This is a genomic window from Geodermatophilus obscurus, from assembly GCF_900115395.1.
GTDB lineage: Bacteria > Actinomycetota > Actinomycetes > Mycobacteriales > Geodermatophilaceae > Geodermatophilus > Geodermatophilus obscurus_B.
Map to the genome: position 1 here is coordinate 170606 of NZ_FOWE01000001.1, position 56192 is coordinate 226797.

Below are 56192 nucleotides of genomic sequence, written 5' to 3' on the forward strand. Positions count from 1 at the left end.
TCGGCGATCGCCGGCAGGGCGCGGATGGAGGCGGGGGTGCCGTCGAGGTTGTTGCCGCCGTGGTTGGACACCGAGATGGCGGTGACCCCCGCGTCGACGGCGCGCCTGGCGTCGTCGACGCGCATGACGCCCTTGAGCATGAACGGCCGGCCGGCGCCCCACAGCTCGCGCAGCCAGGCGACGTCCTCCCAGGTCGGCATGGGCGACTGCATCCACTCGCCGTAGGCGCCGAAGAAGGTCGGCGGGGTCTGCGCCGGGTCGCCGACCATGTTGGGGACGGTGAGGTCGGGCAGCTTCCCCGTGCGGGCGAACTGCAGCAGCCACCGGGGCCTGAGCGCGACCTGCGGGGCGTAGCGGCGGACCGCCTCCAGGTCGATCTTCTGCGGGATGAACGGGCTGCCCCAGTCGCGGCCGTAGGCGAACGACCAGTCCAGCGTGGCGATGAGCCCGGCGGCGCCGGCCCGGCGGGCGCGTTCGACCTTGGCCGCCATCACGTCGCGGTCGCCGACCCAGTAGAGCTGGAAGAAGGTCTTCGGGTTGGCCGCGATGACCTCCTCCATCGGCTTGCTGGCCATCGACGACAGGCCCATCGCCACGCCGCGGGCGGCGGCGGCCCGGGCGACGGCGACCTCGCCGTCGGGGTGCACGGCCTGCACGCCGGTGGGGCTGATCAGCACCGGCATGGACACGTCCTGGCCCATGACGGTGGTGGCCATCTCGCGCCGGTTCGACAGCCCCGCGGTGTGCGGCGCGAGACCCAACTCGTCGAAGGCCCGGATGTTGTCGTCGACGGTCAGGCCCTTCTCCGACCCGGCCACCAGCGCGCCGTAGACGCCCTTGGGCAGGCGCCGCTTCGCGCGCCGCTGCGCCTCCGCCACCGTCTCGAACCACGCGTTCACCACTGTCCGTCTCCCGCTGTCGTGGGCCCGCCGGAGGCCGGCCGGAGGGTTGGCACCGGGTGCCACCGTAGCGCCGCCGACGTGGCGCGGACCACACCGCCCGGGGTGCCCGGCTCCGGACGCGCGTCAGCCCCGCGGCCGGGGGCCGCGGGGCTGACGCAGGGGGTGCCGCGCACCGGACGGCGCCGGTGCGGCCGGCTCAGGAGCGGGTGGCCATCGCGGCGATCTCGTGCCGCGACTCCTGCGTGGGAGCGGCGGCGAGGGCGCGCTGCAGCTCCCGCTCGTCCCGGCGGCGGGCGCGGGTGCTGCGGGCGGTGGCCAGTGCGGAGCGCAGGCGGGTCATGGGGTCCTCCTCGGGCGACGGTCGACGGGGACGGTCGCTCCCGGCCGTCTCCGGCGGGCCCGTCAGGTGCGGCGCCGATCACACGGATGCGCGCTCCGACCTGCTGGGTCTGCAAATCCAACTGTCCTCCTCGGGAGGTCCGCGCGCCAGCCCCGCGGCCGTGATCCGCGCTGCACCCGGCCCGGTGAGACGGCCGCCACACACCGGCGCTAGCGTCGGGCCCGCCGCACCGTCCGGCGCCCGCGACCCGCTCCCCGCGTTCTGAGGAGGCCGTCCTGCCCAGCACCGTCGTCCCCGGTGGCGCCAGCACGCCGCAGCTGTCCGCGCACCTCGCCGTCCCGCCGGTGGGGGAGGGGCCGTGGCCGGGCGTGGTCGTCGTCCACGAGGTGTTCGGGCTGACCGACGACGTGCGCCAGCACGCCGACCGGCTGGCGGCCGCCGGCTACCTCGCGCTCGCGCCGGACCTGTTCAGCGCCGGCGGGGCGCGGCGGTGCCTGCGCTCGACGTTCCGGGCGCTGAACCGCGGCGAGGGCCCGGCGTTCGGCGACCTGGAGGCCGCCCGCCGCTTCCTCGCCGACCGGGACGACTGCACCGGGCGGATCGGCGTCCTCGGGTTCTGCATGGGCGGCGGGTTCGCGCTCATGGCGGCCACCCGGGGTTTCGACGTCGCCGCGCCCAACTACGGCTTCCTGCCGAAGGACGCCGAGCGGGTCCTGGCCGGCGCCTGCCCGGTGGTGGCCAGCTTCGGCCGCCGCGACGTCGCGCTGCGCGGCGCCGCGGCCCGGCTGGACCGGGTGCTCACCGACCTGGGGGTCGAGCACGACGTGCACGAGTACCCCGACGCCGGGCACTCCTTCCTCAACCACCACAACGCCGGGCCGTTCACCGCCCTGGAGAAGGTCGTCGGGCTCGGCTACCACCAGCCCTCGGCCGAGGACGCCTGGGGCCGGATCCTGCGCTTCCTCGACCGGCACCTGCGGGCGGCCGCGTGACCGGCCCGCTCGCGGGGCTGCGCGTGGTCGAGCTCGGCGGCATCGGCCCGGGCCCGCACGCGGCGATGGTGCTGGCCGACCTCGGGGCCGACGTCGTCCGGGTGGAGCGGCCCGCCGGCGGGCTGTCCGTCGGCCGGGGCGGCCGCGACGTCGTGCTGCGCGGGCGGCGGCAGGTCGCCGCCGACGTGAAGACCCCGGCGGGCCTGGACCTCGTGCTCTCCCTCGTCGGGAACGCCGACGTGCTGCTCGACGTCTTCCGGCCCGGCGTCGCCGAGCGCCTCGGCCTCGGGCCCGACGTGTGCCTGGAGCGCAACCCCGGGCTGGTCTACGCGCGGATGACCGGCTGGGGCCAGGACGGGCCGTGGGCCGCGCGCGCCGGGCACGACGTCAACTACCTCTCCCTGACCGGCACGCTGGCCGCGCTCGGACACCCCAGCGAGGCGCCGCGGGCGCCGCTCAACCTCGTCGCCGACTACGCCGGCGGATCGATGCTGGTGCTCGTCGGCGTGCTGGCCGCGCTGCACGAGCGGTCGCGGTCCGGCCGCGGTCAGGTCGTGGACGCCGCGATGGTCGACGGCGTCGCGCTGGTGTCGCAGCTGATGTGGTCGATGCGCGGCATGGGCGTCTGGTCCGACCGCCCCGGCACCAACCTGCTCGACGGCGGGGCGCCCTTCTACGACGTCTACCCCTGCGCCGACGGCCGCCACGTCGCCGTCGGGGCGCTGGAGCCGCAGTTCTACGCCGCGCTGCTCGACGGGCTCGGCCTCGCCGACGCCGGCCTGCCGCCGCAGTCCGACCCGCGCGGCTGGCCGCGGTTGCGCGAGGCGTTCACGGCGGCCTTCGGCGCGCAGCCGCGGGAGCACTGGGAGCGGGTGTTCGAGGGCACCGACGCCTGCGTCACCCCCGTCCTGGAGCCGCGGGAGGCCCCGGCCCACCCGCACCTGGCCGCCCGCGGCACGTTCACCGAGGTCGACGGCGTGGTGCAGGCGGCCCCGGCGCCGCGGTTCTCCCGCACCCCGGCCGGCCCGGCCGCGTCGGTGCCCACGGAGCCGGCCGACGCCGCCGCCGTGCTCGAGGAGTGGTCGCGCCCCCGCTGATCCGGGAGCGCACGAGCCCGCGGTGCGCCGCGGAGGAAGGGGCCTGCCCCGTGACCGAGTCCGTGCTGGTGGAGCGCCGCGGCGCCGTCCAGGTCATCACCGTCAACCGGCCGGAGGCGAAGAACGCCCTCGATGCCGCGGTGGCCCGGGGCGTCGCCGACGCCGTCGACGAGCTCGACGCCTCCGACGAGCTGCGCGCCGGGGTGCTCACCGGCGCCGGCGGCACCTTCTCGGCCGGCATGGACCTCAAGGCGTTCCTGCGCGGGGAGCGGCCCGGGATCGAGGGCCGCGGGCTGTGCGGCATCACCCAGACCCCGCCGCGCAAGCCTGTGGTGGCCGCCGTCGAGGGGTGGGCGCTGGCCGGCGGGTTCGAGCTGGTGCTCGCCTGCGACCTCGTCGTCGCCGGCCGGTCGGCGCGCTTCGGCGTGCCCGAGGTGAGCCGGTCGCTCGTGGCCGCCGCCGGCGCCGCGCTGTTCCTGCCGCGCCGGGTCCCGCAGGCGGTCGCCATGGAGATGCTGCTCACCGGCCGCCCGATCGACGCCGAGCGGGCCGCCGCCGTGGGGCTGGTGAACTCCGTCGTCGACGACGGGGGCGCGCTCGAGGCCGCCGTGGAGCTGGCCGGGGTCATCGCCGCGAACGGCCCGCTGGCGGTCGCGGCCACCAAGCAGATCGCCCGGAGCACCGCCGACTGGACCGCCGAGGAGGGCTGGGCGCGGCAGCAGGAGCTCATCGAGCCGGTGTTCGCCTCCGAGGACGCCCGCGAGGGTGCCACCGCGTTCGCCGAGCGCCGCGCCCCCGTCTGGCGCGGCCGCTGACCGCTGCTCAGGAGACCGGTGCGGGGCCGGTCGTCGCCCGCACGACCAGCTCGGCGGGCAGCACCCGCGGCGGCGGGGCCGGCCGGCCGGCGATCCGGTCGAGCAGGCCCCGTGCCGCGGCGCCGCCCTTGTCCCGGGTCGGCTGCCGGACGGTGGTCAGCCGCAGCCCGGCGGCCGGCCCGGCGTCGTCGAAGCCGGCGACCGACAGGTCCGCCGGCACGCGCAGCCCCCGGCCGGCGGCGGCCGCGAGCGCGCCCTCGGCGAGCCGGTCGCTCAGGCACAGCAGCGCCGTCGGCGCGGGGTCGGTGGCAAGCACGGCCTCCGCGCCGGCGGCGCCGACGGCGGGCGTGCTGTCCCCGCCGTGCCACACCGGCACCGACGCCCAGTCCAGGCCGGCCCGCTCCACCGCGTCGCGGTAGCCGGCGAGCCGGTCCCGGGTGACGGCGTAGGTCGCCGCGGCCTGCACCCGCTCGCCGGCGAGCCCGGGCCGGATCGGGTCCCGGTGCATCCCGAAGGAGACGACGGCCAGCCGCCGGTGTCCCAGGGCCAGCAGGTGCCCGGCGACCGCGGCCGCGGCGGCACGGTCGTCGACGCCCACCCACGGCGTCCCAGGCGCACCGAGGGCGGCCAGCCGGTCGGGCCGGGGCTGGTCCACGACGGCCAGCGGCAGCCCGCGGGCGACGGCGGCGGCCAGCAGCGGGTCGTCGTCGCCCGTGGAGACGACGAGCAGCCCGTCGACGACGGCACCGCTGACCGCGGCGAGCCGCCGGCGTCCGTCCGTCGACCCCGGGATCAGCAGCAGCCCGGCGCCGGCCGGCTCGGCCACCGCCGACACGCCGGCGAGCAGGGCGACGGCCACCGGGTCGTCGAAGGCGTAGGACAGCCCGTTGTCGTAGGCCACGCCGATGGCCCCGACCCGGCCGCGGCGCAGGCCGGCCGCCAGCGGGTTGGGCCCGGGATAGCCCAGTCGCCGCGCCGTGGCCAGCACCTGCTCGCGCAGCTGCGGGGAGAGCTGGTCGGGCCGGGAGAACGCGTTGGACACCGTCTTGGCCGAGATCCCGAGCTCGGCGGCGACGTCGCGCAGCGTCCTCGGGCGGTCGGCGGTCACTGTCCCATCCTGCGTGCTTCATCGATGAAGAAGACGGGTAGGGGACCGGCCATGCCCCAGGTGGTGGACACCCCCGTCGCCCGCACGGCCCGCGGCGCGGTGCCGGTGCTGTGCGCGGTGCAGTTCGTCGACGTCCTCGGCACCACGCTGGTGGTGGCCGCGCTGCCCGCGATGCTCGCCGACCTCGGGGCACCCCCGTCGGCCGCGGCGCCGGTGGTGACCGTCTACGCGGTGCTCTTCGGTGCGCTGCTGGTCCTCGGCGCGCGGCTCGGCGACCGCCTCGGGCACGTCCGCGTCCTGCAGGCGGGCCTGGTGCTCTTCGGCGCCGCGTCGCTGGCAGCCGCGACCGCGCCGTCGGTGGGGGTGCTGGTCGCCGCCCGCGCCGCGCTGGGCGCCGCGGCTGCGCTGTCGGTGCCCCCGGCGCTGCGCCTGCTCACCGCCGCCGCGCCGGGGGAGGGCCCGCGCCGCCGGGCGCTGGCCGCGTGGAGCGCCAGCGGTGCCGCGGCCGGGGCCACCGGGCTCGTCCTCGGCGGCGTGCTCACCGACACGGCCGGGTGGCGCTCGCTGTTCTGGCTCACCGTGCCACTGTCGGTCCTGCTGCTCGTCGCGGTCGCCCGGACCGCGCCCCGGGTGCCGCGGCGGGCCGAGGGGGCGCTCGACCTGGCGGGCGCGGGCGTGCTCACCGCCGCCGTCGCCGCCGTCGTCACCGGGGCCTCGCTGCTCGAGGACGCCGAGCACCGGCTGCCCGGGGTGCTCCTGGTGGCCGCGGGGACCGCGCTCGCCGCCGTGCTGCCCGCCGTCGAGCGCCGGGCCGCCGACCCGCTGCTGCCGCGCGCGGCCGTGCGCGACCCCGGACTGCAGGCGGGGGCGCTCGCCTCGGCCGCCAACACCGCCGCCACCAGCTCGGCGGTCACCCTGGCCACACTGCACCTGCAGGGAGCCGAGGGCCTCGGCGCCTCCGCCGCCGGGCTGGCGCTGGTGCCCTTCAGCCTCTGCGTGGTCGCCGGCGCGGCACTGGCCGCGCGCGTCCTGCGGCGTCACCCGGCCCGCACGACCGCCGCCGCGGGCCTGGTCGTCATCGCCGCCGGGGACGCCGGCCTGCTCGCCACCGGCCTGGGGGTCTGGGCGGTGCCGGTCGCCGTCGCGGTGTCCGGGCTCGGCATCGGCCTGTCCTCGGTAGCGGCGACCTCGCTGGGCACCGCGGTCGCGCCGGCGCTGCAGGGGACCGCCGCCGGCGTGGTCAACACAGCCGCGCAGCTGGGCACCGCCCTGGGCGTCGCGGGGGTGCTGCTCGTCGCCCGCGCCACGGAGGGCAGCGGCCTGCCGCTGGCCGGCGCACCGCTGGGCTGGCTGACCGCGGCGGCGGTCGCGCTCGTCGCCGCGGCGCTGCTCCTCCGGCGGCCGGCCGCTCCTGCGGCGACGGGGGTTAGTGTGCCGGGGACCACAGCAGTCGAGGGGAGCAACGATGCGTGACGCGGTGATCGTCGAGGCGGTGCGCACGCCGGTGGGCAAGCGCAACGGCGGGCTGTCGGGGGTGCACCCGGTCGACCTGTCGGCGCACGTGCTGGTCTCCCTGGCCGAGCGGGCCGGCGTCGACCCGGCGCAGGTCGAGGACGTCATCTGGGGCTGCGTGTCCCAGGTCGGCGAGCAGACCTTCGACATCGCCCGGACCTCGGCCCTGGCCGCCGGGTGGCCGGAGACGGTGACCGGCGTGACCGTCGACCGGCAGTGCGGGTCCTCGCAGCAGTCGGTGCACTTCGCCGCGGCCGGGCTGGTCGCCGGGCACTACGACGTCGTGGTCGCCGGCGGCGTGGAGTCGATGTCGCGGGTGCCGATGGGCACCGCGCGCATGGACGCCAACCCCTTCGGCACGCGGTTCCTCGAGCGCTACGCCGGCGCGAAGATCAACCAGGGGCTCGGCGCGGAGACCATCGCGGAGCGGTGGGGCCTGTCCCGGCAGCAGTGCGACGAGTTCTCGGTCGCCTCGCACGAGAAGGCCGCCGCCGCCCGCGCCGAGGGCCGCTTCGACGCCCAGATCGCCCCGGTGACCACGCCCGACGGCACCGTCGTCAGCCGGGACGAGGGCATCCGCGAGTCGAGCGTGGAGAAGCTCGGCACGCTCAAGACGGCGTTCCGCGAGGACGGCGTCATCACCGCCGGCAACTCCTCGCAGATCTCCGACGGCGCCGCGGCCCTGCTGATGACCACCAGCGAGAAGGCCGCCGAGCTCGGCCTGCGCCCGATCGCCCGGGTGCACACCGCCGTCCTCGCCGGCGCCGACCCGGTGATCATGCTCACCGCGCCGATCCCCGCCACGCAGAAAGCCCTGCAGCGCTCGGGCCTGTCCGTCGACGAGATCGGCGCGTTCGAGGTCAACGAGGCGTTCGCGCCGGTGCCGCTGGCGTGGCTGGCCGACATCGGCGCCGACGCCAAGGCGCTCAACCCCAACGGCGGCGCGATCGCCCTGGGTCACCCGCTCGGCGGCTCGGGCGCGCGGATCATGACCACGCTCGTGCACCACATGCGCGACAACGGCACCCGCTACGGCCTGCAGACGATGTGCGAGGGCGGCGGCCAGGCCAACGCCACCATCCTCGAGCTGCTGTAGCCGCGTCGCTCCTGCGGTGTCCCCCGCGCTCCTGCGGTGCTGCACCACCGCGGGGGGCGAGGGACACCGCAGGAGCAGGACGGCTCCCTGCACGGGCCCGCGGGCGGGGGAGGCCGTGCGGGTCCCTACGCTGGCCGCTCGTGAGCGCCACCGCGGGGGAGCCGACGCTGCTCGACGTCCTGACGCTCGAGGAGATCGACCGGGACCTCTACCGCAGCACCCTGGTGTTCACCGACCCGCTGCCGCTCTACGGGGGGCAGGTCGCCGCGCAGGCGCTGCTCGCCGCCGGCCGCACCGTCGCCCCCGACCGGCTGCCGCACTCGCTGCACGGCTACTTCCTGCGCAGCGGCGACGCCGCCCGGCCGACCGTCTACCGCGTCGACCGGGACCGCGACGGCGGCTCGTTCTCGGCCCGCCGCGTCGTCGCGCTGCAGGGCGGTGAGGTGGTGCTGTCGATGTCGGCCTCGTTCCAGGCGCCCACCGCCGGCCCCGACGTCCAGGTGGCCGCGGCCCCGGACGCCGAGCCGCCCGCGCAGTGCCCGCCGCTGACCCTGCCGCGGCTGTTCTCGATGGAGAGCCGGCGGCCCGCCCAGCCCTGGCCGCAGGCCCGGATCCCCACGCGGTTCTGGTCGCGGGCCACCGTGGGCCTCCCGGCGGACCCGCTGCTGCACGCCTGCGCGCTCACCTACCTCTCCGACATCGGCACCGGGCTGTCGGCGCTGCCGGAGGAGGAGGCGGCGCCCGGGCCGACGCTCGACCACGCGGTGTGGTTCCACCGCCCGGCGCGACTCGACGACTGGGTGCTCGTGGACCTCGTCCCGCACAGCGTCTCCGGCGGGCGCGGCTGGTACACCGGCTCGGTCACCACCACGGAGGGGGTGCTGGCCGCCAGCCTCACCCAGGAGACGCTCTTCCGGCCCGGGCGCAACCCGTTCCGGCCGGGCGGCTGAGGGAGGCTCACCGGCCCGACGGTGGCGCCGCCGTCCTCGTCAGCGAGGATGGGGGCCTGCGAGGGGGAAGGACGGACACGTGGCGAAGCACCGGGCACCGGAGGGCGACCCCACCGACTTCGACGCGGCGACGACCGCGCTGGACGACGTCTCGGGGGACTACACGATCGACGTGGCGCACACCCGGATCGGCATCCGGGCGCGGCACGCCATGGTGACGACGGTCCGCGGCGCCTTCACCGACTTCGCCGGCGAGGCCCACCTCGACGTCGCCAAGCCCGGCGCCAGCACCGTGAGCATCCGCATCGCGACGGCGAGCATCGACACCGGGCAGGCCGACCGCGACGCGCACCTGCGCTCCCCGGACTTCCTCGACGTCGAGCGGTTCCCCGAGCTGGTGTTCACCTCCACCGACGTCGAGCCGGTCGACGAGGGGGTGTACGAGGTCACCGGCGACCTCACCATCCGCGACGTCACCCGCCCGGTCACCGTCGAGTTCACCCTCACCGGCTCCGCACGCGACCCGTTCGGCAACACCCGCGTCGGCTTCGAGGGCGCGCTGGCGATCAAGCGCAGCGACTGGGGCCTGACCTGGAACACCCCGCTGGACACCGGCGGCGTGCTGGTCAGCGACCGCATCCAGGTCGAGTTCGACGTCTCGGTGATCCGCGCCGCCTAGACGAAGGACCCCTCTGCCCCCCACCGCTCGCAGGCTCGCGGCGGGACCCTGCAGAGGGGCCACCCGGCCGACGTACCTAGCGGACGACGTCGTACCGGACGACGGCGAACTCGCCGTTCTGCGACACCTCGCGGGTCACCAGCTCGACGTGCGCCGGCAGCAGCGGCATCCCGGCGCCGAGGGTCACCGGCGCGATCGAGACGACGACCTCGTCGAGCAGCCCGGCTCGTGCGAACCGTGCGGCCACCGGGCCGCCACCGACCACCCACACGTCGAGGTCGCCGGCGGCGGCCGCCATTTCCGCGTGCAGCGCGCGCAGCTCGTCGTCGGTGTCGGCGGCGGTGAACCGGATGTCGCGGCCGTCGTAGGGCGTGAGCTGCCGGTGGGTGAGCACCCAGGCGGGCTGGTCGTAGGTCCAGTCCTCGCCGTGCCGCTGGATCCACTCGTAGGTGGAGGCGCCCATGACCAGCGCGCCGATCGTCTTCTCGAACGCCTTGTAGCCGGTCGCGCCCTCGTGGTCGGCCTCGCGGGTGAGCAGCCAGTCCAGCGAGTGGTCGGGGTCGGCGATGAAGCCGTCGAGCGTGGTGGCGGTGTAGTAGACGGTGCGGGTCATCGGTCCCTCCGGGAGAGCCACTCGATGGGGTCGCCGGCGTCGACCTCGGCGCCGGCCGCGCGCAGCCAGTGCCGAGCGAGGAGCCGGCGGTGCGCGGAGAAGGTGAGGACGTGCGCGACGACGCTGCCGAGGACGAAGCTCTCGGGCGGCTCGCACAGCGCGTCGACGAGCCGGTCGCCCCAGGCGCCGCGGCGGGAGATCTCCCGAACGGCGGCCAGCCACCGGGGCGCGACGGCGTCGTGCCGGTCGAGCAGCGCCGCGGCGTCGTCGCCACCGCGGACCGGGGCGTCGGCGCCCTCGATCGAGGCGACCCAGACCTCCAGCGTCCAGACGAGGGTGTCGAGGACGGCGGCCAGCGTCTCCTCGGCGCCGTCCCAGGGCAGCACCGACAGCCCCGGTGCGCGGACCCGCCGGTACTCCTCGTCGGGCAGGCCCTTGGCGAGCTCGAGCAGCGCGCGGGTGTCCTCGACGCCGTGGTGCACCAGCAGGGCGGTCACCTCGTCACCGCCCCGGCGCACCGGCTCCCCGGACACCCACAGCGACGACGGGGGGTGGAAGTGCAGGCCGTTGGGTGCGGGCAGCCAGTGCGCGTCCCGCCCGCCGGTCCCCGGGTCGGGAGAGCCGGGGCCGTGGCTGCCGGGAGTGTGGCCGTAGGCGCGGGCGAAGGCCCGGCTGAAGCCCTCGACCGACTCGTAGCCGGCGGCGAACGCGACGTCGGTGACGCTCGCGCCCTGCCGCAGCTGCCAGGCCGCCCGCTCGAGCACCACCCTGCGGCGCAGCGCGACCGGTGACTCCCCGGCGCCGCCGGACACCTGGCGGCTGAAGTGGAACGGCGAGGCGTAGGCGTCGCCGGCCATGTCGGCCAGGGTGCGGTTGTCCTCGTCGAGGACGGCGTCGAGCAGTTCGCGGAGGCGGTCGCGGCCGGGCGGTGTCACGCGGTCAGTCTGGCGAGCCGGCCGGCCGTGCCGCCCGACCGTTCTTGCGCTGTCTCAGCCGCCCGCCCACGCCCGCTGCACCGACTCCCGGCACCGGGCCGGGTCGTCGCCGGCGGCGGTGAGCAGCGCGACGGCGGTGTCGGTGGCCAGGGGCGGCAGGGACTCCGCGGGGAGGACGCCCTGGACGACGAGGGAGACCAGCCCGTGCCCGGCCGCCCAGTACCGGGTCGCCAGGCCGAGCGGGTCGGTGTCCGCGGCCAGCCGTCCCGCGTCGCGGGCCCGGGCCGCCGCCGTCACCAGGCGCTCGAAGGTCGCGTCGGCGGCCGGTGCGTCGGCGAGGTCGGCGCGCGCGTCGAACATGGCCCGGTAGAGCTCCGGGGCGTCCAGTGCGTTGTGCGCGTAGGCGACGCCGAGGGCGGCCAGGTCGTGCACCGGGTCGCCGGTGCGCGCGACGCCGTCCAGCCGGGTCGCGAGCCGGGTGAACCCCTCCTGCCGCACGGCGCTCCACAGCCCCGGCATCCCGCCGAAGTGCGTGTACACGGCCATCGTGGAGGCCCCGGTGCCCTCGACCAGGGCGCGCAGGGTCACCGGCTCGCGGTCGGCGAGCATCCGCGCGGCCCGCTCGACGAGCAGGCCGCGCACCGCGGGATCGGGGCGTCTCGGCACTGGACCATTATGACATAGCGCTGCTATGTTATGGACCTCACACCCCCAGGAGGCGTCATGACCGTCGAGCTGATCGACCCGCCCGGACTGCCCGTCCCCGGCATCTACCACCAGATGGCCGTCGCCCGCGGCAGCCGCACCGTCTACCTCGCCGGTCAGGTGGCCCGCAGCGCCGAGGGGGAGCCGGTCGGCCCCGGCGACCTGGCCGCGCAGGCCGAGCAGGCGTTCCTCAACGTGGCCACCGCGCTCGAGGCGGCCGGCGGCAGCGTCGACGACGTCGCCAAGCTGACGCTCTACGTCGTCGACTGGAGCCCGGACAAGCTCGAGGCGCTCGGCGAGGGCGTCGGCCGGGCCCAGGAGCGGCTGGGCCGGGACCTCACGAAGCCGGTCACGCTCATCCCGGTGGTCGCGCTCGCCGAGCCGGACCTGCTCATCGAGGTCGACGCCACCGCCGTCCTCGACTGAGGTCCGCGCACCGGCGCGGCGGGTGTCGGTGGTGCGCGACCGGGTAGGGCATCCCGTCGTGCCACCCCGCTCCGCGACCGACGCCGCCCGCTCCGTCCCCGGCCCGGACGCGGAGCACCGCCCCGACCCGAGGCGCTGGCGCGCGCTGTCGGTCACCCTCGTCGTCGGCTTCATGACGCTGCTCGACGTCAGCATCGTGTCGGTGGCGCTGCCCTCGCTGCAGACCGACCTCGGCGCCACCCCGGCCACGGTGCAGTGGGTGGTCTCGGGCTACGCGCTCACGTTCGGGCTGGTGCTGGTCCCCGCCGGCCGGCTCGGGGACGCCTTCGGCCGGCGGCGCCTGTTCCTCGCCGGGCTCGCCGGGTTCGTGCTGGCCAGCGCGGCGGCCGGCGCGGCACCGTCGATCGGCTGGCTGGTCGCCGCACGGCTGGTGCAGGGGCTGGCCGCCGGCTGCCTGGCACCGCAGAACTCCGCGCTCATCCAGCAGCTGTTCCGCGGCGCCGAGCGCGGTCGGGCGTTCGGCCTGTTCGGCGCCACCGTCGGCATCTCCACCGCCGTCGGGCCGGTCGCCGGCGGGGCGATCCTCGGCCTGGCGTCGGGCCCGGACGGCTGGCGCTGGCTGTTCTACGTCAACGTGCCGATCGGCGTCGTCGCGTTCGTGCTCGCCCTGCGGCTGCTGCCGCCCGGTGGGGGCGGCCGGCGCGGGCGCGTCGACGGCGTCGGGGTGCTGCTGCTCGGCGCCGGGGCGCTGGCGGTGCTGTTCCCGCTCGTGCAGGCCGAGGCCGGCGGCCTGTCGCGGCTGTGGTGGCTGTTCGGCGTCGGCGCGGCGCTGCTGGCGGCGTTCGTCGCCTGGGAGCGGCGGGTGGTGGCCCGCGACGGCGACCCGGTGTTCGACCCGCGGCTGGTGACCCGGACCCGCGGCTACGGCATCGGGGCGGCGCTCGGCACCGTCTACTTCGTCGGGTTCAGCGGCATCTGGCTGGTGTTCGCGCTGTTCTTCCAGACCGGCCTGGGCTACACGCCGCTGCAGTCGGGCCTGGCGGTGACGCCGTTCGCGCTCGGGTCGGCGACGGCGGCCGTGGTCGCCGGGCGCCTGGTCGAGCGGTACGGCCGGCGGCTCACCGTGCTCGGCCTCGCCGGGGTGATGGTCGGCCTCACCGCGGCCGCCGTCGTGCTGCTGCTCGTCCCGCCGTCGGCCGCGGGCTGGGCGATCGCGCCGGCGCTGCTGCTGGGCGGGATCGGCGGCGGCTTCGTCATCTCGCCCAACATCACCATGACCCTGCGGGACGTGCCGGTGGCGATGGCCGGCTCGGCCGGCGGCGGGCTGCAGACCGCGCAGCGCTTCGGCGCGGCGGTCGGCACCGCGGCGCTGCCGGGCCTGTTCTACCTCGTGCTGTCGGCCACCGACGACTACCCGGCCGCGGCCGCGGCGGGGCTGGCGGTGTCGGTGCTCGGCGCCGGCGCCGCGCTGGTGCTGGGGCTGGTCGACCTGGGGCGCAGCCGGGCGGAGGAGGCCGCCGAACAGGAGGCCGCCGAGCACGAGGCGGCCGAGCACGAGGCGGCCGACGACGACGCGCACGGCCACGCGCACGCCTGGCACCACTGACCCCCTGGCCGGCCCCCCGTCGGTGGCGGTCGATCGCATGGTGCGCGGCACACCGATAGCGGGGAGACTCGCGCGGGGAGCGGCCCACGGGGAGGACGGCGGATGGTGCGCGAGCGGCTCGGCGGGGCGGCGGCACGGCTGCGGGGCTGGGCAGAGGCCACCCGGCCCGTGCCGCAGCTGAAGGCGGCGGCCCTGGCCCGGCGGTGGGCCGAGCTCCCGGCGTCCGCGCGCACCCCGGCGCAGCTGGTCGGCCGGCACGCCGTCGGCTGCGAGGGCACGCACGGCGTGTTCCCGAAGTGCGACTTCACGTGCACCCCCTGCTACCACTCCGCCGACGCCAACAAGGTGCGCGTGGACGGCGGGCACACCGTGGCGCAGGTGGCGGCGCAGATGGCGCTGCTGGAGGAGCTGCGCGGGCCGCACGGGCACGCCCAGCTCATCGGCGGCGAGGTCAGCCTGCTCGACCCCGACAGCCACGCCGAGGCGCTGCTGGCCATGCGCCGGCACGGCCGCGAGCCGATGAGCATGACCCACGGCGACTTCACGGAGGACTACCTGCGCCGGGTGGTCCTCGGGCCCGACGGCCGGCCGCGACTGCGCCGGGTGTCCTTCGCCGCGCACATGGACTCGCTCATGCGCGGCCGCCGCGGCCTGCCCCGGCCGCGCAGCGAGGCCGACCTGCTGCCCTTCCGCCGGGCGTTCGTCGAGATGTTCCGGCGGCTGCGGGTCGAGCACGGCGTGCGCTCCTACCTGGCGCACAACATGACCGTCACGCCGGGCAACCTCGGGCAGGTCGCCGAGGTCGCCCGCACCACCCCGCCGCTGGGCTACGACATGATCTCGTTCCAGCCCGCGGCCTTCGTCGGTGACAGCCGCCGGTGGAGGGAGGGGTTCCGCGAGCAGACCCCCGACGACGTCTGGGCCGAGGTCGAGCGCGGGATGGGCACCCGGCTGCCGTGGTCGGCCCTGCAGATGGGCGACCCGCGCTGCAACCGGACGGCGTGGGGCTGGCTGGTCGGGGAGCGCTTCGTGCCGGTCCTCGACGACACCGACCCGCGCGACCTCGCCGTCCGCGACGCCTTCCTCGCCCGCTTCGGCGGTCTGCAGGTCTCCAACACGCAGCCGGCGGTGCTCGTGCCGCGGCTGCTGCGCGCCGTCGCCGGCAACCCCGGGGCCCTGCCGCTCGCGCTGGGCTGGCTGCGGAGGGCGCTGCGCCGCTCGGGCGGGGTGCGCGTCCTGGTGGCCGCCCGGGGCCGGGTGCGGCCGTTCACCGTCGTCATGCACGTCTTCATGGACGCCGCCGAGGTCGCCCCCGCCTGGGAGCTCATGGAGCGGGGCGTGGTGGCCGAGGACCCCGCCGTGCGCGCCGTGCAGGAGCGGCTGGGCGCGTGCGTCTACGCGATGGCCCACCCCGAGCAGGGCCGCACGGTGCCCGCCTGCGTGCAGCACTCGGTGCTCGACCCGGGGGAGAACCGTGAGCTGCGCAGGCTCCTGCCGCTGGTGGAGGTCCGTCAGCCCTCGGCCCGCTGAGCGTCGGGGCAGGGGACGACCCAGCGCTGGGCGACCGGCAGCACCAGCCCGACCGCCGAGCCGGGGGCCGGCGCGAGGCCCGGCCCGACCTCGGCCGACAGCGGCCCGGCCGGGGTGGCCACCTCGACCCGCCGGCGCGCACCCCGCGGCGTCACCCGCGTGACCGTGCCGGTCGCGTCGGCGTCGTCCCCGGGCCCGGTCACCGCCACCGCCTCCTGCCGGACGACGAGCACGCCGGGACCCGCGGCCACCGGGACGGGCAGCGCCAGGCGGCCCAGCGCCGACACGTGGGCGCCGCCCTCCACCCGCCCGGGCACCTCGTTGGCGCCGCCCAGGAAGCGGCTCACCGCCAGCGTCGCCGGGCGGGTGTGCAACTCCTCCGCCGGGCCGGCCTGGGCGATCCGCCCGTCGAGCAGCACCGCCACGGTGTCGGCGACGACGGTGGCCTCCTGCCGGTCGTGGGTGACCAGCAGGACGGTGGGGGCGACGGCGGCGCGCAGGTCGGCCAGCAGCCGGTGCATCTCCTCGCGGACGCCGGGGTCGAGGGCGCTGAACGGCTCGTCGAGCAGCAGCACGGCGGGCGAGGCGGCCAGCGCCCGGGCCAGCGCCACCCGCTGCTCCTGCCCGCCGCTGAGCGTCGCCGGACGCCGGGCGGCCAGGTCGGCGAGGCCGACCAGCGCCAGGTGCCCGGCGGCCTGCGCGCGGGCCTCGCGGCGGCGCCGGCCGGCCACGGCGAGCGGGAAGGCGACGTTGTCGAGCACCGACAGGTGGGGGAACAGCCGGGGCCGCTGCCCGACCATCGCCGTCCCGCGCCGCTCCGGGGGCAGCCCGGTGAGGTCGCGGCCGCCGGCGTGCACCCGGCCGGCGTCGGGGGTGTCCAGGCCCGCGACCAGCCGCAGGACGGTGCTCTTGCCGCTGCCCGAGGGGCCCAGCAGCGCCACGCACTCCCCGGCGGGGACGGCGAGGTCGACGCCGTCGAGCACCGGGGTGCCGCCGAACCGCCGGACCAGGCCGCGCACCACCAGCTCCGCGCTCACCGGGCGCCCCGGCGGGCCAGCAGCGCGGTCGCGACGAGCAGCAGCAGCGGCGGCAGGACCGCGGTGAGCGAGACGGCCGCGACGACGGCGTCGTTGCCGGTGGCCGACGACAGGGCGCCCACCAGCATCGGGAGCGTGACCAACTGCCCGCCGCCGACCACCAGGGTCACCACGTAGTCGCTCCAGCCGACGAGGAAGGCCAGGAACGCCGCGGTCGCCAGGGCCGGCGCGGCCAGCGGCAGGTGCACCCGCAGCAGCACCGCCCGCGGGCCGGCGCCGAGCGTGCGGGCCTCCTCCTCGACACCGACGTCGTAGCCGGTGTAGGCCGAGCGCATGACGAACACCGTGTAGGGCAGCGCCGACACGGTCAGCACGCAGACCAGCGCCACCGTCCCCGGGATGCCGGCCCGCAGCGTGAGCGTGGTCAGCCCCATGACGACGGCGAACGGCGGGACGGCGACCGGCGCGAGCAGCAGCCCCTCGACCAGCCGCCGGGCGGGCACGCGGTGCAGGGCCAGCGCGCGCCCGGCCATCGCCCCGGCCGGGGTGGCCAGCGCCGCGACGACCAGGCCGAGCAGCACCGAGCGGCCCAGCGCCGCCGCCGCGCCCTGGTCGGCCGCCTGCCGCCAGCCGGTCAGGCCCCAGGCGGTCGGCAGCAGGGCGGGGAAGGACCACCGGTCGGCGGCCGCCCACAGCACGAGGGGGACCAGCGGCAGGGCGAGCCACACCAGGGCGAGGGCCACCCGCGGCGCCACCCCGGCCCGCCGCCGCAGCGGAGCGGCCCGGGTCACGTCGCCGTGCGCCCGGTCGCACGGGCGGTCCGCGCGAGCAGCGCAGCGGTGGCCAGCAGGGAGGCCAGCGCGAGGGCGGTGGTGACGACCGCGACGGCCAGCGCCTGCTCGCGGCGGGCGAGGTCGACGTCGGTCCACAGCCGGAAGGCCAGCACCGGCAGCGGCTCGGGGTAGCTGCGGCCGAGCAGCCAGGCGACGTCGTAGGAGCCGAGGACGTAGGCGAACGTCACCCCGCCGGCGGCCACCGCCGACGGCGCGGCCAGCGGCAGCGCGACCCGCCGCAGCCGCTGCCAGGGCCCGGCGCCGAGGGTGGCGGCGGCCTCGTCGAGCTCGCGCTCACCGGCGGCGAGGGCGGCCAGCACGACGAGGGCGACGAACGCCGACTCCTTCCACGCGTACTCGGCGACCACCGCCACCCACCACGGTCCGCCGACCAGCGGCGGGAAGTCGCCGGGCTCGACGGCGAGCGCGCGGGCGGCCAGGCCCGAGTCGGCCAGCAGCAGCCCGATCGCGGCCGCCCCGACCAGGTGCGGCACCGGCACGGTGGCCGCCGCGGCCGCGCGCAGCAGCCGCCCGCCCAGCCGGGTGGTGCGGGCCAGCAGCGCGGTGCCCAGGCCGACCGCCAGCGCGAGGAGAGTGCTGGCCGCCGCGATCCCCAGCGACACGCGCAGCCCGTCGAGCAGCGCCCGGTCGCCGGCCAGCGCGCGGTAGCCGGCCGTCGTCGGGTCCGGCTCGCCGACCACCGGCATGAGCCCGGTGCTCTGCAGCACGGCCACGGTGAGCGCGGCGCCGAGCACGGCCACCGTAGGCACGGCGGCCGGGAGCAGGAGCAGCAGCGCGCGACGGGAGGGGGAGCGCGCCGGCACGTCAGCCGGCGCCGAGGACGTCGCTGCGCCAGCCGTCCTCGAGCGGGGTGACCCAGCCGGCGCCCAGCTCGGGGTCGGCGCCGCCGGAGAGCTCCTCGAACGGCGGGACGACCGGCGAGGCCGGCAGCGCCGCGAACCCGGCCCGCACATCCTCGGGTACCCGGTCGAGGTCGACGACCGGGTACTGGCCCCAGGTGGCCGGGTCGGCCTTGGCCAGCTGCTGCTCCGGGGAGAGGGCGAGGTCGGCGACGACGAGCGCGCCGGGCTGGTCGCCCGCGTTGACCGGGACGGCGAGGAAGCTGGCGTTGCCCAGCGTGCCCTCCTCCAGCGGCAGCACCCGGGTCGAGGCCGGCAGCGCACCGGAGGCCACCTGCTGCGCCAGCGTCGCCGGGCCGTAGGTCATGGTCAGGTCGACCTGGTCGCCGGCGTAGAGCTCCTCCAGCGCGGCGAGGTCGCGCGGGTAGGTGTCCCCGCCGCGCCACAGCGACGGCGCGAGCCCGGCGAGCCGGTCGAACAGCCGCGGCCCGAGCTCGTCGAGGGCGGCCCGGTCAAACTCGGCCGGCACCTCCTCGGGGCCCCCGGCGACGGCGTAGAGGACCTGCCGCAGGAACGCCGAGCCGGTGAAGTCCGGCGGTGCGGGGTAGGTGAACCGGCCGGGGTTGGCCTCGGCCCACTCCAGCAGACCCTCGATCGAGGTCGGCGGGTCGGCCACGTCCGCGGAGTCGTAGGCCAGCACGAACTGGGCCTTGTGCCACGGCGCCTCGCAGCCGTCGACGGGCGTGCCGAAGTCGCTGGTGAGCAGCGGGTCCTCCGGGTCGACGAACTCCATCGACGGCAGCTGCCCCGTCCAGTCGCACAGCCACGCGTCGGCCTGCCGCCCGGTCGCGAAGTTCTCGCCGTTGACCCACACCAGGTCGACGCTGCCGTCGTCGGTGCCGGCCTGCAGCTCCGACAGCACCCGGTTGACCGCGTCGGCGGTGTCGGTGACCGGAACCCGCCGGAGGGTCACCCCGCGCTCGGCCGCCGCGGGCGCCAGGACGTCGTCGACGTAGGCGTTGCCCTGCTGGTCGCCGCCGTACATCCACAGGTCGACCGTCTGCCCGTCGGCCTCGGCGAGCACCTCGTCCCAGGGACGGTCGGGTGCCGTGGGAGCGGCCCCGCCGCCGGCGCCGGGCTCGGGGGCCCCGGCGCAGGACGACACCACCAGGACGCTCCCGAGCAGTGCGGCGGTCAGGGGCAGCGGACGGCGGCGCGGCACGGGGGCGGCTCCAGACCTCGGGGTCGCGTGTGGGCCGGGCGGCCCGGGAGGATGGGGATCGCGCGAAGGGTGTCACGCGATCCGGTGGGGCGCCAGACGAGGGGGCGACGTGCTCGACGGCACCACCCGGCGGCTGGTCGCGCCGGCCCTCGAGGCCCTCGCCGCCCGCGTCGACCGGCCGGCCGTCACCCCCGACCGGGTCACCCTGCTCGGCCTCGCCCTCGGCCTGGGGTCGGCGGTCGCCGCGGCGACGGCGCTGTGGATCCCCGCGCTGGTGCTGTGGCTGCTGTCGCGGGTCGCCGACGGGCTCGACGGCGTCCTCGCCCGGCGCCGGGCGGCCGCGGGGGAGCCCCCGTCGGCGGCGGGCGGCTACCTCGACGTCACCGCGGACTTCCTCGTCTACGGCGCCACCGTCGCCGGCGTGGCGATCGGGTGGGGCGGGTCGCTGCTGCCGTTCGTCGCCGTCCTGGTCGCCTACTACCTCAACGGCGCGACGTTCCTCGCCTTCTCCTCGCTGGCCGAGCGCACCGGCCGCCGGCTCGACGACGGCCGGTCGCTGTCCTTCCTCGGCGGGCTGGCGGAGGGCACGGAGACGGTGCTGGTGCACAGCCTGTGGCTGGTGCTGCCCGGGCACGCCGGGACCATCGCCTGGGTGTGGGCGGGCGTCGTCGGGGTGAGCGGGGTGCAGCGGATGGTCGCGGGGTACCGAGCGCTGCGCTGACCACCGGTCGCCGCCGGGAGCGTCCCACCCGGAGGACACTGCGTGGCGTGACGGACCGGCCGGCGTGGGCGACGGAGCCGGTGGAGGTCCTCCCCGCGGATCCGGAGTGGCAGCGGCTCGGCGAGGAGCTGTGCCGGACGGTGCAGGGGACGCTCGCCCGGTGGCTCGTGGCTCCGGTGGAGCACGTCGGGCCCACGGCCGTCCCGGGCCTGGCGGCCAGACCCGTCCTCGGCCTGCAGGCCGCCGTGGCCGACCTCGGCTGCGCGCCCGCGGCGGCTCTGGCCCTCGGGGACGACCGGCACCTCGTCCCCGCCGACCTCGACGCCCGGCCGTGGCGCCGGTTCCTGGTCCACGTCGTCGACGACGCGCGGGCGGCCCACCTGCACCTGCTCCCGGCCGGCAGCGAGCGGTGGGCCGAGCAGTTGGCCTTCCGCGACGCGCTGCGCCGGGATCCGGACCTGGTGCAGCGGTACGCCGTGCTCGAGCAGCGGCTGGCAGCCGAGCACGCCGACGACCGCGAGGCCTACACCGCGGGCAAGGAGGGGTTCGTCAGCGCCGTGCTCGGCCGTCCGCCGACGCAGAGCCGGCCGCCGTCCCCGCCGCCGGACGTGCGCGGTCGAGCAGGCGGCGCAGCCGCACCACCGCGGCGGTAGCCGGACGGACCCGGCCGAGGCGGGCGCGGACGTCGTCGAGGGCGGCGTTCCACGGCCCGTCGGCGTGCGTGGGGTAGGGGTGGGTGGTCGCCGCCAGGTCCGCCGTCCGCAGGCCCGTCCGCACGGCGAGGACGAGCTCGGCCAGCGCCTCCCCGGCCCGCGGACCGACGACCGTGGCGCCGGTGACCCGCGAGCGCGGCCCCAGGGCCAGGCGGCTGAAGCCCTCCGTGCGGCCCTCGGCCACCGCGCGGTCGACCCGGTCGGCGCGCCGGGTCACCGTGCGCGGCGCCGGCCCGTCGCCGTCGGCCCACGTCGGCGCCCCGACGGCGGCCACCTCCGGGTCGGTGAAGGTGACCCGGGGGACGGCGGTGGTGTCGACGGCTCGCCGCAGCCCGAGGACGGCGTTCGCGGCGGCGGTGGCGCCGTGCACCCCGGCGGTGTGCGTCCACCGCGAGACGGCGGTGACGTCGCCGGCCGCCCGGATGCGCGGGTTGGTGGTGCGCAGGGTGCCGTCGACGCGGACGTAGCCGTCGTCGTCGAGGGCCACCCCGGCGGCCGCGGGGTCGAGGGCGGCGGTGTCGGGCCGGCGGCCGACGGCGACCAGCAGCCGGTCGTAGCCGACGGTGTGCCGGCCGCCCGGTCCCTCCACGGAGACCTCACCGGGGCCGCCCGGCGTCCCGGCGACGGCGGTGACCCGGGTGCCGGTGAGCACCTGCACGCCGTCGGCCCCGAGGGCGGCGGCGACCAGGGCGGAGGCGTCGGGGTCCTCGCCGGGCAGCACCCGCGGCAGCGCCTCGACCAGGGTCACCGCGGCGCCGAGCCGGGCGAAGGCCTGCCCGAGCTCGCAGCCGATGCCGCCGCCGCCGAGGACCACCAGCCGGCCGGGCAGGGTGTCGAGGTCCCAGACGGTCTCGCTGGTCAGCGGCCCGGCCCCGCCGAGTCCCGGCACCGGCGGCAGGACGGGGACGGCGCCGGTGGCGAGCAGGGCCGCGCGGAAGTCCACCGGCCTCCCGTCGACGTCGAGGGTCCGCGGCCCGGTCAGCCGCGCGCGGCCGGCGAGCACGGTGACCCCGGCGGCCTCCAGCGACTCCGCCGAGTCCTCCGGCTCGATGGCCGCGACCGCCCCGCGCACGTGCCGCATCACGGCGGCGAGGTCGACCGACACCTCCCCGACGGTGACGCCCAGGGCGCCGGCGGTGCGGGCATCGGCGGCGCGGGCCGCCGCGGCGAGCAGTGCCTTGCTGGGCACGCACCCGGTCCACAGGCAGTCCCCGCCGGGCCGGTCCCGCTCGACCAGCAGGACCCGGGCGCCCAGCGCGGCCGCCGTCCGTGCGCCCACCAGCCCCGCCGTCCCCCCGCCGACGACCGCCAGGTCCCAGACGCGCTCGCGACCCACGGGTCTCCTCCCGGTCGGCCCGCCGGGCGGAGCGCGGCGGGGATCGGTGCCGAACGTGCCACGGGGAGGGCGCGGGCGCGACGCGGTGCCGGTCGCGGCCCGGCGGCGACGCCGGGAGACTGCGGACAGCCGGTTCCGCCACCCGGGGGGTCGCGCCGGTCAGGTCCTGCCGCTCGAGACACCGGGCGGCGGGACCGCCCGGGATCAGCCGGTGCGGCCCGGCGGGAACTCCCCGGTGTCGACCAGGCGCTCGGCGACGTCACGGACCTTGGTGTTGGTCTCGTTGGACACGCGGGCCAGCGCGTCGAACGCCTGGGACGCGGTGAACCGGAAGCGCTCCATGAGGATGCCCTTGGCCTGGTCGATGACCGCCCGTGACCGCAGCGCCGCCTGCAGGTTCTCCGCCTGCTGGGCGGTCCGCCCGTAGAGGTGCGCGTTGGCCACCGGGACGACGGCGTGCCGGGCGAACCGCTCGGCGCGCTCCCGCTGCGGCCCCTCGCCCGGGACCGCCCACTGCAGGTAGACGTTGAGGCCCCCCGCCACCGGCCCGCCGGGCGGGAAGGGCACGGACAGCACCGCGCGGCGCCCGGCCCCGGCGGCCGCCGAGGTGAGCCGCGGCCAGCGCCGTTCGGTCGCGGTGTCCGGCACGACGAGCATCTCGCCGGTGGTCGCCGCCGTCAGGCAGGGGCCCTCGCCGGTGCGGTACTGCACCTCGTCCAGGGCGGCGGCCACCTGCGCGCTCGTGCCCACGGTGCTGCCGCCGTCCGGGCCCATGACGGTCACCGACAGCGCCGGCTGGCCACCCAGCACGTCGGCGGCCAGGCCGGCGGCGCGCTCGAGCACCAGCGGGAGCGGGTGGTCGGCGGCGACCAGGCCCAGGTCGAGCAGGGCATCCGACAGGCGGTCGTCCGGGCGGTTCACAGGTCTCTCCCGAAGCGGGGTGCGGCTGCGGGGAGCCGGCTGCGGATCCGGGTCCCGGCTGTTCGCAGGACGGACGAGCGGGGACGGATCCCCTCGGCACGCCGGCTGTGTGACGTGCGGACAGCAGGATACCGGCGTTCTGCGCGCTGTCGCCGCCGCCGGCCCCGCGAGCCAGGGGGCGCTCTGGACCCGGGAGCCCGGTCCGGGCCTGACCCGCGGCCCGCCGGGGTAGCGCGGCGGCATGCACACCCGGAGCACCGACCCCGCCGACGGCCCTCGCGAGGGCCAGCTGCAGCTGCGCGACGGCCGGACGATGGCCTACGCAGAGTGGGGCGATCCCGCCGGCCGGCCGGTGCTCGGCTGCCACGGCTCGCCCAGCTCGCGCCTGGAGCGGCACGTCGACGACCCGGCCGCCTACCGCCGCTGGGGCGTGCGGCTGATCGTCCCGGACCGGCCGGGGTTCGGCGGCTCCGACCCGCAGCCGGGCCGGCGGGTCACCGACTGGAGCGACGACGTCGTCCAGCTGTTCGACGCCCTCGGCGTCGACCGGTTCGCGGCGCTCAGCCTCTCCGGCGGGGCGGCCTACGCGCTGGCCTGCGCCTACGCCCTGCCCGACCGCGTGCACGCCGTCGGCGTCCTGGGCGGGGCGCCGCCTCCGGACGTGCCCTGGCCCTGGTCGGACGTGCTGCCGGGGTGGCTGCCGCCGACGGTGCGGGCCGCGGCGCACCGCCCCTCGCGGGCCACCGCGACCCTGCTGCGCCCGGTGTTCGCCCCGCTCACCGTCAGCCCGGCGCTGCTCCCGCGGTACCTGCAGCTGCGGCTCAACCCCTCCGACCGGCGCGTGCTCGGCCGGCCCGCCGTCCGCCGGGCGATGGCGGCCACCTTCACCGAGGGGCTGCGGCAGGGAGCGGGGCCGCTGGCCGAGGACCGGGCACTGCTGTTCCGGCCGTGGGGCTTCCCGGTCGGGGAGGTGCGCCAGTCCGTGCACGTCTGGCACGGCACCCAGGACTGGCAGGTGCCGGTGGGGCTGGGCCGTGTGCTGGTGGCCATGCTCCCGAACTGCACGGCGCACTGGTACGCGGGCGAGGGCCACTTCCTCGTCTTCGACCACGCCCGTGAGGTGTACGCAGCACTCGCGCCGTGACTGGCCGGCGGCGGAACGGGTAGCCGCCCCCGCATGCCCACCCACCAGCGCGGCAGCAGCACCGTGCCCCCCACCTACGTCGACGCCAACCGGCTGTGGGTCGACAGCCGGCTCCGGTACGAGATCGGCCTGCGCGTCGAGGGGCGCATCCTGCACCGGCTCGGCGCGCGCGGGGACCGCGTCGTGGAGATCGGCACCGGCCGGCGCGGCCTGGGGGCGCGGGTCGCCGTCGAGCGGCTCGGTGCCCGCGAGGTCACCGCGTTCGACCTCTACCCGGCCACGGTCGGCCGCGCCCGGCTGCGTTGCGCCGACCTCACCGACCGGGTGACCTTCCGGGTGGGGGACGCCACGGCGCTGCCGGTCGACGACGCGGCCGCCGACCTCGTCGTCGACTTCCACGCGCTGCACCACGTCCCGGACTGGCGGACCGCCGTCGCCGAGGCCGCGCGGGTGCTGCGGCCCGGCGGGCAGCTGGCCCTGACCGAGATGACCGCGCGGTTCGTCGACGCCCCGTGGCTGCGCGCGGTGTCCCGCCACCCGGCCGACCGGTTCTCCACCGACGAGTTGCTCGCCCACCTGCGCGCCTGCGGCCTCGAGGTGCCGCCCGGCCGGCTGCGCCGCGCCGCCGGTGACCGGTGGATCCAGGCCGTCGCGACCCGGACGTGAGTGCCGGCGCCGTCGCCGGGAGCGTCGTCCGGCAGGCGCTGGCCCTGCTGCGCCGGCACGCCGGGCGGGTGTACGCCCTCTCGCTGGCGGTCACGCTGGTCAACACCGTGCCGGACGTGCTGCGCCAGCTGCTGGTGTACCGCGACCCGAGCGTCGGGCACGCGCTGCTGGTCGACGTCGTCGGCTTCACCACCGGCCTGCTGGCCCAGCTGTGGCTCACCGGCGCGCTCACCGGCCTGCCCGGCGACGGGCGGGTCCGGCCCCGCGGCGCGCTGGGTCGCGGAGCCGCGACCGCGGTGCGGGCGGTGCGCACCTCCCCGGCGGCGGTGCTCGCCGGGGTCGTCCTCGGCGGCGCGGTGTCGGCGCTGGTCACCCTGCCGCCGTCGGTGGCCGCGCTCGGGGTCGACGGCGTGCTCGGCCCGCTGGACGCGCCGCCGGCGGCGGCCTTCACGGTCGCCACGGTCAGCGACGTCGTGGCGAGCTGGCTCACGCTGCCCTTCCTCGCCCTCGTGCTGGTGGTCACCGCCGGTTCGACCAGGCAGTTCGCGGGCAAGGGCCGCGGGTGAGCAGCGACTGGGACACCGCCCGCAAGACCGTCGGGACGCTGTCGATCTGGATCGGGACGACGGCGCTGTTCGCGCCCCGCTGGATCGCCGGGAGCCTCGGGGTGCGGCCCGACGCCGCGCGGGACGACGTCGCGCTGCCGCTGCTGGTCCGGCTCGGCGCGGCGCGCAACATCGCGATGGGTGCGGCGCTGCTGGTGACGCCGGCGCCGGAGGCGCGGCGCACCACCGAGGTGACGCTGCTGCTCACCGCCCTCGACGCCGCCGCGGTGTGGACCGCCCGCGCCACGGGCGACGTGCGCCCGCGCAGCGCCGTCCTCTCGGGGGTCGTGCTGGCGCTGTCCTCCTACGGCGCCGCCCGCTGGCACCGCCGCTGAGCGGGGTGGGGCGTCACCGCCAGGCGAACACCGGCGCCTCGAGGTGGGCGACGCGGGTGTGCCGCCCCCGGCAGGCGACCTGGCAGAACTGGTACACCACCGCCGCGGTGGGGGCGTGCAGCCAGCCGCCGAGCAGCGGCAGCCGGATGACCGGCGCGTCGGACTCGGGGATGGCCTCCAGCACCGGGTCCACGTCGAGGTCGGCCAGCGGTACGCGGTGGACGGCGGCGACCTCCGCCTCGGCGGGGGCCAGCTCCCCGGTCTCACCGGCCCAGACCACCACCGGGGTCATCACGTAGCCGGAGCGGGTCACGTAGTCGTCGAGCAGGCCCAGGACGTCGCCCGGGCCGCGGACCATCCCGACCTCCTCGGCCAGCTCGCGCAGCGCGGCCCCGACCGGCGTCTCGCCGTCGTCGAGCCGCCCGCCGGGGAGCGCCCACTGCCCGGCGTGCGCGCGCAGGCGGGCGGCGCGGCGGGTGAGCAGCAGCGCCGGCTCCTCCGCCGGCCCGGTCACGCAGACGGCGACGGCGGCCTGGCGCAGCTCGGGCCGGCCGGCCGCGCGGCGGGGGAACTTCCCGAGCCGTGCGGCCGCCGTGCCCTCGTCGAGCGTCAGAACCAGCCGCGCCGGCCGCCGAGCTGGCGGACGGCCGCGTCGAGCTGCGCGGCGACCGCCGACACGTCGGTGTCGGAGTGCGAGAGGTGCAGTCGGCCGCCGACGTCGCGGCCCTCGGTGAGCAGCCCGCCGCGCCGGTCGACCTCCAGCACGACCTCCACGCCGTGCGGGGAGGCCAGGAAGGTCACCTCGAGCTCGTTGACCCGCCCGCGCAGCGACGACGGCGGCGCGAACTCGACCTCCTGGTAGAAGGGCAGGTCGCTGCCGGTGAGGCGGCCCTTCTCGACGTCGGCGCCGCGGAACGTGAAGCCCAGGCCGCCCAGCGCCTGGATGACCGTGCGCTGCACCGGCAGCGGCTGGACGGTGATCGCGTCGAGGTCGCCGGGGTCGGTGCCGCCCGGGATGTCGACCCGGGTGCGCAGGCCGATCTTCACGCCGCGCAGCGACCAGCCGTCGAGCGTGGTGAAGGGGCACTGCCAGGGCACCGGGAAGCTGAACGGGATCGCCGCCTTCGCGCCCGCCTCGATCCGCCCGGCGCCGGCGATGGGCGCGGTGCCGAAGGTGACGGTCTCCTTCCACTCGTGGTCGCCGCTCTCCACCTCGACGGTGGCCTGCAGCGAGACCCGGAGCTCGTTGATCTCCTGGGCCACCTGGCCGCCGGTGAGGTGCACGGTGCCGGTGACGGTGCCGCCGGGGGTCGTCGTGGGGGTGTCGAGGACGGCGTCGACGGTCGCGTTGCCGGCGCCCAGCTTCGCCATCAGGTTGCGGAAGGCCATGGGGGAGTGCTCCGTTCGGTTCGGGGACGGCGGGCACTCTGACACCACGCCCGGCGGGTGGCGAGGGGTTCCCGCGCGCTCAGGCAGGCGGCAGCACGCGCACCGCGAGGAGGGCGACGTCGTCGGCGCGCTCGGGTGCCAGCCGCTCCAGCAGAGTGTCGCCGACCTCCCCGGCCGGCCGGCCGGTCAGGTCGGCCGCGGCGGCGAGCAGCCGGGCGAGGCCCGCGTCGAGGTCGGCGTCGCGGCGCTCGACGAGCCCGTCGGTGTACAGCAGCAGCGTGGTCCCCGGGAGGAGCGTCTCGGCGGCGTCGCGGCGGTGGGTGTCGGGCCGGACGCCCAGCAGCAGGTCGGGGCGGCGGTCGAGCAGCCGCGGGGGCCCCGCCGGGGGGATGAGCAGCGGCGGCGGGTGCCCGGCGCTGGACCAGGTGAGGGTCCGCGCTCCGGCGGGAGCGTCCGCCGGCGCCGGCCCCACGCAGGCGAGGACGGCGGTGGCCAGGGTCGCGGTCCCGAACCCGGCCATGGCCCGGTCGAGGAAGGCCAGCACCCGCGACGGCGGCCCGCCGACGGCGGAGGCGATGCCGCGCAGCACGTTGCGCACCTGGCCCATGGCCGCGGCGGCCAGCCGGTCGTGTCCGGTGACGTCGCCGATGACGACGGTGGTCCCCTCGCCGGAGGGGAACGCGTCGTACCAGTCGCCGCCGACCTGCGCCTCCACCGCCGCCGGGCGGTAGCGGACGGCGAGGTCGAGCCCCGGCACGCGCGGCGGGTCGGTGAGCAGCGAGCGCTGCAGCGTCTCGGCCAGGCTGCGGGTCGCCGAGGCCAGCCGCCGCTCGTCCTCCAGCCGGGTGACCCGCTCCACGGCCTGCACGGTCTGCACGGCGAGCGCCTCCAGCAGCCGCACGTCGTGGTCCTCGAGAACCCGGGGCCCGGCCCACCCGACGGTCAGCGATCCGAGCAGTCGCCCGTCCGAGCGCAGCGGCAGGGCGGCCCAGGACCGCAGCCCCGGCGCCGGCGGTGGCTGCGCGCCGGCCTCGCCCACCAGGACCGCCCGCCCGCGGGCCGCGACCGCCGACGGGTGCTGACCGTCGGCGGACAGCCTGCGGCCGGGCCGGCCGGACGCGGTGAGCACGAGGTCCCCGCCGCGCGGCCCGGGCAGCGCGAGGGCGAGCAGGGACGCGTCCAGCGCGGCGCCGCCGTGGTCGGCCAGCAGGTCGACCAGGTGGGCGCGGCTCTCGGCGGCGGCGAGGGCGGAGACGATCGCGGCCAGGCCCGCGAGGGAGTGCGCGGTGCGTCGCTGGCGGGCCTCGAGCGCGCGCAGCTCGGCGACGGCGTCCTGCAGCTCGCGGGTGCGGGAGAGCAGGTCGGCCTCCACCTCGACCACCCGCCGCTGCCCCTGCTCCGCCTCGCCCCGCAGCCGCACGTAGTCGGTGATGTCGTCGGACCGGTGCAGCAGGAACGCCACGCCGCCGGTGCCGTCGAGCACCGGGACGTTCACCGGGCTCCAGTAGCGGACGTCCCAGGTCCCGTCGGGCAGCGGGATGTCGTACCGCTGGACCGCCATCGTGACCGGCCGCCGTGTCACCAGCGTCTCCTCCAGCGACGCCCGCAGGTTCACCAGGCCGTCGGCGGCGGGGTCGTCCGGACGCATCGGGAAGGCGTCGAAGAGGTGCCGGCCGACGGTGTCCTCCAGCGTCGTCGCGGTGGCCTCCAGCCGGGCCCGGTTCGCGTGCACGATCACCAGGTCGGGGGTCAGCAGCAGCAACGGCGCCGGCGCGACGTCGAAGACGCGCGCCCAGTCCGGCACCGGCAGGTCCACGATCTCCTCCGTGCCCACGCACGCGGCGGCGGACACTACCCATGGGTAGTTGGACGTCCTACTAAATCGCGCCTACCGTCTCGGGCATGGCGTCCGCGGAGCTGCACGTACCCGTCCACCCCGTCCGGTTCGTCACCGCGGCGAGCCTCTTCGACGGCCACGACGCGGCGATCAACGTCATGCGGCGGCTGCTGCAGAGCCAGGGTGCGGAGGTCGTGCACCTGGGCCACGACCGGTCGGTCGACGCCGTCGTCCGGGCGGCGCTGGAGGAGGACGTGCAGGGCGTCGCGATCTCCAGCTACCAGGGCGGGCACGTCGAGTACTTCGGCTACCTCGTCGACCGGCTGCGCGAGGCCGGGGCGGGGCACGTGCAGGTCTTCGGCGGCGGGGGCGGCGTGATCGTCCCGGAGGAGATCGCCGCGCTGCGGGAGCGGGGCGTGCGGATCTTCAGCCCCGAGGACGGCGCCCGGCTCGGCCTGCCGGGGATGATCAACGAGCTGATCCGCTCCTGCGACGTCGACCTGACGCAGGAGCGCCCCGATGTCGACGCGCTGTTCACCGGCGACCCCCGGGCGCTGGCCCGCGCGATCACCGTGCTCGAGACCGGGGCCGACGACGAGCTCGCCGCCCGCGTCCGGGAGGTCGCCGCCGGGCGCACCGTGCCGGTCCTGGGCATCACCGGCACCGGCGGCTCGGGCAAGTCCTCGCTCACCGACGAGCTGCTGCGCCGGCTGCGCCGCGACCAGGAGGACAAGCTGCGGGTCGCCGTCGTCGCGATCGACCCGACCCGCCGCCGCGGCGGGGGAGCGCTGCTCGGCGACCGCATCCGGATGAACGCGCTCGAGTCCGGGGACGGCTCGCACACCTTCTTCCGCTCGATGGCCACCCGCACCGCCGGCGCCCAGGTGCCCGGGCACCTCGACGACGTCATCGCCGCGGTGAAGGCCGCCGGCTTCGACCTCGTCGTCGTGGAGACGCCGGGCATCGGCCAGGGCGACGCGGCGATCGTGCCGTTCAGCGACGTCTCGCTCTACGTCATGACGCCGGAGTTCGGCGCGGCCAGCCAGCTCGAGAAGATCGACATGCTCGACCTCGCCGACGTCGTCGCCATCAACAAGTTCGAGCGCCGCGGCGCCGAGGACGCGCGCCGCGACGTCGCCCGGCAGATGGTCCGCAACCGCGAGGCGTTCGGGCAGCCGTGGGAGCGGATGCCGGTGTTCGGCACCAGCGCCGCCCGCTTCGACGACGACGGCGTCACCGCGCTCTACCAGGAGCTGCTCGGCCTGCTGGTCGAGAAGGGCCTGCCCGCGGGCGCCGGCGTGCTGCCGCGGGTCGACGTGCGGGCCTCGACCGGGTTGAGCAGCGTCGTGCCGTCGTCGCGGGCGCGGTATCTGGCGGAGGTGGCCGAGGCGGTACGCGGGCACCACCGGGTCACCGAGGAGCAGGCCGCCGTCGCCCGGCGGCGCGAGCACCTGACCACCGCCGCCGACGTCCTGGAGGGCGCGGCCGCCGAGGCGGCCCGCGAGGCGGCCGAGGCCGCCGACCGGGAGCTGCTGCCCGAGGTGCGCACACTGCTGGCGGAGTGGCCGGCGCGGGTGGAGGCCTACTCCGGCGACGAGTACGTCTACACGGTGCGCGGCAAGGAGATCCGCACGCCGCTGAAGCGCCAGACGCTCAGCGGGACCGAGGTGCCGCGGGTGGCGCTGCCGCGCACCACCGACTCAGCCGACCTGCTGCGCTTCCTGCGGCGCGAGAACCTGCCCGGCGCGTTCCCGTACACCGCCGGCGTCTTCCCGTTCAAGCGGTCCGGTGAGGCCCCGGCGCGGATGTTCGCCGGCGAGGGCGACGCGTTCCGCACCAACCGGCGGTTCCGGGTGCTGTCGGCCGGCAACGAGGCCACCCGGCTGTCCACGGCGTTCGACTCGGTCACCCTCTACGGCCGCGACCCCGACCCGCGACCCGACGTCTACGGCAAGGTCGGCACGTCGGGCGTCTCGATCGCCACGCTCGACGACATGCGGGTGCTCTACGACGGGTTCGACCTGTGCGCGCCCACGACGTCGGTGTCGATGACGATCAACGGCCCGGCGCCGGCGGTGCTCGCGATGTTCATGAACACCGCGATCGAGCAGCGGCTGGACCGGTTCCGCGAGGAGGAGGGCCGTGAGCCCGACGCCGCCGAGGCCGAGGAGATCCGCGTCTGGGTGCTGTCGACCGTCCGCGGCACGGTGCAGGCCGACATCCTCAAAGAGGACCAGGGCCAGAACACCTGCATCTTCTCGACCGAGTTCGCGCTGCGCTGCATGGCCGACATCCAGCAGTGGTTCATCGACCACCGGGTGCGCAACTTCTACTCGGTGTCGATCTCCGGGTACCACATCGCCGAGGCCGGGGCGAACCCCATCAGCCAGCTCGCCTTCACGCTGGCCAACGGGTTCACCTACGTCGAGGCCTACCTGGCGCGCGGCATGGCCATCGACGACTTCGCGCCCAACCTGAGCTTCTTCTTCAGCAACGGCATGGACGCCGAGTACACGGTGATCGGCCGGGTGGCCCGGCGGATCTGGGCGGTGGCGATGCGCGACCGCTACGGCGCCGACGCCCGCTCCCAGCAGCTGAAGTACCACGTGCAGACGTCGGGGCGGTCACTGCACGCGCAGGAGATGGACTTCAACGACATCCGCACCACGCTCCAGGCGCTGTGCGCGATCTACGACAACGCCAACTCGCTGCACACGAACGCCTACGACGAGGCGGTGACGACGCCGTCGGAGCACTCGGTCCGCCGGGCACTCGCGATCCAGATGATCATCGACCGCGAGTGGGGGCTGGCCGGCAACGAGAACCCGCTGCAGGGCTCGGCGGTCGTCGACGAGCTCACCGACCTGGTGGAGGAGGCGGTGCTGGCGGAGTTCGACCGGATCGCCGAGCGCGGCGGCGTGCTGGGCGCGATGGAGACCGGCTACCAGCGCGGGAAGATCCAGGACGAGTCGATGCTCTACGAGCACCGCAAGCACGACGGGTCGCTGCCGATCGTCGGCGTCAACACCTTCCTCGACCCGCGCTCGGGCTCCGAACCGCCGAAGAAGGTCGAGCTGGCGCGGGCCACCGAGGAGGAGAAGCAGTCGCAGCTGCGCCGGCTGGCCGACTTCCAGGCCCGGCACGCCGACGAGGCGCCGGCCGCGCTGGCCGCACTGCAGGAGGCGGCGACGTCGGGCGGCAACGTGTTCGCCGCGCTGATGGACGCCGTCCGGGTGTGCTCGCTGGGCCAGATCTCCGACGCCTTCTTCGAGGTGGGCGGCCAGTACCGCAGGAATGTCTGAGGACGACCTGGGCGCGCCGGTCCCGCTGACGGGGCCGGCGCGACGGGTGGTCTCGCTGGTGCCCTCGCTGACCGAGGCGCTGGCGGTCACCGTGCCCGACCGGCTGGTGGGCGCCACGGACTGGTGCACACACCCGGCCGGCCTCGACATCGAGCGCGTGCGGGGGACGAAGAACCCCGACCGGGCGGCGATCGCGGCGCTGGAGCCCGACCTCGTCGTCTGCAACCGGGAGGAGAACCGGCGCCTCGACGTCGACCGGCTGCGCGCGGCGGGCATCGCGGTGTGGGTGACGGTGATCGAGTCGGTCGACGAGGCGCTGGCCTCGATGCGGCGGCTCTTCGCCGAGGCGCTGCAGGTGCCCGAGCCCGGGTGGCTGACCGCCGCTGCCGCGGAGTGGTCGCGCCCGGCGCCGTCCCCGCCGCTGGGCTGCGCGGTCCCCGTGTGGCGGGACCCGTGGATGGTCGTCGGTCCGCGCACCTTCACCGGCGACGTGCTCGCTCGCCTCGGGCTGGTCAACGTCTTCGGCTGCGGCCTCGCCGCGGGGGAGGACCGCTACCCGCACGTGTCGGTCGACGACGTCCTGGGCGCGCGGCCCGACGTCGTCCTGCTGCCCGACGAGCCCTACCTGTTTACCCCCGACGACGGCCCGGAGGCGTTCCCCGGCGTGCGGTCGGTGCTGGTGTCCGGGCGGGCGCTGACCTGGTACGGCCCGTCACTGGCCACCGCCCGCGGGGAGCTGCTGGCCGCCCTCGGCGACCGCTGACCTGTGGCCCCGATCCGTCCCTGAAGACGGCTTCAGGGGCGGTGGTAGGTAGCGAGAGGGAATTCCTGAACCACCCGCCAAGACTGAGGCGCAGATGCCCCCTCGATGAAGAGGACGGTGTCGATTCGGGCGAAGCAGGGGAGGTGCACGGACACCTCCTGCTCAGCCTCTGTAAGCGCCGACAGATCCGCGAGTCTCCGCTCGCCCACCGTGAGGTGCGGCGCGGAACCGTCATGGGCCCCCGCGTACGGCGGGTAGTCCGGGAAAGCCTTCAAGATGCCGGTCGTGAGATCCCTGAACGGCTGGGCCGGATCTGGTGCGAGCCATAGAACGTCCCGGTCGAACCAGGACGTCTCAGCAAACGAGCATTCGAACGCTGGAACTACCCGGACCGCCTCGCGGATCGCATCCAACGTCTCAGGTCGGTGTGCCAGAGCCGGTTCGACGAATGGAAAGAGCACCGTGACGTGAGGAGGCACGCCCCAGGCAGCCGCGCCATCGAGATGCCGGCGGTGTTGTCCAACTGCGGCTTCTGCTGCCATCACCGGAACGATGAGCGCTGTCTGCACGGGAGGCGGTGCATCGACACTCGGAGCCAGGTATGGCACGTCGCGAGACTATGCACTTTCGGTGGCGCCGTACCGGCCGAGGCTGTCCCTAAGTGGGCCGCCCAGGGACACCCGCGTCGGCGGGCGCGCACGTCCTCAGCAGGACGGTCCTAGGCGGGCGGAGCGAAGAACTCGAGCGGAAGGCCATCCGGGTCCCGGAACGAGAGGCCGAAGCCGTAGCTGGCCTCCTCGATACCGCCGTGGCGGATCCCGAGCTCGTCGAGCCGGGCGGCCCACTGCGCCAACTCGGCTCGGTCGACGCATGCGAAGGAGAGGTGGTCGAGGCCCGGACGCCGCTCGTCGAACTGCACGTCGTCGCGGCCGTCCGGGAACTCGTGCAGGCCGACCAGCGTGTCGCCCAGGGACCACACGACGTGCCGGAACGGACCGGTGTCCTCGTCCAGTACCGGCTCTGCGTCGAACAGCTGCCGATACCAGGGAACGCTCCGCTCGAGGTCGGCGACCGTGAGCGCGACATGGGCGATGCGGGGAAATGACATGGTCAAACCTCTCCAGGTCGGAACCTCCCAGCGAAGGTCGTCTTGCATCGTGTGGAGACCAGGTCGACGCGTCAAGGGCCGCACCCGGCCGGACCCGGCCCCTCCGCTCGGACCCGCTGCTCGACCGCAGACGGCCCCTCCGGGGTCCTCGGGGTCGGGCTGTGCGACCGCTCGCAGCGAGCAGGGCTCACCGGCGGCGTGGGGCGGTTGCTCTGCTGGGCGAGGGCTCCCACCGCTCAGCAGGTCGCCCGAGGTGCGCCGCGTCGGCGTCGACCCTCTGGGCGAGACGGAAGCGGAGATGTCGACGTCGGGCGCTGTCGCAGCGTCGATCCCGAACCGGCCAGGCGTCAGGTGTGCGCGCCCGCGCGGTGGCCGAGTGCCTATGCGCGAACGCTAGGAGCCGGGGTCGGGGTCCGGGTCCTCCTCGGGCTCGAAGGTGCCGCCCGGCTCCTCCGACATCCCCAGCTCCACGCCGACGGCGCCCTCGGGCTGCGACCGGTCGCCCGCGTCGCCGTCGTCCGGGGTGTCCTGCGGTGAGGTCATGGCCGTCCCTCCGCTCGCTCGACTGGCCGCACGGGAGTACCCGCGCGCCGCGGACGCATGCCGGCCCCGACGCTCAGGGGCAGGGGAGGGCGGCCAGGACGTCGTCGCGCAGCGCGCGCCCGCCGGCGAAGGACCAGGCGGCGCCCGAGCCCGCCACCGTCTCGGCGACGCCGCCGGCCTCGGCCACCAGCAGCGCTCCCGGGTGCCAGTCCCACGGGTGGGCGTCGCTCTTCACCCACAGGTCGGCGCGCCCGGCGGCGACCCACGCCAGCTCGAGGCTGCCCGAGCCCCGGATGCGCAGCGCCGCGGCCGCCCGGGCCAGCCCGACGACGACGGGGTCGCCGACGTCGTCGGGGCCGAGGTAGGTCGACAGGGTGGCGTTCGCCAGCGTGGGTCCCGGGCCGCGGGTCAGGGGTGCGTCGCCGAGCCAGCACCCCCGGCCCCGGGCGGCGCTGAAGAGCTCGCCGGTGGCCGGGTGGAGGACGGCCGAGACGACGGCGCCGGCGTCGTCGACGAGGGCCACCGCGCTGCACCAGAACGGGTCGCCGCTGACGAAGTTCAGGGTCCCGTCGATCGCGTCGACCAACCAGGTGCGCCCTCCCGGCCGCTGCCCGCCCTCCTCGCCGACGACGCCGTCGTCCGGGCACCGCAGGCGCAGGTGGTCGAGGACGGCGGCCTCGGCCTGCCGGTCGGCCTCGGTGACGACGTCGCCGGGGCCGCTCTTCACCGTCACCGCCAGCCCGGCGGACCGGAACCGTGCGGCCGCGACCTCCCCGGCGATGCGCACCGCCTCGCGCGCTGCGCCCAGGTCCTCGTCGATGCCCATGGCGTCCACCCTCCACGACGGCGGTCCGCCCCGCAGCGACGGCCCGGCGGCCCCGCGCGCCGGCACAGGAGCCGCGGCGGAAGGGCAGCGACCGCAGGGGGTCCGTCGCTACCCTCCGGTCGCACAGCGGGGCTCCCCCCATCGACACCGCGGACACGAGCAGAGGTGCAGCCGTGAAGACACGCAGTGCAGTCCTCCACACACAGCCCGGCCGGTACGAGGTCACCGAGGTCGACCTCGACGAGCCCCGCGAGGGCGAGTTGCTCGTCAGGATGGCGGCCGTCGGGCTCTGCCACACCGATGACCACGACGTCCCGCCCGGGAGCGCGCCACCCCTCCGGCTGCCCCTCGCCGGCGGCCACGAGGGAGCCGGCGTCGTCGTCGGCGTCGGTCCCGCCACCCCGGGGTGGGCCGAGGGCGACCACGTGGTCCTCAGCTTCGTCGCGGTCTGCGGACGGTGCCGCATGTGCTCAACCGGTCGGCAGAACCTCTGCGACCTCGGCGCGAAGCTGTTCACCGGCGCCCGCATCGACGACCCGACGAGCTTCCGGATGTCCTACCAGGGCAGGCCGGTGGGCCAGGCGTACGGCCTCGCCGCGCTCAGCGAGCACACCGTCGTCGACGCCCGGTCGGCGGTGAAGATCGACCCGGGCGTGCCGCTGGACAAGGCCGCGCTCGTCGGCTGCGGGGTCCCCACCGGGTGGGGGTCGGTCACCAACATGTCCGACGCCCGCGACGGTGACGTGGTCGTCGTCATGGGTGTCGGCGGGATCGGGATCAACAGCGTGCAGGCCGCCCGGGCCATCGGCGCGCGGGCGGTCATCGCAGTCGACCCGGTCGAGTTCAAGCGCGAGACCGCCAAGCAGCTCGGCGCGACGCACACCGCCGAGACCATGGCCGAGGCCACCGAGCTCGCCCGGTCCCTCACGAACGGGCAGGGCGCCGACGCGACCGTCGTGGCGGTCGGCGTGGTCACCGGTGAGCACATCGCCGAGGCCGTGATGTCCATCCGCAAGGCAGGCACGGTCGTCCTCACCGGCACCGGGAGCATGCGCGCGGCAGGCGGCATCCCGATCAACAACACCATGTTCACGGTGTTCCAGAAGCGGCTGCAGGGCGCGCTCTTCGGCGGCTGCAACCCGCGGTGGGACATCCCCCAGCTGCTGTCGCAGTACCAGGCCGGCACGCTCAAGCTCGACGAGCTCGTCACGCGGACCTACTCGCTGGACCAGGTCGCGGAGGGCTTCGACGACATGAAGGCCGGCAGGAACATCCGGGGGGTCGTCCTCTTCGACTGACCCGGCTCAGCCCGCGGCCCGGCTCCGCAGCTCGGCGAGCACCGGCGCGTACATGCCCGTCTTGATCGCCGCGAGGACGGGCCCGGCCTTCCCCGCGTGTGCCCCGGCGAGCTCCAGCGCCGTGGGACGGACGGCGTCCTCGGCGACGGCGGAGTCGACGATGGCGGCGGCCTGCGCGTCGGTGCCGCCGTAGCGGCGGCCGGTCGTCATCGCCACGTGCGCGGTCTGCGGGCTGAGCCGCGCCTGCACCAGCGCCGACATGCCGGGGCTGAAGGGCAGGCCGATGTCGACCTCGGGCAGGCACCAGAATCCGCGGTCGGCCCGCATGACCCGCAGGTCGTGGGCGAGCGACAGCATCGCCCCGGCGGCGAAGACGTGGCCCTGCAGCGCGGCCACGGTGACCACCGGCAGCACCAGCACGCGCGCGAACAGCCGCTCGACCGTGCCGAGGTAGGACTCCCGCTGGTCGGCGTGCCCGGACAGCCAGGCGAGGTCCAGGCCGTTGGAGAAGAACTTGCCTGTGGCCGCGGTGACGAGCGCGCGGGGCCCCTCGGCGCGCTCCACCTCGTCGAGCGCGGCGTCCACCTCGGCGAGCCAGCCGGGGGAGAAGCGGTTCTCGTCGTCGCCGAGGTCGAGCACGAAGACGTCGTCGTGGCGGTCGAGCGTGGGCACGAGCAGCTCCTCGGGAGGTCGGACGGGGACGGGTCAGGACGGTGGGCCGCAGTCGGAGACGGCGCTGACGGCGGCGAGCCGGCCGATGCTGCCCGACGGTCAGGTGTCGGCGGCGGCGACCGGCGCGCCGCCGAAGCCGATCTCGTTGCCGTCGGGGTCGCGGTAGACCACCTTGCGGACGCCGTTGTCGTATGTCTCCCGCAGTGCGGGCTCGATGCCGCGGGCGCCGATCGCCGCGACGCGCTCCTCGAGGTCGTCGACGAACAGCGTGACCATGGCGTGGCCGGCGTGCGCAGGCTTCGCCTCGGTGTAGACGTACCGGTGCTCCGCCAGCTCCCACACCGCCTCGACGTCGTTGGGCAGGAAGGCCGGCGGCGAGCCGAACAGCCGGCCGTACCAGCCGAGCGCGCGCTCGTGGTCGCTGACGGGGACCCCCGCGAACAGGTCGACGGTCACGGCCGGACCGTAGCGGGCAGCACCGACGCGCTCAGGCCGGCTGCAGGAACTCCAGGCGGTTGCCGAACGGGTCGGCGGCGTACACGCGCCGGTACCCGGGGAAGTCCACGTCCCAGGTGACGTACTGCGCCGCCGCGGCCGGCCGCCGGACCATGTCGTCGAGGTCGCTCACGAGGATGCCGGGGTGGGCCTTGCGCGCCGCGGCGAACTCCTCCTCGACGCCGAGGTGCAGCTCCAGCCCGCCGGCGCGGGCCACGCCCCGCCGCGGGCGGCGAGCACCGGCGGCTTGCCACCTCCGTCATCCCGAGCACCCCGGCGAAGAAGGCGCGGGCGGCCTCCTCCTCGCCGCGCGGCATGGCCAGCTGCACGTGGTGGAGTCCGTCGAACACGGGTCCGACCCCGCCGCCCTCCGGGACGGGGCGCATCACGCGGGCAGGATGGCGGGCATGCCGCGGCTGCTCGTCGTCCACCACACGCCCTCGCCGAACCTGCAGGCGGTGCTGGAGGCGGTGCGCGAGGGCGTGGCGCTGGTGGAGGAGGTCGACCTCGAGGTCCGCCCGGCGCTGTCGGCCGGCCCCGCCGACGTCCTGGCCGCCGACGGCGTCCTGCTCGGCACCCCGGCCAACATCGGTTACATGAGCGGCGCGCTCAAGCACTTCTTCGACACCGTCTACTACCCCTGCCTCGACGCAACCATCGGCCTGCCCTACGGCGTCTACGTGCACGGCGGCGACGACACCGCGGGCGCGCTCCGGGCCATCGGCACCATCACCGGCGCGCTGCGGTGGCGGCAGGTCGCCGCGCCGCTGTCCCTCACCGGCGCGCCCTCGGCCGGCGATCTCGAGGCCGCGAGGGAGCTCGCCGCCACCGTCGCGGTGGGCCTGTAGCGCCCGGCGGTCCTAACCTGCGGACGTGAGCACCCGCCTCGTCGTCATCGGAGGGGACGCCGCCGGTGGCAGCGCGGCGTCCCAGGCCAAGAAGCGGCGCCCCGACCTCGACGTCGTCATGTTCGAGCGCGGCCGCGCCACCTCCTACTCCGCCTGCGGCATCCCGTACTGGATCTCCGGCACGGTCGAGCGCGAGGCCGACCTGGTCGCCCGCACGCCCGAGCAGCACCGCGCCGCCGGCATCGACGTCCGGATGCGCACCGAGGTGGTCGGCATCGACACCGACAAGGGGGCCGTGCACTGGCGCGACCTCGAGGCGGGCACCGAGGGCACCGAGTACTACGACGACCTCGTCTACGCCACCGGCAGCGTGCCGATGCGCCCGCCGGTCGACGGCATCGACGCCGACGGCGTCTACGGCGTCCAGGTCCTCGACGACGGCGTGGCGCTGCGCGACGAGCTCGACAGCGGGCGGGTACGCCGGGTGGTCGTGGTCGGCGGCGGCTACATCGGGCTGGAGATCGCCGAGGCGTGCCGGGTGCGCGGACTCGACGTCACCGTGGTGGACAAGTCGGCCACCCCGGTCGGCACGTTCGACCCCGACGTCGGCGCCGCCATCGCCGAGGCGGTCCGCTGCGAGGACATCGAGCTGGTGCTGTCCGACGGCGTCGCCGGCATCGACGTCGGCCCCGACGGGCGGGCGCGCGCGGTGGTGACCGAGAGCGGCCGCGAGCTGCCCGCCGACCTGGTGGTGCTCGGGCTCGGTGTGCGCCCCAACGTGCGTCTGGCGCGGGAGGCCGGCATCCCGCTGGGCACCTCCGGCGGGATCGCCGTCGACCAGCGGATGCGCACCCGGGTCCCGGGCGTCTGGGCGGCCGGCGACTGCGTCGAGTCGGTGCACCGGCTGTCCAAGCAGCGGGTGGTGGTCGCGCTCGGCACGCACGCCAACAAGCAGGGCCGGGTCGCCGGGATCAACATCGGCGGCGGCTACGCCACGTTCCCGGGCGTCATCGGGACGGCGATCACCAAGATCTGCTCCACCGAGGCCGCGCGGACCGGGCTGTCGGAGGCGGAGGCCGAGGCCGCCGGGTACGCGTTCGTGACGGCGGCGGTCGACTCGACCACCAAGGCCGGCTACTTCCCGGGCGCCAGCGTGATCCGGGTCAAGATGATCGCCGAGCGCTTCAGCGGCCGGTTGCTGGGTGCCCAGGTGGTCGGGCGGGAGGGCGCGGCCAAGCGCGTCGACGCCCTGGCCATCTGCATCTGGAACGAGATGACCGTCGACGAGGTCCTCTCGCTGGACCTCTCCTACGCCCCGCCGTTCGCGCCGGTGTGGGACCCGGTGCTCATCGCCGCCCGCAAGGCCCTCGAGGCGGTGGAGGCCGACCGGGGCTGACCCCGAACGGACGCGACCGTCTCCCTTGACCGGGTCCCGGCGAGGGGTGCACGGTCCCGGTCCCGGGCGGGCTCCCGGCCCGCCCTCGTCCCGGGGGAGGGACGTCATGCCCCATCTGGTGCCCGAGTTCGACTACCACGCCGACGTCGAACCCCACCCGGTCGGTCCCGGGCCCTACGGGAACCGCATCGAGGGGACCGTCACCGGCGGCGAGATCTCCGGCGAGCGGCTGAAGGGCAGGATCGTCGGCGGCGGTGCGGACTGGATGCTGGTCGGCCCCGACGGGTTCGGCCGGATCGACGTGCGCACCACGATGCAGACGGTGGACGGCGCGTACGTCTACCTGCAGTACACGGGGCTGCTGGAGCTGACACCGGCCGTCCTCGCACTCATGGGCGGCGAGGGTCCGGCGACGGGCTTCGGCGACCAGTACTTCGTCACCGCCCTGCGGCTCGAGGCCGGTGACGAGCGCTACGCCTGGGTCAACCAGGCCGTCTTCGTGGCCGAGGGACGCCTGGTGCCCGGGAAGCGGGTGGAGTACCGGGTCTACCGGGTCGCGCCGGGGGAGCCGTCGGACTGACCCCGCAGCGCGGCGGCCATGCGCTCGACGATCGCGGTCAGCACCGGCTCCGGGGTCGCCAGGTCCATCCGGATCGCGCCGCGGCCGGCGGCGCCGCAACGGGCGCCGTCGACCACCGCCACCCCGGCCCGCTCCAGCAGCAGGTCGCCCGGGTCGTCGACGCCGAGGCCCTCGACCCAGGCGAGGTAGGTGCCCTCCGGCGGGCGGTACCGGGCGTGCGGCAGGTGCTCGGCGAGCAGGTCCGCGAGCAGCCGGCGGTGCCGGTCGAGGACGGCGAGCGTCCCGTCGAGCCAGGCGACGCCGTCGCGGTACGCGGCGACGTTGGCCACCGCGCCCAGGGTCGAGGCGCCGTGCTCGACCGGGTACCCCACCCGCGCCCACGTCGCGGCGTCGGCGTCGTTGCTCAGCACCAGCTGCGCGTACTTCAGGCCCGCGAGGTCCCATGCCTTCGACGCGCTGGTGGCCGTCAGCGCGTGCGCCGCCGTCACCTGGTCGAGGGAGGCGTAGGGCACGTGCCGGTGGCCGGGGAAGACCAGCGGGGCGTGCACCTCGTCGGAGAAGACCCGCCCGCCGTGCCGGTCGACGACCGCGGCGACGGCGAGCATCTCCGCGGGCTCCAGCACCCGGCCGATCGGGTTGTGCGGGTTGCACAACACCAGCAGGTGCCCGCCGGCGCGGAAGGCGGCGTCGAGCGCGTCGAGGTCGTACACGTACCGGTCGCCGTCGCGGGCCATCGGCACCTCGAGGACCTCCCGGCCCAGCGCCGGGGGCACCTCGAGGAAGGGCATGTAGGCCGGCGTCGGCAGCACCACCGGCGAGCCCGGCCGGGACAAGTGGGTGATGGCGGCGGACAGGCCGGCGAGGACGTCGGGCAACGGCCGGACGCGCTCGGGCGGGACGTCCCAGCCGTAGCGGTCGCGGGCGAAGCCGCACCAGGCCGCGGCGACGTCGTCGGCCAGCCAGTCAGGGAGGTAGCCGAGCAGGCCGCGGTCGACGGCGTCGTGCAGTGCCCGGGTGATCGCCGGCGCCGTCCCGAGGTCCATCTCGGCCACCCACGCGCCGAGGGCGTCGGGGTGGCGGGTCCACTTCAGCGACCCCCGGGCGCGCAGCGCCGCGACGGCGCGGTCCACGTCGTCCATGCGCTCCCCTCCGCCGGCCGGACGCGGTGATCCTGCCCGCCGCCGGCGGGAGGCGCGCGGCGGGTCCCGCCGGCGGCGGGTCAGTCACCGCCGCCGGGCTCCCGACGGATGTGGTGCTCGGGGGGACCGGTCGGGTCGTCGACGAGCCAGCGGGCGGTGCCGGCCGGGTCCCGGGTGGCCAACTCGTCGATCAGCGCGGCGCGGAGGCGGACCTGGGCCAGGCCGGCCGGGATGCCCTGGTCGACTCGGTCCTGGAGTGCCCGCCACTCGTCGAGCAGACGAGCGGTGGTCGCCGCGCGCAGGACCTCGCGCAGCGCGGCGTCGTCGGGGACGGGGGTGGCGGGCGCTCCCGACCGGGAGGCCGGGGTGGCGACCCGGTCCCCGGGGAGCCACAGCCCGAAGGCCACCGAGCCGGCGACCATCAGGACCATCACGAGCAGCCCTCCGGCGGCTTCCAGCACCATGGCGCCGGACAGGACCGCCGGCACGGTGGCCAGCGCGCAGGCGCCCGTCGCCGGGTGCGCGAGGTCCGGCACGACGTCGCCGCAGCTGCGGTGCAGCCAGGCCAGCCCGGACGCGCCCACGACGGCCAGGACGGCTCCCCAGGCGAGCACCGGCCAGCCCTCGGTCACCGCACCGGCGAGGCCCAGGACGGTGGCCGGGACGCCGATGGAGACCCGGATGAGCAGTCTCCCGGCGGCGGGTGGGACGGTCGTGGGCACCGGGGCCTCCCCTCACGGCGTACGGGGGCAGGATGCACCCGCGGCGACCGGTCGCCAGGTCTCCGGGAGCTTCGTCACCGGATCGTCATGCGACCCCGGGCGAGGTCAGACCGGTGTCCACCCGAGCTGCGGGCCGAGGCGGGTGGCGATGTCCGTGAGGATCTGCTCGTAGTCGGTCTCGGCGAAGCTGAACGGCAGCGCGAAGGCCACGTCGGTGACCTCGCGGAACCCGGCGTGCGCGTACAGCGCCTCGGCGATCTCCTCCGAGGAGCCGACGAGGTCCGCGGCGAACAGCAGCCGCGCCGGGCCCTGCGGGCTGCGGGTGCGCGGGGTGCGCTCGGCGACGTAGGCGGCGTAGCGCTCGCGCTGGTCGGCGGTGGCGGAGTCGGTGGGGATGACCACCAGGCCCTGCGACACCCGGCCGGTGCCGCCGGCCTCGCGGTAGGCCCGGACCTGTTCGGCCTGGATTGCGGCGAAGTCGGTCCGGTCGCCCTCGGCCTTGACCACGCTGCTGGTCAGCAGGTTCATCCCGGCCTGTCCGGCCCACTGCGCCGACCGGGTGCTGCCGCCGCCGTACCAGAGCCGCTCGCGCAGGCCGGGGGAGTGCGGCTGCACCCGGTCCGACCACTCCTCGGCGACCCCCTCGCGCCCGGAGAAGGACGCGGCGGGCTCGCCGGCGACCAGCCGCAGCAGGCGCTCCACCCGGGTGTAGGTGAAGTCCTCGGCATCGGCGGTGTCGGGGTAGAGCGCGCCGCGGACGTCGTCCCAGTGCATCGGCGGGCCGATGCTCACGCCCGGGTGGAGCCGCCCGCCGGAGAGCACGTCCACGGTGGCGAGGTCCTCGGCCAGCCGCAGCGGGTTCTCCCACGCCAGCGGGGTGACGGCGGTGCCGAGCGCGATCCGCGACGTCCGCTGGGTCAGCGCCGCCAGGACGGCGACCGGTGAGGAGATGCCGGGCTGCAGGTGCCGGTGGCGCAGCCAGGCGCTGTCGAAGCCGAGCTGCTCGCCGAGCTCGACCACGCGCAGCGTCGCCTCGTGCCCGGGCCGGGGGTCGGTCGGGTCGAAGGAGCCGATGGTGAGGAAACCCAGGTGCTGCAGGGGGGTGCCGGGGGCGGGCATGGCGCCGATCCTGCCCGCCCCGGTCGGTACCGGTGGCCCGGAGACGGGTTCACCCGGTGTTCGCCGCTCCGTCGGCGGGCCGTCCACCTCCACCGGATGATGTGCCGGACGGGCCGCCGGCGAGAGTCGCCGCCGAGCCCGCGGAGGCAACCGTGCCCGTTCCGTCCCGTCGTCGCGCCGGCGCCGTCGTCGCCCTGATCGCCGTCCCGGTCGTCCTCGCCGCACCCGCGTCGGCGACCCCGCCGTCCTCCCCGCCGGGACACGCGGCGACCGGGTCGGACGAGCCGATCGTCATCGGTCACCGCGGCGCCTCGGGCTACCGCCCGGAGCACACGCTGGCTGCCTACGAGCTCGCCGCCCGGATGGGCGCCGACTACATCGAGTGCGACGCGGTGAACACCGCCGACGGCGTCCTGGTGTGCCGGCACGAGAACGAGATCTCGGGGACCACCGACGTCGCCGACCTCCCCGAGTTCGCCGACCGCCGCACCACGCGCACCATCGACGGCGTCGAGCTGACCGGCTGGTTCACCGAGGACTTCACCCTCGAGGAGCTGCGCACCCTGCGGGCGGTCGAGCGGCTGCCCGACGTCCGCGAGGAGAACACCCTCTACGACGGGCTCTACGCCGTCCCCACCGTCGACGAGTTCCTGGAGCTGCGCGAGGAGCTCAGCCGCGAGCTGCGCCGCGAGATCGGCGCCTACGTCGAGACCAAGCACCCCACCTACTTCGACGGCATCGGGCTGTCGATGGAGGAGCCGCTGGTCGAGGACCTGCGCGAGGCGCACCTGGCCCACCGGCACGCCCCGGTGTTCCTCCAGTCGTTCGAGACGGCGAACCTGCGCGACCTCGACACGATGGTCGACGTCCCGCTGGTGCAGCTGCTGTCGGCTACCGGGGCGCCCTACGACCTGGTCGCCGCCGGTGACCCGCGCACCTACGCCGACCTGGTCACCGCCGAGGGCCTCGCCGCCGTCGGGGAGTACGCCGACGGCGTCGGCCCGGACAAGAACCTGGTCATCCCGCGGCTGCCCGACGGCAGCCTGGGCGAGCCGTCGGCGCTGGTCGAGGACGCGCACGCCGCTGACCTTCTGGTCCACCCGTACACGTTCCGCAACGAGAACAGCTTCCTGCCCACCGACCTGCGGGAGGGCGACGACCCCGCCGCCTACGGCCGCGCCATCGACGAGCAGCTGCGGTTCCTCAAGGCCGGCGTCGACGGGCTGTTCACCGACAACCCCGACACCGGTGTCGTCGCCCGGGAGCTGTTCGAGGAGTCGGCGGGCTGATCGTCCGCCTCCCCCGGGAGCGGTGCGGGTCACCGCTCCCGGGGGAGGCGGCCCAGCAGGTGGAACTCGGGGTTGGGCGGGATCGCCGCGAAGTGCGCCAGCCGGTTGGACAGCGCGAAGAAGGCGGTGATCGCGCCGACGTCCCAGACGTCGTCGTCGCTGAGGCCCGCGGCGCGCAGCCGGCCGAGGTCGGCGGCGGTCACCGCGGCCGGGTCGGTGGCCAGCCGGACGGCGACGTCGAGGACGGTGTGCATCCGCTCGTCCAGCGGCGCCTTGCGCCAGTCGACGGCGACCAGGTCGGCCAGCAGCGGGTCACGGGTGCGGATGCGGGCGATCGCCCCGTGCGCCACGACGCAGTAGGCGCAGTCGTTGGCCGCGCTGGTGGCCACCACGATCAGCTCGCGCTCACCGTTGGACAGGCCCGGGGTGTCCTTGTCCATCAGCGCGTCGTGCATGGCGAAGAAGGCCCGGGCCTCCTCCGGCCGCCAGGCCAGCGCCGCGAACACGTTGGGCAGGAACCCCGAGCGCTCCTGCACGTCGGCGTACCGCTCGGCGAGGTCGGCCGGCAGGGCGGCGGGGTCGGCGACGGGGAAGAGGCTGATCGGCGGGGTGTCGGCGCTCACCGGTGCAGTCTGCTCCCCGGGAGCCGTCGGGCAGAGTGGGCACCGTGCCCCGCCGGTGCTCCGCGCTGCTCGCGCTGACGCTGCTCCTGACGGGGTGCGCGGACCCGGGCCCGGCGGACGACGGCCCGCGGCCCTACCGCCTCGAGCCGGCGTGCCCGCCCGCGGGCAGCCCGCCGCTGGCCTCCGCCGACCTGGTCAACCAGGTCGTCGCCCGCGGCGACCTGCCCTACTGGCAGGCCGGGGACGTCGGCGCCAGCGCGCGCCTCTCCGACGGCCGGCTGGTGTGGGTCTTCGGCGACACGGTCCGCGCCGGCGACGTCACGCCCCGCCTGGTCGCCAACTCCCTGCTCGTCACCTCGGGCACGTGCGTGTCCCAGCTGCTGCCCCCCGGCAACGGGCCGGTGGTGCCGGACGTGTCCGGCGACGTGGTGCGGTGGCCGATGTCGGTGGTGGTCCTGCCGCCGACCGAGGGACTGGCCGACGCCGGCGTCGACGACGTCGTCGTCGTGCTGTGCGCGCGCACCGAGCGCGGCGACGGGTCCGGCGGCGCCCTCGACTTCCGCTTCCGCGGCACGACGGCGGCGGTGTTCACCGTGCGGGCCGGCGAGGCCCCGCAGCCGCTGGAGGTGCTCGAGCTGACGCCCGACGACACCTCCGAGCAGCAGGTCAACTGGGGTGCGGCGGCGACCGTGAGCGGCGACTGGTACCACGTCTACGGCACCCGGCTGACCGGGGAGCCGTTCGAGTTCGGCCGCGAGCTCTACGTCGCCCGCATCCCGGTGGCCGACCCCGCCGACCGCGGCACCTGGCGGTTCTGGGACGGCACCCGGTGGCAGCCCGACATCGCCGCCGCCGCCCCGGTGCTGGCCGCCGACGGAGGGGTGTCGCAGACGCTGTCGGTCGACGAGGTCGACGGCACCTGGGTGGCGGTGTCCAAGCGCGGCGGCGACCTGGCCGACTTCGTGTGGACCTGGACCGCGCCCGGGCCGACCGGGCCGTGGGCGCCGTCCCGCGCGCTGCCGGCGCCCGCCGGCTACGACACCGGCGTGCTGACCTACGCCCCGCTCGCCCACCCGGAGGTGCCGCTGAGCTCCGGCGGCCTACTCGTCTCGGTCTCGCGCAACACCACCGACCTCGCCCAGCTGCTCGCCCGGCCCGAGGTCGGCCGCCCGCTGTTCGCCGAGATCCCCCGCCCCCGCTGACGGCACTCGCCGCTGTCCGGTGACCGGCCCCGGGCGGGTCAGCCCGTGGCGACGACGCGGTCGCGGCCGGCGCGCTTGGCGCGGTAGAGGCGGGCGTCGGCCAGCCCCAGCAGCTGCGCCGGGGTCGGGTCGGGGACCTCGGCGGCGCTCGCGGCACCGGCGCTGACCGTCACCGGCAGGCCACCGGTCAGGCCGGCCCACGGGTGCGCCGCGACGGCGCTGCGGACGCGCTCCAGGTGTGTGGCCGCGTCCTCGTCGTCGATGCCGGGCAGCACGAGGAGGAACTCCTCACCGCCCATCCGCGCGGCGAACGAGCCGCCGCCCGGGGCCGGGATCTCCTGCAGCAGGGTCGCGACCGCGCGCAGCACCTCGTCGCCGACGGCGTGCGAGCAGGTGTCGTTGACCCGCTTGAAGTGGTCGAGGTCGAGCAGCGCCACCCACAGCCGGTCGGTGCCACCGGCGAGCAGCCGCGGCAGCTCCTCGTCGACGTGGCGGCGGTTATAGAGGCCGGTGAGCGGGTCGCGCAGCGACAGTTCGCGCCAGCGGCGGCTCTGCCGGCGCGCCTCGGTGGTCTCGTACACCGCCTGCAGCGCCCGGGCGCGGGCCTCGCGCTGCGCGGACTGCAGCTCCACGAGCTCGGCGACGTACCGCTTGTGCTCCTCGTACGCGGCCCGGTGGTCCCCGACGGCGGCGTGCAGCTCGGCCTGCTCGGCGCGGGCGCGCACCCGGATGGCGGTCAGGCCGTGCAGGTCGCAGCGCCGGACGCACTCGGAGAGGGTGTCCTGCGCGAGGTCCACCTCGCCGCGGCGGCGCTGCACCTCGGCGAGGGTGAGCAGGAAGTCCGCGCCGGCGTCGCCGTCGGAGGAGGCCTCGAGCACCTCGGGCGCGAGGCCGAGCCGCAGCGCCGCCTCGGCCTCGGTCAACCGGTCGGCGCCCATGAGCGCGCGGGCGACGGTGTCGAGGTCGCCGACGGCGAGCGGGCGCCCGTGCGCCCGCGCCAGCTCCTGCAACCGGTCGCTGTGCGCCAGCGCGTCGTCGAAGCGGCCGGCCAGCGTGTCGGTGTAGGCGCGGTTGTTGAGGATGCGCAGCTGCCGGTCGACGTCACCGAGCTCCTCGGCCAGCCGCAGCACGGCGGTGTAGCGCTCGGGTGCGGCGGGGTCACGGGCCAGCCCGAGGACGTCGGCCAGCCGCACCAGGTGGTCGATCCGCAGCGCCGGCAGGGCGGTCTCGTCGAGCAGGTCGATCGAGGAGACGGCGTGCTCGAGCGCGCCGGCCAGGTCGCCGACCTCCTGCAGGACGGCGGTGAGCACGAAGGAGCTGCGGGCCATCAGGTACCGGTCGCGGGCCTCGGTGGCCCAGCGGTGCACCTCGGAGGCGGTCCGGCCGGCCTCGGCGACGGCGCCGCGCCGGCGCTGCAGGTCGGCGCGGACCAGGCGGGCACGCTGTTCGAGGTCGGGGCGGCCCAGCTGCCGGGCGGTCTCGGCCGCGGCCTCGGCGCGCCCGGTTGCCGACCCGGCGGCGAAGCGGGACAGGGTCTCCAGCTCGTCGAGGTCCGCGAGCAGCGCGCCGACCGCTTCCGGCACGGGTACCTCACCCTCGGCGAGCGCGTCCTCCCGGACCGCGAGACTGGTCACGACCGTCGCATCGGCCGCGCCGTCGGCGTCCGTGAGCCGGGCCGGGCCGCCCCCACCCGGACGGGTGAGCACGGCGCTCAGCCCCCCGCCAGCAGCGCGCGCACCGCGTCCACGGTGTCGGCGTCGGCCGGGCCGCGGTCGGGGCGGTAGCGCAGCACCCGGGCGAAGCGCAGCGCGACGCCGCCGGGGTAGCGGGTGCTGCGCTGGGCGCCGTCGAGGGCCACCTCCACGACCACCTCCGGCCGTAGCTCCAGCCCCCACGGGTGCTCGGCGCGGGCGTGCGCCGGGAAGGTGGCCGTCTGCCAGTCCAGCAGCTCGTCGGTCATGCCCTTGAACGTCTTGCCCACCATGAGCGGCTCGCCGCCGTCGGGGTCGCGCGCGCCGAGGTGGATGTTGGACAGCTTCCCGGTGCGCCGGCCGTACCCCCACTCGACGCCGAGGACGACGAGGTCGAGGGTGTGCACCGGCTTGACCTTCTGCCAGGCGCGGCCGCGGCGGCCGGCGGCGTAGGGCGCGTCGAGCGCCTTGACCACCACGCCCTCGTGGCCGGCGGCCAGCGCGTCGTCGAGCACGGCGGCCGCCCGCTCCGGGGTGGGGCGCCGGGCCCCGGGCATCCGCAGCGGCGCGGCGTCCTCGGCGGCCAGCAGCCGGTCGAGGACGTCGAGGCGGGCGGCCAGCGGCTCGTCGAGCAGGTCGCGGCCGTCGAGGTGCAGCACGTCGAAGAAGAACGGCGAGAGCAGCACCGCGGCGGCGTCGTCGGGGTCGGCGCCGTCGCTGCCGAAGCGGCTCATCGTGTCCTGGAAGGCGCGCGGCCGGCCGTCGTCGTCGAGGGCGAGGGTCTCGCCGTCCAGGACGGCGGTGCGGCACGGCAGCGCGCGCACGCAGGCGACCAGCTCGGGCACGCCGTCGGTGACCTCGCGCAGGGTGCGGGTCCACACCCGCACCGTGTCGCCGTCGCGGTGGACCTGGATGCGCGCGCCGTCGAGCTTGTGCTCCACGGTCACCTCCGCGCCGAGGTCGGCGAGCGCGGCGTCGAGGGAGGAGCCGGGGCTCGCCAGCATCGGCCGCACCGGCCGGCCCACCCGCAGCCCGACGGCGGCCAGCGCCGCCTCGCCGCCGGTGAGCGCGGTGGCAGCCGTCTCGTCGAGCCGGCCGGTGAGCATCGCGGCGCGGCGCACGACCGCCAGCGGCACCTCCGCGGCGGCGGCGACGGCGTCGAGGAGCACGCCCTCCAGCGCGCCCTGGCGCAGCTCCCCGCCGAGCAGCCGCACGAGGAAGCGCTGCTCGTCGGCGGTGGCGGCCGCGAGCACCTCCCCGAGCAGCGCCTCGCGGCGGGCGGTGGAGCCGCTGCCGGAGGTGGCCGCGAGCGCGGTGAGGGCGGCGTCGACCGCGGCGACCGTCAGCGACGGCGCGGCCGCCGGCCCGGGCACCGCGCGCGACAACGTCCGCCAGCCGACGCCGACCCGCCCCTGCGGCAGCTCACCGGCCAGCCACGCGGCGACCGGGCCGACCTCGCCGGGCCCGGCGCCCCGCAGCGCCCCGGCGATGGCGGCCGCCTTCGCCGTCCGGGCCCGGGTGGCGGCCACCGCGGCGGACGCGGTGACGACGTCGGCGAGCAACACGCCGCCATGCTGTCAGCCGGGTACGACACCGGCGGGTTCCCGCGCGGCGCAGGCCGCTCCTGGGAGGTCAGCCGGTGGGCTCGCCGCCGGCCTGCGGGTCGGCCGGGTGCCCGGTGAAGGCCGCGCGCGCGTCGGCGCGGGCGCGCTCGGCGGCGTGCGTCTCGTCCTCGCCGGAGTCGGAGGCCGGGCCGAGCGCGCGGACCACCTCGTCGGCGTGGGCGTAGTCGATCCCGGGCGGCACCGTCCGGAGGGCGCGCAGCACCGTGTCGGGGGCGCCGTGCCGCTCGGCGGCCACCATCAGGGCGTCCTTGTCGGCGGGGTAGTCGACCTCGCCGAGGTGCGCGAGCACGTCCTGGGCGGGTACGGCGTCGGCCACGTGGTCTCCTCGGGGACTCAGGGAGGGGGACGCCGGGGGGCTACCCGCCGCCCGGTCCGGTACGCACCGTCAGCGTGACGCCGTCGGCGAGGCGGTAGGGCGCTGTCGCCACGAGGTCGCCGACGACGCGGCGCAGCCGGGACACCTCGGCGCGCGCGGCGACCACGTGCCCGTCGTCGCCGAACAGGCCGCGGCCCAGTGCGGCGGCGTCCGTCCCCTGCCGGCCGGCGCGCGCGACCAGCGCGAGGACCTGGGCCTGCCGGCGGGTCAGCGCGGCCGACCACGACCCCCCGTGCGGCGAGCCCTCGCCGGCGGACACCCGCAGCACCGGCGCGGCGGCGAGGTCGAGCTCGGCGGCCACCGTCGCCCGCGGCTCGTACGGGCGCACCAACCAGCCCTCGCCCAGCCGCTCCGGGGTGCACAGGCCCAGCCCGGCCACCGCGACGGGGCGGCCGGCGCGCGGGACGGCCACCCGGGGACCCGCGGCGATGCCCGACCGCACGGCCACCCACCCGTCGTCGTCGACGACCAGCAGCGGCCCGCGCACGGTCCCGAGCACCGGCTCGGCGCTGCGCCGCAGCCGCTCGAGGTGCTGCTCGTGCCGCCGCCACAGGCCCGACTCGGCCAGCCGCACCGAGGTCTCCACCAGCGCGCCGATCGCCGGGTGCAGCGTGAGCGCCGGCCCGCTGACGTCGACGACGCCGAGCAGGTCGCCGGTGACCGGCGAGTGCACCGGCGCCGCCGAGCAGTACCAGGGGTGCTGGGCGGCCTCGAAGTGCTCGGCGGAGAACAGTTGCACCGGCGCGGCCTCGGCCAGCGCGGTGCCGATCGCGTTCGTGCCCACCGCCGCCTCGGTCCAGGTCGCCCCCTCGGCGAAGCCCAGCCGGTCGGCCTGCCGCCGGGTGCCCGACGACCCCTCGCGCCACAGCACCACGCCGTCGGCGTCGGTCACCACGACGAGGGCGGACGAGGCGTCGGCGACGCCGACCAGGACCTGCCGCAGCTCGTCGACGACCGGGGACAGGCCCGAGCCCCGCCGGCGCGCCTCGACGGCCTCCACCGGCAGCGGGTCGCGCGCGCGGGGGCGGTCGGGGTCCATGCCGAGGCCCAGCACGCGCGACCAGGACCGCTCGACCACGCGCCGCGGCCGCACCGGCGGGCGCCCGCCGGCGAGGACGGCGTCGTGCACCCGGGAGAGCACCCGGGCGTGGGTGGACAGGTCGGTCCCGGGCGCGACCGCCGACCACGCGGGCACCGGCGCCTCCTCGGGCGTGCAATCCGCTGCAACGCTCCCGCTCCGGACCGCGGGGCGCTGTGCTGCACATCACACCACGCCCGACCGGGACGACGTCAGACCGGGAAGAGGAGGCCTGCGTGACGCAGACCCTGGACGCGCCCCCGCAGGGCGCCGCCCGCCGTGCGGCCGACTGGTTCGCCGCTCTGGAGGACGCGTTCCGCGCCCGCGACGTCGAGCGGGCCGCCGGCCTGTTCGCGAGCACGAGCTACTGGCGCGACCTGGTCGCCTTCAGCTGGAACATCACCACCGTCGAGCACCGCGCGGGCGTGACGGACCTGCTCACCGCCACGCTGGACCGCACCGACCCCTCGGGCTTCGCCGTCAGCGAGGAACCGGAGGAGGCCGACGGCGTCACCACCGCCTGGTTCACCTTCCAGACGGCGGTCGGCCGCGGCAAGGGGCTGGTCCGGCTGGTCGAGGAGGACGGGCAGCTTCGGGCATGGACGTTCCTCACCACGCTGTACGAGCTCACGGGGCACGAGGAGCCGCGCGGCCCCGGCCGGCCCAGGGGCGCCGAGCACGGGGTGGACCGGCAGCGGCTGACGTGGGCCGAGCGGCGCGCCCGCGAGGAGGCCGAGCTCGGCCGCACCACCCAGCCGTACGTGCTCGTCGTCGGCGGGGGGCAGGGCGGCGTCGCGCTGGGTGCCCGGCTGCGCCAGCTGGGCGTGCCGGCCCTCGTCGTCGACCGGCACGCCCGGCCCGGCGACCAGTGGCGCAGCCGCTACAAGTCCCTCTGCCTGCACGACCCCGTCTGGTACGACCACCTGCCCTACCTGCCGTTCCCCGACAACTGGCCGGTGTTCTCGCCCAAGGACAAGATCGCCGACTGGCTCGAGTCGTACGTGAAGGTCATGGAGATCCCGTACTGGGGCAGCACCGAGGTCCGCAGCGCGGCCTACGACGAGGCGGCCGGCGAGTGGACCGTGGAGCTGGTCCGCGACGGCGAGGAGCTCACGCTCCGGCCGCAGCAGCTGGTGCTGGCCACCGGGATGAGCGGCAAGCCGAACGTGCCCGTGCTGCCCGGCCAGGACGTGTTCCGCGGCGAGCAGCACCACTCCTCGGCCCACCCCGGCCCGGACGCCTACGCCGGCAAGCGGGTGGTCGTGGTGGGGAGCAACAACTCCGCCTTCGACATCTGCGGCGCGCTGTGGGAGCACGGCGCCGACGTGACGATGGTCCAGCGGTCCTCGACGCACATCGTGCGCAGCAGCAGCCTGATGGAGATCGGGCTCGGGGCGCTCTACAGCGAGGAGGCGGTGGCCGCCGGCATGACGACGGAGAAGGCCGACCTGGTCTTCGCCTCGCTGCCCTACCGGATCCTGCACGAGTTCCAGATCCCGGCGTACGAGCAGATGAAGGAGCGCGACGCCGACTTCTACGACCGGCTGGAGAAGGCGGGGTTCTGGCTGGACTGGGGCGACGACGGCTCCGGCCTGTTCATGAAGTACCTGCGCCGCGGCTCGGGCTACTACATCGACGTCGGCGCCGCCGACCTGGTCGCGAACGGCGACGTGCACCTGGTGCACGGGCAGGTCGTCCGCCTGACCGAGGACGCCGTCGTGCTCGACGACGGCACCGAGCTGCCGGCCGACCTGGTCGTCTACGCCACCGGCTACGGGTCGATGAACGGCTGGGCGGCCGACCTGATCAGCCAGGAGGCCGCCGACCGGGTGGGGAAGGTGTGGGGCCTGGGCTCGGACACGACCAAGGACCCGGGCCCGTGGGAGGGCGAGCAGCGCAACATGTGGAAGCCCACCCGGCAGGAGGGGCTGTGGTTCCACGGCGGCAACCTGCACCAGTCGCGGCACTACTCGCTCTACCTGGCGCTGCAGCTCACGGCCCGCCACGCCGGCATCCCGACGCCGGTGCACGGGCTGGCCGACGTGCACCACACCCGCTGAGCACCCACGACCCACCGAGGACGCCCGGCGCCGGGGAGCCCCGCACTCCCCGGCGCCGGTGCCTGCGGTACCTAGGGGCGCCGGTGCCTGCGGTACCTAGGGGCGCCGGTGCCTGCGGTACCTAGGGGCGCCGGTGCCTGCGCGGCGTTAGGGTCGGCGCCGTCGCCGCCCAGCCCGCCGCGGGAGCCGCATGAACCTCGAGAAGGTCGTCTTCGGCTTCTTCGTGCTGCTCGCGGCGACGCTGAACTTCGGGTTCTTCATCGGCGACATCGAGGACCCGGAGCAGCACAACGTCTACGAGCTGTTCGCCGCGCTGGTGGTCAGCCTGGTCGCCACGGTGCTGAAGTTCGGCGACCGCACCCAGATCGGCGCGGTGCACCTGGCGACCAGCCTGGTGGCCGACCTGCAGCTGGTCGCGGCGACCCTGACGTGGGCGTGGGCGGTGCACATCTCGACCGACGGGCTGACCGCGAACGCGACGGCGAGCATGGTGTCGCTGTCCGGCGGCGCGCTGCTGGCGAACGTCGTCTCGGTGGTGCTGCTCGTCGTCGAGACCGTCTCCTTCCAGCGCCACTGACCGCCGCCGACCGCCGTGGAAGCCGCCCCGCCGCCCCCCGTCACCACCCGCGGCCGGCGCGCGCGCCGGAGGGCGCCGGTCGTCCCGCGCGCGGAGGGGTCGGCGACGGTGTTCGTCGTCCTCCGGCGGATGCGCGCGCCGCTGATCACGCTCATCGTGATCTTCTTCGTCAGCGTGCTCGGGCTCTCGCTCATCCCGGGCGTCGACGCGGAGGGGCAGCCGACCAGGCTGAGCCTGTTCGACGCGTTCTACGTCATGAGCTACACGGCGACGACGATCGGCTTCGGCGAGATCCCCTACGCCTTCAGCTACGGCCAGCGGATGTGGACGACGGCGACGATCTACCTGACCGTCGTCGGCTGGGCCTACGCGATCGGCTCGCTGCTGGCGCTGCTGCAGGACCGCGCCTTCCGCCAGGCGCTGGCACTGCGGCACGTGTCGCGCAAGGTCACCCGGCTGCGCGAGCCGTTCCTGCTGATCTCCGGGTACGGACAGGCCGGCGAGACGCTCGGGCTCTCCCTCGACGCGCTGGGCCGCCGGTTCACCGTCGTCGACATCTCGGAGAGCCGCATCGACGCCCTCGAGATCGCCAGCCACCGGGCCGACGTCCCCGGGCTGGTCGGCGACGCGCGGGACCCGCACGTGCTCGGCGTCGCCGGGCTCGGGCACCCGTACTGCGAGGGCGTGCTGGCCGTCACCGGCGACGACGAGGCCAACCTCGCGGTCACCATGGCCGCCGCGCTGCTGCGCCCCGAGCTCCCGGTGGTCGCCCGCACGACGTCGGCGACGGTGGCCGAGCGGATGTCCGGCTTCGGCTCGCCGACGATCATCAACCCCTTCGACCGGTTCGGCGACCACCTGCGGCTGGCGCTGCGGACCCCGGCGTCCTACCAGCTCATGACCTGGCTGGAGAGCGGGCCGGGCGCGGAGCTGCCGCCGCGGGGCAAGGCCCCGGCGCCGGGACGGTGGGTGGTGTGCGGCTACGGGCGGTTCGGCCGCCACTTCGCCGCCGACCTGCGCGCGGAGGGCCTGGAGGTGACCACCGTCGACCCCTCGCCGGAGGAGGAGCCGACCGTCGTCGGGGACTCCGCGGACCCCGACGTCATCCGGTCGACCGACATGGCGTCCGCGGTCGGCCTGGTCGCCGCCACCGACAACGACACGACCAACCTGTCGCTGGTGGCCGAGGCGCGGCGGATCAACCCCGGCCTGTTCGTCGCCGCCCGGCAGAACCAGCCCGCCGACGCGGCGCTGTTCGCCGCGATGGAGGTCGACGCGCTGCTCGTGCCGACCGAGGTGGTCGCCCACGACGCCTACGCCCGGCTGAGCACGCCGCTGCTCTGGCGCTTCCTGCGCGAGCTGCCGAGGCAGACCGACGACTGGTCGGCCGGCGTCGTCGAGCGGCTGCTGGAGGCGTGCGGCACCCACCTCGAGGCGCTGTGGAAGGTGCGGCTCACCGCGGACGACGCCCCGGCCCTGCACCCGCGGTTGGCCGCCGGGGGGTTCCGGTTGTGCGACCTGCTGCGCGACCCCGCCGACCGGGACGAGACCCTGCTGGCCGTGCCGCTCCTGGCCCTGCGCGGGGACGAGGCGCTGATGACCCCCGACGGTGACCTGGTGCTCCAGCCCGGCGACGAGCTGCTCTTCGCCGGCCGGGCAGCGGTACACCGGGAGGTGGAGGCGACGATGTTCATCGACGGCGTCGCCGACTACCTGGTCACCGGCCAGCGGGTGCCGCAGAGCTGGGTGTGGCGCAAGCTGACCCGGACGGGGCCGCTGCCGGAGGCGACCGCCGCGCCCTGACCGGCGCGACCGGCGCTCGTGACGAGGGGGGACGTGTGGCCGACGAGGGAGCGGGCCGACGACTGTGGCAGGGGCTGACCGGCCCCGGGGGGCTGGTCAGGCCGCCGAGCCTGCGCACCGACGACAACCGCT

At 76.3% G+C, this 56192-nt stretch carries 58 protein-coding genes (2 of these 58 running past the window's edge); 28 read left to right on the forward strand and 30 right to left on the reverse strand.

The annotated features are described in order from the left end of the window. Window positions 1-899, reverse strand: partial view of a pre-mycofactocin synthase MftD gene (gene mftD, locus BM165_RS00815; RefSeq protein ID WP_244273943.1) — the 5' portion only. Its footprint begins 355 nt before the window's first position; only the first 899 of its 1254 coding nucleotides appear in the window; it begins with the start codon at window positions 897-899; its stop codon lies beyond the left edge, outside the window. A gap of 199 nt (window positions 900-1098) precedes the next feature. Further along, window positions 1099-1242 (reverse strand): hypothetical protein, encoded by a 144-nt coding sequence (locus tag BM165_RS24555; protein ID WP_177225055.1) that lies wholly within the window; start codon window positions 1240-1242, stop codon window positions 1099-1101. A 344-nt stretch (window positions 1243-1586) separates the two neighbouring features. Between BM165_RS24555 and BM165_RS00820 the strand changes: the two genes are divergently transcribed. The 3 genes from BM165_RS00820 to BM165_RS00830 are packed head-to-tail and all read left to right on the forward strand — an operon-like array spanning window position 1587 to window position 4146. Next, window positions 1587-2234 (forward strand): dienelactone hydrolase family protein, encoded by a 648-nt coding sequence (locus BM165_RS00820; RefSeq protein WP_244273944.1) that lies wholly within the window; start codon window positions 1587-1589, stop codon window positions 2232-2234. After that, window positions 2231-3331 (forward strand): CaiB/BaiF CoA transferase family protein, encoded by a 1101-nt coding sequence (locus tag BM165_RS00825; RefSeq protein WP_075011632.1) that lies wholly within the window; start codon window positions 2231-2233, stop codon window positions 3329-3331. The genes BM165_RS00820 and BM165_RS00825 overlap by 4 nt, the downstream gene beginning before the upstream one ends. Window positions 3332-3381: 50 nt before the next feature. Beyond that, window positions 3382-4146, forward strand: a complete 765-nt coding sequence (locus tag BM165_RS00830) for a crotonase/enoyl-CoA hydratase family protein (RefSeq protein WP_075012059.1) — start codon at window positions 3382-3384, stop codon at window positions 4144-4146. A gap of 7 nt (window positions 4147-4153) precedes the next feature. On the opposite strand, the gene BM165_RS00835 is transcribed toward BM165_RS00830, so the two are convergent. Then, window positions 4154-5254, reverse strand: coding sequence for a LacI family DNA-binding transcriptional regulator (locus BM165_RS00835; protein ID WP_075011633.1), 1101 nt, complete (start codon window positions 5252-5254; stop codon window positions 4154-4156). A gap of 51 nt (window positions 5255-5305) precedes the next feature. On the opposite strand from BM165_RS00835, the gene BM165_RS00840 reads away from it, so the two are divergent. The 4 genes from BM165_RS00840 (at window position 5306) to BM165_RS00855 (ending at window position 9491) form a co-directional block, all read left to right on the forward strand. Continuing rightward, window positions 5306-6727 (forward strand): MFS transporter, encoded by a 1422-nt coding sequence (locus tag BM165_RS00840; RefSeq protein ID WP_075011634.1) that lies wholly within the window; start codon window positions 5306-5308, stop codon window positions 6725-6727. Further along, on the forward strand, window positions 6720-7862 hold the full coding sequence (locus BM165_RS00845; protein WP_075011635.1) for a thiolase family protein: 1143 nt from the start codon (window positions 6720-6722) through the stop codon (window positions 7860-7862). The genes BM165_RS00840 and BM165_RS00845 overlap by 8 nt, the downstream gene beginning before the upstream one ends. Before the next feature lie 140 nt (window positions 7863-8002). After that, a complete protein-coding gene (locus BM165_RS00850) occupies window positions 8003-8812 on the forward strand; it encodes an acyl-CoA thioesterase (RefSeq protein WP_075011636.1) in 810 nt (269 codons plus the stop codon). Between the two features lie 79 nt (window positions 8813-8891). Then, window positions 8892-9491 (forward strand): YceI family protein, encoded by a 600-nt coding sequence (locus BM165_RS00855; RefSeq protein ID WP_075011637.1) that lies wholly within the window; start codon window positions 8892-8894, stop codon window positions 9489-9491. Window positions 9492-9567: 76 nt separating this feature from the next. On the opposite strand, the gene BM165_RS00860 is transcribed toward BM165_RS00855, so the two are convergent. Genes BM165_RS00860 through BM165_RS00870 form a run of 3 tightly spaced genes read right to left on the reverse strand, consistent with a single transcriptional unit; the run spans window position 9568 to window position 11705 of the window. Continuing rightward, on the reverse strand, window positions 9568-10104 hold the full coding sequence (locus BM165_RS00860; protein WP_075011638.1) for a dihydrofolate reductase family protein: 537 nt from the start codon (window positions 10102-10104) through the stop codon (window positions 9568-9570). Beyond that, window positions 10101-11039 (reverse strand): helix-turn-helix domain-containing protein, encoded by a 939-nt coding sequence (locus BM165_RS00865; RefSeq protein ID WP_075011639.1) that lies wholly within the window; start codon window positions 11037-11039, stop codon window positions 10101-10103. Before BM165_RS00865 ends, BM165_RS00860 begins: the two co-directional genes overlap by 4 nt. 54 nt (window positions 11040-11093) lie before the next feature. Continuing rightward, the gene (locus tag BM165_RS00870; RefSeq protein ID WP_075011640.1) at window positions 11094-11705 is read right to left on the reverse strand and encodes a TetR/AcrR family transcriptional regulator; all 612 of its coding nucleotides are present in this window, start codon (window positions 11703-11705) and stop codon (window positions 11094-11096) included. Window positions 11706-11762: 57 nt separating this feature from the next. Here BM165_RS00870 and BM165_RS00875 point away from each other — a divergent pair, with 57 nt between their 5' ends. From BM165_RS00875 to BM165_RS00885, 3 genes are all read left to right on the forward strand, one after another. Next, a complete protein-coding gene (locus tag BM165_RS00875) occupies window positions 11763-12170 on the forward strand; it encodes a RidA family protein (protein WP_075011641.1) in 408 nt (135 codons plus the stop codon). A gap of 58 nt (window positions 12171-12228) precedes the next feature. Continuing rightward, window positions 12229-13776 (forward strand): MFS transporter, encoded by a 1548-nt coding sequence (locus tag BM165_RS00880; RefSeq protein WP_075012060.1) that lies wholly within the window; start codon window positions 12229-12231, stop codon window positions 13774-13776. Window positions 13777-13878: 102 nt separating this feature from the next. After that, window positions 13879-15306, forward strand: a complete 1428-nt coding sequence (locus BM165_RS00885; protein WP_075011642.1) for a radical SAM domain-containing protein — start codon at window positions 13879-13881, stop codon at window positions 15304-15306. Here BM165_RS00885 and BM165_RS00890 read toward each other — a convergent pair. From BM165_RS00890 to BM165_RS00905, 4 genes are all read right to left on the reverse strand, one after another. Next, window positions 15288-16343 (reverse strand): ABC transporter ATP-binding protein, encoded by a 1056-nt coding sequence (locus tag BM165_RS00890; protein ID WP_075011643.1) that lies wholly within the window; start codon window positions 16341-16343, stop codon window positions 15288-15290. The two genes, BM165_RS00885 and BM165_RS00890, sit on opposite strands and share 19 nt — an antisense overlap. Beyond that, entirely contained in the window at window positions 16340-17134 is a 795-nt protein-coding gene (locus tag BM165_RS00895) for an ABC transporter permease (protein WP_244273945.1), read from the reverse strand. The genes BM165_RS00890 and BM165_RS00895 overlap by 4 nt, the downstream gene beginning before the upstream one ends. Then, complete coding sequence (locus BM165_RS00900) at window positions 17131-17937, reverse strand: ABC transporter permease subunit (RefSeq protein WP_244273946.1); 807 nt, start codon at window positions 17935-17937, stop codon at window positions 17131-17133. Before BM165_RS00900 ends, BM165_RS00895 begins: the two co-directional genes overlap by 4 nt. Window positions 17938-18001: 64 nt before the next feature. After that, window positions 18002-19258: an ABC transporter substrate-binding protein gene (locus BM165_RS00905; protein ID WP_244273947.1), complete on the reverse strand. Its 1257-nt coding sequence runs from the start codon at window positions 19256-19258 to the stop codon at window positions 18002-18004. A 109-nt stretch (window positions 19259-19367) separates the two neighbouring features. On the opposite strand from BM165_RS00905, the gene BM165_RS00910 reads away from it, so the two are divergent. After that, on the forward strand, window positions 19368-19979 hold the full coding sequence (locus tag BM165_RS00910) for a CDP-alcohol phosphatidyltransferase family protein (RefSeq protein WP_075011645.1): 612 nt from the start codon (window positions 19368-19370) through the stop codon (window positions 19977-19979). A 47-nt stretch (window positions 19980-20026) separates the two neighbouring features. Continuing rightward, the gene (locus tag BM165_RS00915) at window positions 20027-20632 is read left to right on the forward strand and encodes a GrpB family protein (RefSeq protein WP_075011646.1); all 606 of its coding nucleotides are present in this window, start codon (window positions 20027-20029) and stop codon (window positions 20630-20632) included. On the opposite strand, the gene BM165_RS00920 is transcribed toward BM165_RS00915, so the two are convergent. Then, window positions 20529-22028: a dihydrolipoyl dehydrogenase family protein gene (locus BM165_RS00920; RefSeq protein ID WP_075011647.1), complete on the reverse strand. Its 1500-nt coding sequence runs from the start codon at window positions 22026-22028 to the stop codon at window positions 20529-20531. The genes BM165_RS00915 and BM165_RS00920 overlap by 104 nt on opposite strands. 204 nt (window positions 22029-22232) lie before the next feature. Then, window positions 22233-22949, reverse strand: coding sequence for a GAF and ANTAR domain-containing protein (locus BM165_RS00925; protein ID WP_075011648.1), 717 nt, complete (start codon window positions 22947-22949; stop codon window positions 22233-22235). Window positions 22950-23190: 241 nt separating this feature from the next. On the opposite strand from BM165_RS00925, the gene BM165_RS00930 reads away from it, so the two are divergent. The 4 genes from BM165_RS00930 to BM165_RS24565 are packed head-to-tail and all read left to right on the forward strand — an operon-like array spanning window position 23191 to window position 25699. Next, a complete protein-coding gene (locus tag BM165_RS00930; RefSeq protein WP_075011649.1) occupies window positions 23191-24093 on the forward strand; it encodes an alpha/beta fold hydrolase in 903 nt (300 codons plus the stop codon). A 33-nt stretch (window positions 24094-24126) separates the two neighbouring features. Next, window positions 24127-24759, forward strand: coding sequence for a class I SAM-dependent methyltransferase (locus tag BM165_RS00935; RefSeq protein ID WP_075011650.1), 633 nt, complete (start codon window positions 24127-24129; stop codon window positions 24757-24759). Next, window positions 24756-25325, forward strand: coding sequence for a hypothetical protein (locus BM165_RS24560; RefSeq protein WP_075011651.1), 570 nt, complete (start codon window positions 24756-24758; stop codon window positions 25323-25325). Before BM165_RS00935 ends, BM165_RS24560 begins: the two co-directional genes overlap by 4 nt. Beyond that, complete coding sequence (locus BM165_RS24565) at window positions 25322-25699, forward strand: DUF4267 domain-containing protein (protein ID WP_075011652.1); 378 nt, start codon at window positions 25322-25324, stop codon at window positions 25697-25699. The genes BM165_RS24560 and BM165_RS24565 overlap by 4 nt, the downstream gene beginning before the upstream one ends. Before the next feature lie 13 nt (window positions 25700-25712). Here the strand turns inward: BM165_RS24565 and BM165_RS00950 are convergent, their stop codons facing one another. The 3 genes from BM165_RS00950 to BM165_RS00960 all read right to left on the reverse strand — a co-directional run bounded on the left by BM165_RS00950 (window position 25713) and on the right by BM165_RS00960 (window position 28940). After that, entirely contained in the window at window positions 25713-26318 is a 606-nt protein-coding gene (locus BM165_RS00950) for an NUDIX domain-containing protein (protein ID WP_348271782.1), read from the reverse strand. Further along, the gene (locus tag BM165_RS00955; protein ID WP_075011653.1) at window positions 26309-27088 is read right to left on the reverse strand and encodes a sporulation protein; all 780 of its coding nucleotides are present in this window, start codon (window positions 27086-27088) and stop codon (window positions 26309-26311) included. Before BM165_RS00955 ends, BM165_RS00950 begins: the two co-directional genes overlap by 10 nt. Window positions 27089-27167: 79 nt before the next feature. After that, complete coding sequence (locus tag BM165_RS00960; RefSeq protein ID WP_208976591.1) at window positions 27168-28940, reverse strand: SpoIIE family protein phosphatase; 1773 nt, start codon at window positions 28938-28940, stop codon at window positions 27168-27170. Window positions 28941-28990: 50 nt separating this feature from the next. On the opposite strand from BM165_RS00960, the gene icmF reads away from it, so the two are divergent. Continuing rightward, entirely contained in the window at window positions 28991-32227 is a 3237-nt protein-coding gene (gene icmF, locus BM165_RS00965; protein ID WP_075011654.1) for a fused isobutyryl-CoA mutase/GTPase IcmF, read from the forward strand. After that, window positions 32220-32990 carry a helical backbone metal receptor gene (locus BM165_RS00970; RefSeq protein WP_075011655.1) on the forward strand — a complete coding sequence of 257 codons (771 nt, stop codon included), beginning with the start codon at window positions 32220-32222 and terminating at the stop codon, window positions 32988-32990. Before icmF ends, BM165_RS00970 begins: the two co-directional genes overlap by 8 nt. Before the next feature lie 32 nt (window positions 32991-33022). Here BM165_RS00970 and BM165_RS26260 read toward each other — a convergent pair whose 3' ends face one another. The 4 genes from BM165_RS26260 to BM165_RS00985 all read right to left on the reverse strand — a co-directional run bounded on the left by BM165_RS26260 (window position 33023) and on the right by BM165_RS00985 (window position 35467). Then, window positions 33023-33532, reverse strand: coding sequence for a 2'-5' RNA ligase family protein (locus BM165_RS26260; protein WP_075012065.1), 510 nt, complete (start codon window positions 33530-33532; stop codon window positions 33023-33025). A gap of 176 nt (window positions 33533-33708) precedes the next feature. After that, window positions 33709-34098, reverse strand: a complete 390-nt coding sequence (locus BM165_RS00980; RefSeq protein ID WP_075011656.1) for a VOC family protein — start codon at window positions 34096-34098, stop codon at window positions 33709-33711. A 393-nt stretch (window positions 34099-34491) separates the two neighbouring features. Continuing rightward, window positions 34492-34641: a hypothetical protein gene (locus BM165_RS24570; protein WP_177225056.1), complete on the reverse strand. Its 150-nt coding sequence runs from the start codon at window positions 34639-34641 to the stop codon at window positions 34492-34494. Window positions 34642-34714: 73 nt separating this feature from the next. Beyond that, window positions 34715-35467, reverse strand: a complete 753-nt coding sequence (locus BM165_RS00985) for an inositol monophosphatase family protein (protein ID WP_075012066.1) — start codon at window positions 35465-35467, stop codon at window positions 34715-34717. A gap of 173 nt (window positions 35468-35640) precedes the next feature. Between BM165_RS00985 and BM165_RS00990 the strand changes: the two genes are divergently transcribed. After that, window positions 35641-36765 carry an NDMA-dependent alcohol dehydrogenase gene (locus tag BM165_RS00990; protein ID WP_075011657.1) on the forward strand — a complete coding sequence of 375 codons (1125 nt, stop codon included), beginning with the start codon at window positions 35641-35643 and terminating at the stop codon, window positions 36763-36765. Window positions 36766-36771: 6 nt separating this feature from the next. Here the strand turns inward: BM165_RS00990 and BM165_RS00995 are convergent, their stop codons facing one another. The 3 genes from BM165_RS00995 to BM165_RS25385 all read right to left on the reverse strand — a co-directional run bounded on the left by BM165_RS00995 (window position 36772) and on the right by BM165_RS25385 (window position 38149). Then, entirely contained in the window at window positions 36772-37437 is a 666-nt protein-coding gene (locus BM165_RS00995; RefSeq protein WP_075011658.1) for an enoyl-CoA hydratase-related protein, read from the reverse strand. Window positions 37438-37536: 99 nt separating this feature from the next. Continuing rightward, complete coding sequence (locus tag BM165_RS01000) at window positions 37537-37893, reverse strand: VOC family protein (RefSeq protein ID WP_075011659.1); 357 nt, start codon at window positions 37891-37893, stop codon at window positions 37537-37539. Between the two features lie 31 nt (window positions 37894-37924). Next, entirely contained in the window at window positions 37925-38149 is a 225-nt protein-coding gene (locus BM165_RS25385) for a VOC family protein (RefSeq protein ID WP_244273949.1), read from the reverse strand. A 190-nt stretch (window positions 38150-38339) separates the two neighbouring features. On the opposite strand from BM165_RS25385, the gene BM165_RS01010 reads away from it, so the two are divergent. From BM165_RS01010 to BM165_RS01020, 3 genes are all read left to right on the forward strand, one after another. Further along, window positions 38340-38780, forward strand: coding sequence for a flavodoxin family protein (locus BM165_RS01010; RefSeq protein WP_075011660.1), 441 nt, complete (start codon window positions 38340-38342; stop codon window positions 38778-38780). A gap of 25 nt (window positions 38781-38805) precedes the next feature. After that, the gene (locus tag BM165_RS01015; protein ID WP_075011661.1) at window positions 38806-40176 is read left to right on the forward strand and encodes an FAD-dependent oxidoreductase; all 1371 of its coding nucleotides are present in this window, start codon (window positions 38806-38808) and stop codon (window positions 40174-40176) included. Between the two features lie 106 nt (window positions 40177-40282). Then, on the forward strand, window positions 40283-40756 hold the full coding sequence (locus BM165_RS01020; protein WP_075011662.1) for a DUF3237 domain-containing protein: 474 nt from the start codon (window positions 40283-40285) through the stop codon (window positions 40754-40756). Here the strand turns inward: BM165_RS01020 and BM165_RS01025 are convergent. From BM165_RS01025 to BM165_RS01035, 3 genes are all read right to left on the reverse strand, one after another. Beyond that, window positions 40723-41895, reverse strand: a complete 1173-nt coding sequence (locus BM165_RS01025) for a MalY/PatB family protein (RefSeq protein WP_075011663.1) — start codon at window positions 41893-41895, stop codon at window positions 40723-40725. The two genes, BM165_RS01020 and BM165_RS01025, sit on opposite strands and share 34 nt — an antisense overlap. 80 nt (window positions 41896-41975) lie before the next feature. Continuing rightward, window positions 41976-42617, reverse strand: coding sequence for a hypothetical protein (locus BM165_RS01030; RefSeq protein WP_075011664.1), 642 nt, complete (start codon window positions 42615-42617; stop codon window positions 41976-41978). A 105-nt stretch (window positions 42618-42722) separates the two neighbouring features. Further along, the gene (locus tag BM165_RS01035; RefSeq protein WP_075011665.1) at window positions 42723-43736 is read right to left on the reverse strand and encodes an LLM class flavin-dependent oxidoreductase; all 1014 of its coding nucleotides are present in this window, start codon (window positions 43734-43736) and stop codon (window positions 42723-42725) included. 152 nt (window positions 43737-43888) lie between these two features. On the opposite strand from BM165_RS01035, the gene BM165_RS01040 reads away from it, so the two are divergent. Continuing rightward, entirely contained in the window at window positions 43889-45025 is a 1137-nt protein-coding gene (locus BM165_RS01040; protein ID WP_075011666.1) for a glycerophosphodiester phosphodiesterase, read from the forward strand. A 29-nt stretch (window positions 45026-45054) separates the two neighbouring features. Here BM165_RS01040 and BM165_RS01045 read toward each other — a convergent pair whose 3' ends face one another. Beyond that, window positions 45055-45648, reverse strand: a complete 594-nt coding sequence (locus BM165_RS01045; RefSeq protein ID WP_075011667.1) for a peroxidase-related enzyme — start codon at window positions 45646-45648, stop codon at window positions 45055-45057. Window positions 45649-45692: 44 nt separating this feature from the next. On the opposite strand from BM165_RS01045, the gene BM165_RS01050 reads away from it, so the two are divergent. After that, on the forward strand, window positions 45693-46850 hold the full coding sequence (locus tag BM165_RS01050) for a DUF4185 domain-containing protein (RefSeq protein ID WP_143107964.1): 1158 nt from the start codon (window positions 45693-45695) through the stop codon (window positions 46848-46850). Window positions 46851-46888: 38 nt separating this feature from the next. Here BM165_RS01050 and BM165_RS01055 read toward each other — a convergent pair whose 3' ends face one another. From BM165_RS01055 to BM165_RS01070, 4 genes are all read right to left on the reverse strand, one after another. After that, entirely contained in the window at window positions 46889-48484 is a 1596-nt protein-coding gene (locus BM165_RS01055) for a GGDEF domain-containing protein (protein WP_083426991.1), read from the reverse strand. Window positions 48485-48561: 77 nt separating this feature from the next. Beyond that, window positions 48562-50106, reverse strand: coding sequence for an ATP-dependent DNA ligase (locus tag BM165_RS01060; RefSeq protein ID WP_075011669.1), 1545 nt, complete (start codon window positions 50104-50106; stop codon window positions 48562-48564). Between the two features lie 67 nt (window positions 50107-50173). Further along, a complete protein-coding gene (locus tag BM165_RS01065; protein WP_075011670.1) occupies window positions 50174-50482 on the reverse strand; it encodes a DUF2795 domain-containing protein in 309 nt (102 codons plus the stop codon). A gap of 40 nt (window positions 50483-50522) precedes the next feature. Then, entirely contained in the window at window positions 50523-51737 is a 1215-nt protein-coding gene (locus BM165_RS01070) for a GAF domain-containing protein (protein WP_075011671.1), read from the reverse strand. 119 nt (window positions 51738-51856) lie between these two features. Between BM165_RS01070 and BM165_RS01075 the strand changes: the two genes are divergently transcribed. From BM165_RS01075 to BM165_RS01090, 4 genes are all read left to right on the forward strand, one after another. Then, complete coding sequence (locus tag BM165_RS01075; protein ID WP_075011672.1) at window positions 51857-53680, forward strand: flavin-containing monooxygenase; 1824 nt, start codon at window positions 51857-51859, stop codon at window positions 53678-53680. Between the two features lie 190 nt (window positions 53681-53870). After that, window positions 53871-54257, forward strand: a complete 387-nt coding sequence (locus BM165_RS01080) for a DUF6394 family protein (protein WP_075011673.1) — start codon at window positions 53871-53873, stop codon at window positions 54255-54257. A 108-nt stretch (window positions 54258-54365) separates the two neighbouring features. After that, entirely contained in the window at window positions 54366-56060 is a 1695-nt protein-coding gene (locus tag BM165_RS01085) for a potassium channel family protein (RefSeq protein WP_244273950.1), read from the forward strand. A 35-nt stretch (window positions 56061-56095) separates the two neighbouring features. Then, window positions 56096-56192, forward strand: partial view of a low temperature requirement protein A gene (locus BM165_RS01090; RefSeq protein WP_075011675.1) — the beginning only. 1118 nt of this gene lie beyond the right edge of the window; the window shows 97 of its 1215 coding nt (coding positions 1-97); the start codon lies at window positions 56096-56098; the stop codon falls past the right edge of the window.

What these genes read in the sequence shown, in the direction of transcription:
- BM165_RS26260 (WP_075012065.1), bottom strand. Translation starts at nt 33,532, where the DNA reads ATGGCAGCAGAAGCCGCAGTTGGACAACACCGCCGGCATCTCGATGGC.
- BM165_RS00935 (WP_075011650.1), top strand. Translation starts at nt 24,127, where the DNA reads ATGCCCACCCACCAGCGCGGCAGCAGCACCGTGCCCCCCACCTACGTC.
- BM165_RS00840 (WP_075011634.1), top strand. Translation starts at nt 5,306, where the DNA reads ATGCCCCAGGTGGTGGACACCCCCGTCGCCCGCACGGCCCGCGGCGCG.
- BM165_RS00955 (WP_075011653.1), bottom strand. Translation starts at nt 27,088, where the DNA reads ATGGCCTTCCGCAACCTGATGGCGAAGCTGGGCGCCGGCAACGCGACC.
- BM165_RS00885 (WP_075011642.1), top strand. Translation starts at nt 13,879, where the DNA reads ATGGTGCGCGAGCGGCTCGGCGGGGCGGCGGCACGGCTGCGGGGCTGG.
- BM165_RS00985 (WP_075012066.1), bottom strand. Translation starts at nt 35,467, where the DNA reads ATGGGCATCGACGAGGACCTGGGCGCAGCGCGCGAGGCGGTGCGCATC.
- BM165_RS01035 (WP_075011665.1), bottom strand. Translation starts at nt 43,736, where the DNA reads ATGCCCGCCCCCGGCACCCCCCTGCAGCACCTGGGTTTCCTCACCATC.
- BM165_RS01025 (WP_075011663.1), bottom strand. Translation starts at nt 41,895, where the DNA reads ATGGACGACGTGGACCGCGCCGTCGCGGCGCTGCGCGCCCGGGGGTCG.
- BM165_RS24555 (WP_177225055.1), bottom strand. Translation starts at nt 1,242, where the DNA reads ATGACCCGCCTGCGCTCCGCACTGGCCACCGCCCGCAGCACCCGCGCC.
- BM165_RS01010 (WP_075011660.1), top strand. Translation starts at nt 38,340, where the DNA reads ATGCCGCGGCTGCTCGTCGTCCACCACACGCCCTCGCCGAACCTGCAG.
- BM165_RS00875 (WP_075011641.1), top strand. Translation starts at nt 11,763, where the DNA reads ATGACCGTCGAGCTGATCGACCCGCCCGGACTGCCCGTCCCCGGCATC.
- BM165_RS01080 (WP_075011673.1), top strand. Translation starts at nt 53,871, where the DNA reads ATGAACCTCGAGAAGGTCGTCTTCGGCTTCTTCGTGCTGCTCGCGGCG.
- BM165_RS00970 (WP_075011655.1), top strand. Translation starts at nt 32,220, where the DNA reads ATGTCTGAGGACGACCTGGGCGCGCCGGTCCCGCTGACGGGGCCGGCG.
- BM165_RS00980 (WP_075011656.1), bottom strand. Translation starts at nt 34,098, where the DNA reads ATGTCATTTCCCCGCATCGCCCATGTCGCGCTCACGGTCGCCGACCTC.
- BM165_RS24570 (WP_177225056.1), bottom strand. Translation starts at nt 34,641, where the DNA reads ATGACCTCACCGCAGGACACCCCGGACGACGGCGACGCGGGCGACCGG.
- icmF (WP_075011654.1), top strand. Translation starts at nt 28,991, where the DNA reads ATGGCGTCCGCGGAGCTGCACGTACCCGTCCACCCCGTCCGGTTCGTC.
- BM165_RS00845 (WP_075011635.1), top strand. Translation starts at nt 6,720, where the DNA reads ATGCGTGACGCGGTGATCGTCGAGGCGGTGCGCACGCCGGTGGGCAAG.
- BM165_RS00930 (WP_075011649.1), top strand. Translation starts at nt 23,191, where the DNA reads ATGCACACCCGGAGCACCGACCCCGCCGACGGCCCTCGCGAGGGCCAG.
- BM165_RS01020 (WP_075011662.1), top strand. Translation starts at nt 40,283, where the DNA reads ATGCCCCATCTGGTGCCCGAGTTCGACTACCACGCCGACGTCGAACCC.
- BM165_RS00860 (WP_075011638.1), bottom strand. Translation starts at nt 10,104, where the DNA reads ATGACCCGCACCGTCTACTACACCGCCACCACGCTCGACGGCTTCATC.